42 protein-coding genes are annotated in these 52,336 nt (G+C 59.8%); 30 read left to right on the top strand and 12 right to left on the bottom strand.

Annotated features, from left to right (window positions below; genetic code table 11):
* The first annotated feature begins 158 nt into the window (after positions 1 to 158).
* The 8 genes from prmA (at position 159) to EJA71_RS03980 (ending at position 10,534) form a co-directional block, all read left to right on the top strand.
* Positions 159 to 1,037 carry a 50S ribosomal protein L11 methyltransferase gene (gene prmA, locus EJA71_RS03945; protein WP_158954490.1) on the top strand — a complete coding sequence of 293 codons (879 nt, stop codon included), beginning with the start codon at positions 159 to 161 and terminating at the stop codon, positions 1,035 to 1,037.
* 30 nt (positions 1,038 to 1,067) lie between these two features.
* A complete protein-coding gene (locus EJA71_RS03950; protein WP_158954492.1) occupies positions 1,068 to 2,345 on the top strand; it encodes a DUF3426 domain-containing protein in 1,278 nt (425 codons plus the stop codon).
* 185 nt (positions 2,346 to 2,530) lie between these two features.
* A complete protein-coding gene (dusB, locus tag EJA71_RS03955) occupies positions 2,531 to 3,541 on the top strand; it encodes a tRNA dihydrouridine synthase DusB (RefSeq protein WP_158954494.1) in 1,011 nt (336 codons plus the stop codon).
* On the top strand, positions 3,538 to 3,858 hold the full coding sequence (gene fis, locus EJA71_RS03960) for a DNA-binding transcriptional regulator Fis (protein ID WP_002555375.1): 321 nt from the start codon (positions 3,538 to 3,540) through the stop codon (positions 3,856 to 3,858). The genes dusB and fis overlap by 4 nt, the downstream gene beginning before the upstream one ends.
* Positions 3,859 to 3,941: 83 nt before the next feature.
* On the top strand, positions 3,942 to 5,549 hold the full coding sequence (gene purH, locus EJA71_RS03965; RefSeq protein ID WP_007914589.1) for a bifunctional phosphoribosylaminoimidazolecarboxamide formyltransferase/IMP cyclohydrolase: 1,608 nt from the start codon (positions 3,942 to 3,944) through the stop codon (positions 5,547 to 5,549).
* A gap of 169 nt (positions 5,550 to 5,718) precedes the next feature.
* Entirely contained in the window at positions 5,719 to 7,014 is a 1,296-nt protein-coding gene (gene purD, locus EJA71_RS03970; protein WP_158954496.1) for a phosphoribosylamine--glycine ligase, read from the top strand.
* 99 nt (positions 7,015 to 7,113) lie between these two features.
* A complete protein-coding gene (locus tag EJA71_RS03975; protein WP_158954498.1) occupies positions 7,114 to 9,891 on the top strand; it encodes a hybrid sensor histidine kinase/response regulator in 2,778 nt (925 codons plus the stop codon).
* A 46-nt stretch (positions 9,892 to 9,937) separates the two neighbouring features.
* Positions 9,938 to 10,534 (top strand): MarC family protein, encoded by a 597-nt coding sequence (locus EJA71_RS03980; protein WP_158954500.1) that lies wholly within the window; start codon positions 9,938 to 9,940, stop codon positions 10,532 to 10,534.
* 52 nt (positions 10,535 to 10,586) lie between these two features.
* Here the strand turns inward: EJA71_RS03980 and EJA71_RS03985 are convergent, their stop codons facing one another.
* The 8 genes from EJA71_RS03985 to EJA71_RS04020 form a co-directional block, all read right to left on the bottom strand.
* Entirely contained in the window at positions 10,587 to 17,579 is a 6,993-nt protein-coding gene (locus EJA71_RS03985; RefSeq protein WP_158954501.1) for a TcdA/TcdB pore-forming domain-containing protein, read from the bottom strand.
* 395 nt (positions 17,580 to 17,974) lie between these two features.
* Positions 17,975 to 19,675, bottom strand: coding sequence for a precorrin-3B C(17)-methyltransferase (gene cobJ / locus EJA71_RS03990; RefSeq protein WP_158954503.1), 1,701 nt, complete (start codon positions 19,673 to 19,675; stop codon positions 17,975 to 17,977).
* The gene (locus tag EJA71_RS03995; protein WP_371925612.1) at positions 19,675 to 20,409 is read right to left on the bottom strand and encodes a precorrin-2 C(20)-methyltransferase; all 735 of its coding nucleotides are present in this window, start codon (positions 20,407 to 20,409) and stop codon (positions 19,675 to 19,677) included. The genes cobJ and EJA71_RS03995 overlap by 1 nt, the downstream gene beginning before the upstream one ends.
* Positions 20,406 to 21,032, bottom strand: coding sequence for a precorrin-8X methylmutase (locus EJA71_RS04000; RefSeq protein WP_123471028.1), 627 nt, complete (start codon positions 21,030 to 21,032; stop codon positions 20,406 to 20,408). The genes EJA71_RS03995 and EJA71_RS04000 overlap by 4 nt, the downstream gene beginning before the upstream one ends.
* Positions 21,025 to 22,323, bottom strand: coding sequence for a precorrin-3B synthase (cobG, locus tag EJA71_RS04005; protein WP_158954505.1), 1,299 nt, complete (start codon positions 22,321 to 22,323; stop codon positions 21,025 to 21,027). Before cobG ends, EJA71_RS04000 begins: the two co-directional genes overlap by 8 nt.
* 147 nt (positions 22,324 to 22,470) lie before the next feature.
* Positions 22,471 to 23,127, bottom strand: coding sequence for a hypothetical protein (locus tag EJA71_RS04010; RefSeq protein ID WP_158954507.1), 657 nt, complete (start codon positions 23,125 to 23,127; stop codon positions 22,471 to 22,473).
* Positions 23,128 to 23,178: 51 nt separating this feature from the next.
* A complete protein-coding gene (locus EJA71_RS04015) occupies positions 23,179 to 23,997 on the bottom strand; it encodes a hypothetical protein (protein ID WP_158954509.1) in 819 nt (272 codons plus the stop codon).
* Between the two features lie 155 nt (positions 23,998 to 24,152).
* Positions 24,153 to 24,818: a hypothetical protein gene (locus EJA71_RS04020; RefSeq protein WP_158954511.1), complete on the bottom strand. Its 666-nt coding sequence runs from the start codon at positions 24,816 to 24,818 to the stop codon at positions 24,153 to 24,155.
* 235 nt (positions 24,819 to 25,053) lie between these two features.
* Between EJA71_RS04020 and cbiE the strand changes: the two genes are divergently transcribed.
* From cbiE to EJA71_RS04070, 10 genes are all read left to right on the top strand, one after another.
* Positions 25,054 to 26,265 (top strand): precorrin-6y C5,15-methyltransferase (decarboxylating) subunit CbiE, encoded by a 1,212-nt coding sequence (gene cbiE, locus EJA71_RS04025; protein WP_158954513.1) that lies wholly within the window; start codon positions 25,054 to 25,056, stop codon positions 26,263 to 26,265.
* Positions 26,258 to 27,355, top strand: coding sequence for a cobalt-precorrin-5B (C(1))-methyltransferase (locus EJA71_RS04030; RefSeq protein ID WP_158954515.1), 1,098 nt, complete (start codon positions 26,258 to 26,260; stop codon positions 27,353 to 27,355). The genes cbiE and EJA71_RS04030 overlap by 8 nt, the downstream gene beginning before the upstream one ends.
* Positions 27,352 to 28,080: a cobalt-precorrin-6A reductase gene (locus EJA71_RS04035; protein ID WP_158954517.1), complete on the top strand. Its 729-nt coding sequence runs from the start codon at positions 27,352 to 27,354 to the stop codon at positions 28,078 to 28,080. The genes EJA71_RS04030 and EJA71_RS04035 overlap by 4 nt, the downstream gene beginning before the upstream one ends.
* A gap of 159 nt (positions 28,081 to 28,239) precedes the next feature.
* On the top strand, positions 28,240 to 28,542 hold the full coding sequence (locus EJA71_RS04040) for a type II toxin-antitoxin system RelE/ParE family toxin (protein ID WP_158954519.1): 303 nt from the start codon (positions 28,240 to 28,242) through the stop codon (positions 28,540 to 28,542).
* A gap of 3 nt (positions 28,543 to 28,545) precedes the next feature.
* Positions 28,546 to 28,836 carry an addiction module antidote protein gene (locus EJA71_RS04045; protein WP_077570750.1) on the top strand — a complete coding sequence of 97 codons (291 nt, stop codon included), beginning with the start codon at positions 28,546 to 28,548 and terminating at the stop codon, positions 28,834 to 28,836.
* A 98-nt stretch (positions 28,837 to 28,934) separates the two neighbouring features.
* Positions 28,935 to 29,333 (top strand): DUF2946 domain-containing protein, encoded by a 399-nt coding sequence (locus EJA71_RS04050; RefSeq protein WP_158954521.1) that lies wholly within the window; start codon positions 28,935 to 28,937, stop codon positions 29,331 to 29,333.
* Positions 29,334 to 29,381: 48 nt separating this feature from the next.
* On the top strand, positions 29,382 to 29,861 hold the full coding sequence (locus EJA71_RS04055; RefSeq protein ID WP_158954523.1) for a copper chaperone PCu(A)C: 480 nt from the start codon (positions 29,382 to 29,384) through the stop codon (positions 29,859 to 29,861).
* A 21-nt stretch (positions 29,862 to 29,882) separates the two neighbouring features.
* Positions 29,883 to 30,329 carry a DUF2946 domain-containing protein gene (locus EJA71_RS04060; protein ID WP_158954525.1) on the top strand — a complete coding sequence of 149 codons (447 nt, stop codon included), beginning with the start codon at positions 29,883 to 29,885 and terminating at the stop codon, positions 30,327 to 30,329.
* A gap of 84 nt (positions 30,330 to 30,413) precedes the next feature.
* Complete coding sequence (locus EJA71_RS04065; RefSeq protein ID WP_158954527.1) at positions 30,414 to 32,534, top strand: TonB-dependent copper receptor; 2,121 nt, start codon at positions 30,414 to 30,416, stop codon at positions 32,532 to 32,534.
* A gap of 100 nt (positions 32,535 to 32,634) precedes the next feature.
* Positions 32,635 to 34,002, top strand: coding sequence for a PepSY domain-containing protein (locus EJA71_RS04070; protein WP_158954529.1), 1,368 nt, complete (start codon positions 32,635 to 32,637; stop codon positions 34,000 to 34,002).
* A gap of 107 nt (positions 34,003 to 34,109) precedes the next feature.
* Here EJA71_RS04070 and EJA71_RS04075 read toward each other — a convergent pair whose 3' ends face one another.
* Positions 34,110 to 37,463 (bottom strand): hypothetical protein, encoded by a 3,354-nt coding sequence (locus EJA71_RS04075; RefSeq protein WP_158954531.1) that lies wholly within the window; start codon positions 37,461 to 37,463, stop codon positions 34,110 to 34,112.
* A gap of 303 nt (positions 37,464 to 37,766) precedes the next feature.
* Here EJA71_RS04075 and urtA point away from each other — a divergent pair, with 303 nt between their 5' ends.
* The 11 genes from urtA to ureC all read left to right on the top strand — a co-directional run bounded on the left by urtA (position 37,767) and on the right by ureC (position 47,999).
* Positions 37,767 to 39,032 (top strand): urea ABC transporter substrate-binding protein, encoded by a 1,266-nt coding sequence (urtA, locus tag EJA71_RS04080; protein ID WP_064117243.1) that lies wholly within the window; start codon positions 37,767 to 37,769, stop codon positions 39,030 to 39,032.
* Between the two features lie 142 nt (positions 39,033 to 39,174).
* Positions 39,175 to 40,677 carry an urea ABC transporter permease subunit UrtB gene (gene urtB / locus EJA71_RS04085; protein ID WP_158954533.1) on the top strand — a complete coding sequence of 501 codons (1,503 nt, stop codon included), beginning with the start codon at positions 39,175 to 39,177 and terminating at the stop codon, positions 40,675 to 40,677.
* The gene (gene urtC, locus EJA71_RS04090; RefSeq protein ID WP_158954535.1) at positions 40,677 to 41,756 is read left to right on the top strand and encodes an urea ABC transporter permease subunit UrtC; all 1,080 of its coding nucleotides are present in this window, start codon (positions 40,677 to 40,679) and stop codon (positions 41,754 to 41,756) included. The genes urtB and urtC overlap by 1 nt, the downstream gene beginning before the upstream one ends.
* Positions 41,753 to 42,622, top strand: a complete 870-nt coding sequence (gene urtD / locus EJA71_RS04095) for an urea ABC transporter ATP-binding protein UrtD (RefSeq protein ID WP_007918913.1) — start codon at positions 41,753 to 41,755, stop codon at positions 42,620 to 42,622. The genes urtC and urtD overlap by 4 nt, the downstream gene beginning before the upstream one ends.
* A gap of 135 nt (positions 42,623 to 42,757) precedes the next feature.
* Positions 42,758 to 43,456, top strand: coding sequence for an urea ABC transporter ATP-binding subunit UrtE (urtE, locus tag EJA71_RS04100; protein ID WP_038360486.1), 699 nt, complete (start codon positions 42,758 to 42,760; stop codon positions 43,454 to 43,456).
* 43 nt (positions 43,457 to 43,499) lie between these two features.
* On the top strand, positions 43,500 to 44,339 hold the full coding sequence (locus EJA71_RS04105; protein WP_158954537.1) for an urease accessory protein UreD: 840 nt from the start codon (positions 43,500 to 43,502) through the stop codon (positions 44,337 to 44,339).
* 141 nt (positions 44,340 to 44,480) lie between these two features.
* Entirely contained in the window at positions 44,481 to 44,783 is a 303-nt protein-coding gene (gene ureA / locus EJA71_RS04110; RefSeq protein WP_158954539.1) for an urease subunit gamma, read from the top strand.
* A 9-nt stretch (positions 44,784 to 44,792) separates the two neighbouring features.
* Positions 44,793 to 45,326 carry a GNAT family N-acetyltransferase gene (locus tag EJA71_RS04115; protein WP_158954541.1) on the top strand — a complete coding sequence of 178 codons (534 nt, stop codon included), beginning with the start codon at positions 44,793 to 44,795 and terminating at the stop codon, positions 45,324 to 45,326.
* A gap of 4 nt (positions 45,327 to 45,330) precedes the next feature.
* Complete coding sequence (locus EJA71_RS04120; RefSeq protein ID WP_158954543.1) at positions 45,331 to 45,864, top strand: GNAT family N-acetyltransferase; 534 nt, start codon at positions 45,331 to 45,333, stop codon at positions 45,862 to 45,864.
* Entirely contained in the window at positions 45,864 to 46,172 is a 309-nt protein-coding gene (locus EJA71_RS04125; RefSeq protein ID WP_158954545.1) for an urease subunit beta, read from the top strand. The genes EJA71_RS04120 and EJA71_RS04125 overlap by 1 nt, the downstream gene beginning before the upstream one ends.
* Positions 46,173 to 46,298: 126 nt before the next feature.
* Positions 46,299 to 47,999, top strand: coding sequence for an urease subunit alpha (gene ureC / locus EJA71_RS04130; RefSeq protein WP_158954547.1), 1,701 nt, complete (start codon positions 46,299 to 46,301; stop codon positions 47,997 to 47,999).
* Between the two features lie 188 nt (positions 48,000 to 48,187).
* Here ureC and EJA71_RS04135 read toward each other — a convergent pair whose 3' ends face one another.
* A complete protein-coding gene (locus EJA71_RS04135; RefSeq protein WP_016984795.1) occupies positions 48,188 to 48,493 on the bottom strand; it encodes a chaperone modulator CbpM in 306 nt (101 codons plus the stop codon).
* A gap of 23 nt (positions 48,494 to 48,516) precedes the next feature.
* On the bottom strand, positions 48,517 to 49,467 hold the full coding sequence (locus EJA71_RS04140; RefSeq protein ID WP_158954549.1) for a DnaJ C-terminal domain-containing protein: 951 nt from the start codon (positions 49,465 to 49,467) through the stop codon (positions 48,517 to 48,519).
* 291 nt (positions 49,468 to 49,758) lie between these two features.
* Between EJA71_RS04140 and EJA71_RS04145 the strand changes: the two genes are divergently transcribed.
* Positions 49,759 to 51,033: an Hsp70 family protein gene (locus tag EJA71_RS04145; RefSeq protein WP_158954551.1), complete on the top strand. Its 1,275-nt coding sequence runs from the start codon at positions 49,759 to 49,761 to the stop codon at positions 51,031 to 51,033.
* 132 nt (positions 51,034 to 51,165) lie between these two features.
* Here EJA71_RS04145 and EJA71_RS04150 read toward each other — a convergent pair whose 3' ends face one another.
* On the bottom strand, positions 51,166 to 52,179 hold the full coding sequence (locus EJA71_RS04150) for an AI-2E family transporter (RefSeq protein ID WP_158954553.1): 1,014 nt from the start codon (positions 52,177 to 52,179) through the stop codon (positions 51,166 to 51,168).
* Positions 52,180 to 52,336 lie beyond the last annotated feature (157 nt).

Genomic DNA, 52,336 nt, shown 5'->3' on the forward strand with positions numbered 1-52,336 from the left:
CAGCTCCTACAGGGGATCGCATTTCAGTGTAGGAGCTGCCGAAGGCTGCGATCTTTTGATCTTCAACCATGTTCGTGTTCTGCCGCGCGCTCGCGTAAACTTGCGCGCTTCTCGCAGGCCGCTAGGCTGCAATCAATATTTTTTCAAAGGTGCCCGCCATGCCTTGGCTGCAAGTACGTCTCGCCATCAGCCCGGAACAAGCCGAAACCTACGAAGACGCTTTCCTTGAAGTGGGCGCCGTGTCGGTGACCTTCATGGACGCCGAAGATCAGCCGATCTTTGAACCGGAACTCAACACCACGCCGCTGTGGGCGCACACCCATTTGCTGGCCCTGTTCGAAGGCGGCACCGAGCCCGGCCCGGTTCTGGCCCATCTGGAACTGCTGACCGGCAGCCCGCTGCCCGAGCATCACAGCGAAGTCATCGAAGATCAGGATTGGGAACGCAGCTGGATGGACGGTTTTGAACCGATGCGTTTCGGTCAGCGCCTGTGGATCGTGCCGAGCTGGCACGCCGCGCCTGAGCCTGATGCAGTCAATCTGCTGCTGGATCCGGGTCTGGCCTTCGGCACTGGTACTCATCCGACTACCGCGTTGTGCCTGGAATGGCTCGACGGCCAAGACCTGAAAGACTGCAACGTGCTGGATTTCGGCTGCGGCTCCGGGATTCTGGCGATTGCCGCCCTGCTGCTCGGCGCTAAAGAAGCCGTCGGCACCGACATCGACGTGCAGGCGCTGGAAGCCTCGCGCGACAACGCCGGGCGCAACAACATCGCCGACGAACTGTTCCCGCTGTACCTGCCGGAAGATTTACCGCAGGTCCAAGCCGACGTGCTGGTCGCCAACATTCTGGCCGGCCCGCTGGTTTCGCTGGCGCCGCAGCTGTCCGCGTTGGTCAAGTCCGGTGGGCGTCTGGCGTTGTCGGGCATTCTGGCCGAGCAAGGCGATGAAGTCGCCGCCGCTTACGCGCAGGACTTCGATCTCGATCCGATCGCCAATCGCGATGGCTGGGTGCGCATCACCGGCCGTCGGCGCTAATATGTCCGCCTGCATAATCCGGATCGCCGCATGACCGACAGCTTCGTCACCCAGTGCCCGCATTGCCAAACCAGTTTCCGTGTCAGCCATGCTCAATTGAGCGTGGCCCGCGGGGTGGTTCGCTGCGGCTCCTGCCTGCAAGTGTTCAACGCGGCCAAACAGCTGCTGGAACAACACGCCGGCAAGGACGCGGTGACGCCGGTTGCGCCATCGATTGTCGAGCCATTGCCGATCAGCGAGGCAGCTCCGGTTATCGAGCCGCCGCCCGTCGTCGAGCCCCCAGCGCCTCGCGCCATCAGCCAAAAGCAATGGAGCGCCTCGGCGCTGGACCTCGACAGTCTTGATCTGGACGAAGAGCTCGCCCGCCTCGAACAACGGGAAATCCAGCCGATCAGCGAATTCGGCCGTCCACGCGAAGACTCCCTGAGCGCACGCCGCGACAGCCCGGAGCCAGATGAAACGCTCTGGCGCGACAGCCTGTTCAGCGAACGCACTGATGAACACACGACCGAGTCCGAGGCAGACGAGCCTGAAGTCGCCGACATCGAACCGGTCAAATCCGAGCGCACCGAACCCTCGCTGTCGCTGGAGCCGGTGGATCTGGATGACGAGCCGGCCATTCCGCAACTGCGCCTGCACGACCCGATCGACCCGAACGCTCGCCGCGAACGCTTTGCGGCCAGCGACGAAAGTGATGACGACGTTCTCCCGTCGATCGCGCCGGTGCGCAAAAAACGCGAACGCGCAGAAACCAGCGTACGCGCCGAAGCACTTCAGGATCTGACTGACGATCCGCTGCAACTTGATTGGCAGAAGCGCCGTTCACCGTGGGGCCGACGCCTGCTGTGGCTGCTTTTGGTGCTGATCGCCGCCGCAGGACTTGGCGGCCAATACGTTGCCTATCATTTCGAGGAACTGGCGCGCCAGGACCAATACCGGCCCTGGTTCCAGCAACTCTGCCCGCAAATCGGCTGCACCGTGCCGTCCAAGGTCGACATTGCGCGGATTAAGAGCAGCAATCTGGTGGTACGCAGTCACCCTGAGTTCAGCGGCGCACTGGTGGTCGACGCGATCATTTATAACCGTGCGACGTTCTCCCAGCCGTTTCCCTTGCTGGAACTGCGCTTTGCCGACCTCAACGGCCACCTGATCGCCAGTCGTCGCTTCAAACCCGGCGAATACCTCAATGGCGATCTTGAAGGCATGGCGGAAATGCCGCCGCAGACGCCGATCCATATCGCGCTGGATATCCTCGATCCAGGCCCGAAAGCGGTGAATTACAGCCTGAGTTTTCATTCGCCCGAGTGAATCGCTTCACCGTTTCCCGATTGACGGCAGATTTCTGACTGCACGTGGTGCAACCAAACCACTGGCAATAACAGAATAACTGTTCAGATTTTGTTCAATTCAGCCTTTATCCAGTCATCGAGAGCGGGTATCATGCCAACCCTTTTTCGAACTCTCATGATCCGGCCCCACTTCAGGGAAGTCCTATGTCGGCGGTACGCATCGGCCCATATACATTGCAGAACGGCTTGATCCTCGCCCCAATGGCGGGCGTCACCGATCAGCCCTTTCGTCAGCTGTGCAAGCGTTTGGGCGCAGGGCTTGTAGTCTCGGAAATGGTCACCAGCGACATGAGCTTGTGGAACACCCGCAAGTCGCGCCTGCGCATGATCCACGAAGGCGATCCCGAGCCGCGCTCGGTACAGATTGCCGGTGGCGATGCACAGATGCTCGCGGATGCGGCCCGGGCCAATGTCGAGTTCGGCGCACAGATTATTGATATCAACATGGGTTGCCCGGCGAAGAAGGTCTGTAACAAGGCTGCCGGTTCCGCGTTGTTGAAGGACGAAGCACTGGTCACCGAGATCCTGCACGCTGTCGTGGCGGCGGTTGATGTACCGGTGACCCTGAAGATCCGCACCGGTTGGGATCGCGACAACAAGAACGGCCTGACCGTGGCGAAGATCGCCGAGCAGGCCGGGATCACCGCGCTGGCAGTGCATGGCCGCACTCGCGCCGATCTGTACAAGGGCGAAGCCGAGTACGACACGATTGCCGCGATCAAGCAGGCGGTGTCGATTCCGGTGTTTGCCAATGGCGATATCGATTCGCCGGAGAAGGCCCGTTACGTGCTCGACGCGACCGGTGCCGATGGCCTGTTGGTAGGCCGCGCCGCCCAAGGGCGGCCATGGATTTTTCGCGAGATCGATCATTACCTGCGCACGGGCGAGAAATTGCCGGCACCGAAACTGATCGAGGTGGAACACATTCTGCTAGAGCATCTGGCTGCACTTCACGCTTTCTATGGGGACGTGATGGGCGTGCGCATTGCTCGAAAGCATGTGGGCTGGTATCTCGCAACCTTGCCGGGCGCCAAGGAGTTTCGCGCCCACTTCAATCGTTTGGATGGTACGGAAACACAATGCGCCAATGTTCGGGAGTTCTTCGCCGAGCATTACAAGAGCCTGACAGGGGACGAAGAAGGGGTGGCCGCATGACGATGATGACCGAGACTTTAGTGAGTGGAACAACACCCGTGAGCGACAACGTGAATTTGAAACAGCACCTCAACACCCCGAGCGAAGAAGGTCAGACCCTTCGCGGGAGTGTCGAGAAGGCGCTGCACAATTATTTCGCCCACCTTGAGGGCGCGTCCGTCACGGATGTGTACAACCTGGTGCTCTCCGAAGTCGAGGCTCCCCTGCTCGAAAGCGTGATGAACTACGTCAAGGGCAACCAGACCAAGGCCAGTGAGCTGCTGGGACTTAACCGCGGCACGCTGCGCAAGAAACTCAAGCAGTACGATCTGCTGTAAGCATTCAATCAAACCAGAAAGGCGCCCGCGTAAAAAACGGTCGCCTTTTTTGCTGACTTCCTTTGCTTTTGATGGAAATTGAGATGACCGACCAGACTACCCGCCTGCCGATCCGCCGCGCCTTGATCAGCGTTTCCGACAAGACCGGGATCCTCGAATTCGCCAAGGAGCTTGAAGCTCTGGGCGTCGAGATCCTCTCCACCGGCGGGACGTTCAAGCTGCTGCGCGACAACGGTGTTGCCGCAGTGGAAGTCGCGGATTACACCGGTTTCGCCGAAATGATGGACGGTCGGGTGAAAACCCTGCACCCGAAAATCCACGGCGGCATCCTCGGTCGTCGCGGTATCGACGACGCGATCATGAGCGAGCACGGCATCAAGCCGATCGATCTGGTTGCAGTCAACCTCTACCCGTTCGAAGCCACCATCAACAAGCCAGGCTGCGACCTGCCGACCGCCATCGAAAACATCGATATCGGCGGCCCGACCATGGTCCGTTCGGCAGCGAAAAATCATAAAGACGTAGCCATCGTGGTGAATGCCAGCGATTACGCCAGCGTCCTCGAAGGCCTGAAAGCCGGCGGCCTGACCTACGCTCAGCGTTTCGACCTGATGCTCAAGGCGTTCGAACACACCGCCGCTTACGACGGCATGATCGCCAACTACATGGGCACCGTGAATCAAGCCGCTGAGACCCTGAGCACCGAAGGCCGCAGTGAATTCCCGCGCACCTTCAACAGCCAGTTCATCAAGGCTCAGGAAATGCGCTACGGCGAGAACCCGCACCAGAGCGCGGCGTTCTACGTTGAGGCCAAGCCTGCCGAAGTCGGCATCGCCACTGCGACCCAACTGCAAGGTAAAGAACTCTCGTACAACAACGTGGCCGACACCGACGCCGCGCTGGAATGCGTGAAGAGCTTCGTCAAGCCAGCCTGCGTCATCGTCAAGCACGCCAACCCGTGCGGCGTGGCAGTCAGCCCGGACGCTGAAGGCGGCATTCGTCAGGCCTACGAACTGGCTTACGCCACCGACACCGAGTCGGCGTTCGGCGGCATTATCGCCTTCAACCGTGAACTGGATGCCGAGACCGCCAAAGCGATCGTCGAGCGCCAGTTCGTTGAAGTGATCATCGCCCCAAGTGTCAGCGAAGAGGCCCGCGCCATCGTTGCGGCGAAAGCCAACGTGCGCCTGCTGGCCTGCGGCGAGTGGTCGGCTGACCGCGCTGCTGCGTGGGACTACAAGCGCGTCAACGGCGGTCTGCTGGTGCAGAGCCGCGACATCGGCATGATCAGCGCTGATGACCTGAAAGTCGTGACCAAGCGCGCCCCGACCGAACAGGAAATCCACGACCTGATCTTCGCCTGGAAAGTCGCCAAGTACGTTAAGTCCAACGCCATTGTCTACGCCAAGAACCGTCAGACCATCGGTGTCGGCGCGGGCCAGATGAGCCGCGTAAACTCGGCGCGTATCGCTGCGATCAAGGCTGAGCACGCCGGTCTGCAGGTCGCCGGTTCGGTGATGGCCTCGGACGCGTTCTTCCCGTTCCGCGACGGTCTGGACAACGCGGCCAAGGTCGGCATCACTGCGGTGATCCAGCCGGGTGGCTCGATGCGTGACGCTGAAGTGATTGCTGCTGCCGATGAGGCTGGCATCGCCATGGTCTTCACCGGCATGCGCCACTTCCGTCACTGATTTTTCGCTCCCTCTGCATGCAGGAGCAATGTAGGAGCTGCCGCAGGCTGCGATCTTTTGATCTTGTCTTTTAAAAGAGCAACATCAAAAGATCGCAGCCTTCGGCAGCTCCTACAGGGTTTGAATGCTGAGGTCTGGTAGCGCCCCACAGATTTTTGAGGTTTTTGAAATGAATGTTTTGATCATTGGCAGCGGTGGCCGTGAACACGCCCTGGCCTGGAAAGTGGCTCAGGATCCGCGCGTGCAGAAGGTGTTCGTTGCACCGGGCAACGCTGGTACGGCGATTGAAGCCAAGTGCGAGAACGTCGCCATCGACGTGCTGGCCCTTGAGCAACTGGCCGACTTCGCCGAGAAAAACGTTTCCCTGACCATCGTCGGCCCGGAAGTGCCGCTGGTGGCTGGCGTCGTCGACCTGTTCCGCTCCCGTGGCCTGGATTGTTTCGGTCCAACCGCCGGTGCAGCGCAACTGGAAGGCTCGAAAGCCTTCACCAAGGATTTCCTCGCGCGCCACAAGATCCCGACCGCCGACTACCAGAACTTCACCGAGATCGAGCCAGCCCTGGTTTATCTGCGTGAAAAAGGCGCACCGATCGTGATCAAGGCCGATGGCCTGGCCGCCGGTAAAGGCGTGATCGTCGCCATGACCCTGGCCGAAGCCGAAGACGCCGTACGCGACATGCTCGCCGGCAACGCTTTCGGTGACGCCGGTTCGCGCGTAGTGATCGAAGAGTTCCTCGACGGCGAAGAAGCGTCGTTCATCGTTATGGTCGACGGCAAGAATGTGCTGCCGATGGCCACCAGCCAGGACCACAAACGTGTTGGCGACGGCGACAGCGGCCCGAACACTGGCGGCATGGGTGCCTACTCCCCTGCTCCGGTGGTCACCGCCGACGTGCACAAGCGCGTTATGGATCTGGTGATCTGGCCGACCGTGCGCGGCATGGCCGAAGAAGGCAATGTCTACACCGGTTTCCTCTACGCCGGTCTGATGATCGACAAGGCCGGTAACCCTAAGGTTATCGAGTTCAACTGCCGCTTCGGCGATCCGGAAACCCAACCGGTGATGCTGCGTCTGCAGTCGAGCCTGGTGCTGTTGGTTGAAGCTGCTCTGGCGCAGGCGCTGGACAAGGTCGAAGCGCAGTGGGATCCACGCCCGAGCGTCGGCATCGTGCTGGCCGCTGGCGGCTACCCGGGCGACTACGCCAAAGGCGCGGCGATCAACGGTCTGGACGCGGCAGCGAAGCTGGAAGGCAAAGTCTTCCACGCCGGTACTGCGCTGCAAGATGGCCAGGTCGTCACTGCCGGTGGTCGCGTACTCTGCGCCACGGCAATGGGCGCAAGCGTCGGTAAAGCTCAGCAGCAAGCTTACAAGCTGGCAGCGGCCATCGAGTGGGAAGGCAGCTTCTACCGCAAGGACATTGGCTACCGCGCCATTGCCCGTGAACGTGGCGAAACCCAGGAATAAGCTGTGCATCAAGTCCGGCGAGGGATACCCTTCCTCGCCGGGCTGTTCCGCCGCCGCGCATCGTTATATTCTGGCATCAACCTACGAAGGGATTTCGCCGTGCGCTGGCTCAGGATTGCCATAAGCTACACCGTCACGTTGCTGACCTTGCTCTGCATGCTCCCGGCCCAGGCCGCGCAAGGCAGTGGCTGGTCGGTATTGCTTGACGACCAAGGCAGTCTGCAACTGAGCGATATCCGCTCGGCTCGCTACACCAATCAATTCAGCCCCATCGACCTTGAGCGCCTCACGGCTGCCGAGCCCGATGGCGCCTTGTGGCTGCGCTTCAGACTGGCGCCCGGCAAGCACGAGCAAGTGCTGCGGATCTTCGCCCCGGACCTGTCACACCTCAATCTCTACGTGCTGGACGGCGACAAGCTGATCGAGCAACGCAACACCGGCACCGACCAGCCTCAGGCCGAACGGCCACTGCCAAGCAGCGACTTCATGCTGCCGTTGCCCTTGAGCGACAAACCGCTCGATGTCTATCTGCGCATGGTCTCCGACCATCAATTGCGTCCGCACGTGACCCTGCAATCGGCGGTGATGAGCGCAGCCAATCATAACCAGACGCTGCTCTTCGGCCTGTTGTTCGGCTGCCTCGGCATGCTGCTCCTGCACAACCTGGTGCGCTACGCCTATTCCCGTTCGCGCAGCAGCCTGTGGCTGGCGGTTTGCGAGGGCCTGCTCGGGTTGAGCCTGTTGCTGCTGCTCAATCTCGCCGGCCCGTGGCTGCCGAACTGGCATGCGATCCAGACGCCCGGCGCCTATCTGGCGTTGCTGATGACGGCCCCGGCCGGGTTGATGTTCGCCTATCGATTTTTTGCCCCACTCGGCCCGCACCCGCTGAACAAACTGTTGCTGGGTGACATTCTGTTCATCGCCACCTGCAGCCTGCTGTTGTTGTTCGTCAACACCTTGCCGCTGAACATCATTACCTATGCGCTGGTAGCACTGGCCGGCCTGAGCATGTTGTTCGTCGCGTTCTATCACTGGCAGAAAGGCTACCGCCCGGCGCGGCTTTTCGTGGCCGCCATGGTGGTGTTCAACATCGGCACGCTGATCATCCTGCCCGCGCTGCTGGGCCTGACCCTGGTGTCGCCACAGGGCTTGATCGTGACGTTGATGGTGTTCGTCTGCATCAGTGGCCTGCTGATGAGCATTGCGTTGGGCGAGCGTCAGCGCAGCATCACCGAAAGCCGTTTCAGCGTCAGCCGCGACCTCGCCGCGAGCAACGCCGAGATCAATGCCAAGGCCGAATTCCTCGCCAAGATCAGCCACGAAATCCGCACGCCGATGAACGGCGTGCTGGGCATGACCGAGCTGTTGCTGGGCACGCCACTGTCGGTCAAACAGCGCGACTATGTGCAAACCATCCATAGCGCTGGCAATGAACTGCTGACCTTGATCAACGAGATCCTCGACATCTCCAAGCTCGAATCCGGGCAGATCGAACTGGATGATGTGCAGTTCGACCTTAACGCCCTGATCGACGACTGCCTGAGCATTTACCGCGCCAAGGCCGAACAGCAAAACGTCGAACTGATCAGCTTCATCCAGCCGCAAGTTCCACGGGTCATCAGCGGCGATCCGACACGCCTGCGCCAGACGCTGTTGAGCCTGCTGGAAAACGCCCTGAAAAAAACCGACGAAGGTGAAGTGCTGATCGTCGTTGCTCTCGACGAGCGCAGCAGCAAACCGCGCCTGCGCATCGCCGTGCAGGACAGCGGTGCACCGATGGAGCAGGAAGAGCGTGACGCATTGATGCACGCCGAACTGCACAGCAAGCACTTCCTGTCGGCCAACCGCCTGGGTGGCAACCTCGGGCTAGTGATTGCACGGCAACTGATCCGCCTGATGCAAGGCGAGTTCGGCATCAAGAGCGGTGCCACCCAAGGCAGCACGCTTTGGCTGACCTTGCCGCTGGACCCGGATCGCCTCGAACACCCGACCTCCGACCTCGACGGTCCACTACAAGGTGCGCGGGTACTGGTGGTCGATGACAACGACACCTGCCGCAAAGTGCTGGTGCAGCAATGCAGCGCGTGGGGCTTGAATGTCAGCGCCGTGCCTTCGGGCAAGGAAGCGCTGGCGCTGCTGCGCACCAAGGCGCACCTGCGTGACTACTTTGATGTGGTGCTGCTCGATCAGAACATGCCCGGCATGACCGGCATGCAGCTCGCGGCCAAGATCAAGGAAGACCCGAGCCTGAACCACGACATCCTGCTGATCATGCTCACCGGCATCAGCAATGCGCCGAGCAAGATCATCGCACGCAACTCGGGGATCAAACGGATCCTGGCCAAACCGGTGGCCGGTTACACGCTCAAGACCACACTGGCCGACGAACTCAACCAGCGCAACAAAGGTCAGGTGGTGTTCCAGCCGCAAGTGGTGACCCCGGCCACGGCCGCAAAAGTACCAAGCGATTTCCGCATCCTCGTCGCCGAAGACAACACGATTTCGACCAAAGTGATTCGCGGCATGCTCGGCAAGCTCAACCTGCAGCCAGACACCGCCAGCAACGGCGAAGAAGCGCTGCAAGCGATGAAGGCCCAGCGTTACGACCTGGTGTTGATGGACTGCGAAATGCCAATCCTTGATGGCTTCTCCGCGACGCAGCAACTGCGCACGTGGGAAGTCAGCAACCAGCGCATTCGTACGCCGATCGTCGCGCTGACCGCGCACATCCTTGCCGAACACAAGGAACGTGCACGGCAGGCCGGCATGGACGGACACATGGCCAAACCGGTGGAACTGTCGCAGCTGCGCGAGTTGATCGAGCACTGGGTAGCGCAACGTGATCAGCACAATCGCGCAACCACCCAACCCTCGTAACGCCTGATAGACTCCCCACGACCTCCTTCGCCAGCGAGCCAGCACCATGCTCCATGTGTTGTTCAGCGTTTATCTGAAAATGCTCGTGCTCTACAGCCCGTTCTTCGTGCTGTCCTGCTTCATCAGCCTGACCCGCGGTTATTCGCGCAAGGAACAACGGCGTCTGGCCTGGAAAGTAGCGATCGCCACGCTGGTCTCCAGTGTCTTGCTGTATTTATTCGGACGGGTAATTTTCGATGTCTTCGGCATCACCGTGGATGCGTTCCGTATTGGCGCCGGCAGCGTGCTGTTTATCTCGGCGCTGGGCATGGCCCAAGGCAAACCGGCGGTGCAGGCAGACAACGTGCAGCAAGACGTGACCATCGTGCCGCTGACGATTCCATTGACGGTCGGGCCCGGTACCATCGGTGCGCTGTTGGTGATGGGCGTAAGCCAGCCGCATTGGGACGACAAGATCACTGCCATCATGAGCATTGCGCTGGCCAGTTTCACTGTGGGTGTGGTGTTGTACCTGTCGAACCGCATCGAGCGGATTCTCGGTGACCAAGGGTTGCAAATCGTCAGCCGCTTGATGGGCTTGTTTGTGTGCGCACTGGCCGCGCAGATCATCTTCACCGGGATCAAGGGTTATCTGGTGCCCTGACGTCCGATACGCAAACGGCTGCGGATGACGTTCACCCGCAGCCGCTTTCCAGTTACACGATCAGCGCTTGCTGCAACAGCTCCCGGACGTCGAAACTCTCACCTTCGCCCAGTATCGCCAGCACATCTTTGATGGCAACTTTTACATCCTGTCCGTCGACCTCAACGGTCAGGAACAGGTCTTTTTTCGCGGTGGCGGCGGCCAATCTTGCATTGCGCACAATCAGACTGCGGCCATCGTCGGGGTTGGTCAGCAGCAGATGCCCGTCAATCGACGATACCACCCAGTGATCCATCGGGCCCACGCCCATGAACAATTGCAGGCTGAGCGATGGCGCTGGCTGAACATCAATGGTCAGGCAATCGAGATGCAACCATGCCTTTAGAGAAATGGCATAACGCAGACTCTGTCTAGCGGCCCCGATCACCATCCGGGAAACGCCATCGGGAATTAACGGCAACAGGTCACTGATCTCAGCGGTTACCAAGGTCAGTACCTCCTCCGTTCGCCAGGCTTCCTCGGCAACCGCCCAGACATCGTGTTGCGAGTATCGTCCCCATCGATCATCGACAAGGTTGCTGAATACCTCCCCGTTGCGCGGGTGGTGTAGCAGCACATTTTTATTGTCGCGTGTGCCCAGGCAAACAGGCCAGCGATCAACATCCTCCACCCGGGAAAAAAAGCGATGCTCATTGGCGGTGTCGTACCAACTGAACGTATTTTCGACTCCATCCGTGGTGAGAATGCCGGCGTGCAGATGAGTGGCCACCCATTGCTGTAACTTCGCCTTGCGTACCGAAGCTGAAGTGCCCGGTTCATAGAAGCGCTCCAGCATCCCCACCAGTCGAGGCGTTTCACCATCGCGTAATTCGACCAGCGTGCCTTCAATGGTATATCCGATCAATCCACCTTCGTCCGCTTTTACCTCGGTAAAGGTCAGTGTCGGCCACTCTCGCTGCGGAACATGGGAAAAATCCTTTCCGGCGCTGCGTGCGCCCTCTTTGAACAGCTTGCGCATCTGCAGGATCGACAACAAAGGTTGGCGCAACAGCCGTCCGGTTTCCTTCGCGAAAAGCCACATTGCCTTTCTATCGCCGGTCGACCCGACGGAGCGCAGATCCTGCCCCTGTTCCTCACCCACTAGCAGCACCTGGCCGTCGAGCCACTGCGCGGCCAACGGTCTGCCGGCGGCATCGGTCAGACCCAGGATATCGAGCGTACGCACACGGTGCTCTTTGGCGACCGCCTCCAAAGCCGTCAACCAGTCATCCTGAGCCCGCAACCATTGCTCGCTGAGAGAGCGCAGGACGACGCTGTCTTGGCGAATGTCGAATACTTGCCCTTGGCTGTTTTGTGCCAGATACCCGCCTGCAAGACTGATGACGCTTTCCACATCCGCCATCAGGCATTGCAAGGCGGCGGTGCCCGCTACCGGCTGCTGTTCACGCCGCCAAATTTTTTTGCCTTTGGCTTCATAGAAAATCATGCTGCTGTCGTCGCCGCTTCGTGGAGCAAGCAATACCGGCGCATCCAGGCCCAAGTCCTGATCGCTGACGAACCAGTCATCACGCACCCGCACCCAACTGGCCCAGGTCCGGGTGTTCTGATGCACACGCATCCCGACGAAGGCCGCGGGTTTCCAATACAGCACATCCCCCCCTGTCTGCAGAGTGTCATCGTCGTAGGGTGTCTGCGCAGTGTCGAACCCCTCCATGAAGGTCTGCCCACCGGGCCATTGCAACGTTGACGCCACAATCTGCGGGCCACTCTTGACCACGCTCGTCAACGCGTTGAGTTCGATCGAGTCCGGCTGCAGCAGATATTCGAACTCATAGACGATATTTTGTCGGTCAGTGACTTGCTGGGTGATATGCAGAACACCGCCCGCGTCGTAACAGGAAAGAATCTTCGAACCCTGTGCCGGATTGCACAAACGGTAGCGCCGGTTGACCTTTCCGGTGAGCGCGTCGACGCGCCAGATGGTCGGCCAATCCGCATGGAAGAAGTACACCTGATCGCCCATCACCGCGCCCAAACGAAGGCCGGGGCCCGTGCCGGGAGATACGTCACGCGCATACAGGATGCGCTGGCGCGCAGCGTCGAAGCAGGCGGTGGTGTGCGTAGGCCATTGCTCATTGCTGAAGGGCACCGTGAAATGCTGCAACGGCACGTAAGGACTGGCCAGGCGATGCGCGTGTTCCAGCCCCGTCAGGTATTCGGTCAGGGCCAGAACATCGCTGTCGTCCGGCAGATCTACCTCAAGCAGCGTCAACTGCCGACTTGCCATATCGACCCGCAGGTATTTGCCGCCTTTGAGCAAGAGTGTCAGCTCTGTCTGCGGTTCGAAGAGGAGCTTGATGCCATCGACCGTCAACCCGGTTCCCACAAAGTGCACAGCCGTTTCGTTGGCCCAGTCGGCGCGAACCAGCCACTGCATATTCTCCCGCTCTGCATCGCCCGACAGTGGCGCGACGGACGATCCGACTGGAAGGAGCAGATGCACGGCGACCAGGCCGGGGGTCAGCGACAGCGAGTAGCGACCTTGCTGACCCCGGAGCGTATACGTCATCAGGCCATGCCATTCCTCAGGTAATTGAGGCACATAGAGTTCGCGGCATTGCGTGTCCAGAACGACATCGACCTGAGTCGGCTTGTAGTGGGGAAACAGCTTGTAGACCAGGTACTCGAACGGTGTCCAGGGATCGAACCAGAATGTCCGATCGCCATCGTCGTCTTTTTCCAGTTCGCGCAACTCGTCGAAGCCTAGATCATGGCGATTGGCGCCCCCCGGCATCAATTGATAATCGTAAGCGTAATAACAGGTCGGCGTGCACGGCAGAACCATGCTTTGTATCGATTCAATGAGCTGCCGCTCTCGTGTCAGTTTCCAGCGCTGATTGATGTTGATTGCGTGCTCGTAATCTTCTTTCGAGCTGGGCAGGCCAGGCCCGCTGCGGTGCCCACGGAAAAGAAAGTGCGAGCCTTGGCTGACGGTGCTTGTCTGTAGATTCACAGCCTGGATGACGATTTCCGACTTGGGTCGGAAGACGCCGGACTCCAAGGTGAAGCCGCCGGAGCTGAGTGCCGATTTCATACGATAAAAGTGCACACCCACCTGTTTCATGCGCTGCAGATTGCTCAGGTAATTACCCGCCAGTGCGCCCACGCCGTAAGCTATGCCTCCGACGACGACTGACAGCGGTCCAGCGACTGCGGCAGTAGTGCCCCCCGCAAACGCTGCGGTTGCGCCTAATGCGACGCCAGCCAGATCGAAACTCAATTGCACCGCTGCAACCGTGCGGGCCGCTTCATTGTCGGCGTTCACCAACTCATAGATATCGAAGCCGACGTTGGCCAGCGCCAGCACACTGCCCGCGCCCTCACCCGCCACGCGCCCCAGCGAACGACCCAGCACGCTGGAGGTTGTCGCGGCGATCACTCCCTCCTCCAGCAGCGCTTGCCGACCCAGTTTGATCAGGCTGACGACATCGCTGGCAACACCGTGCAGCAATTGGCTGTAGACCACGTAAGTGTGCAGACGCACCGCCAGGGTCATGGAGGGTTGGCCGGGTGTCTGGCCTGCTTCTTCGTGCTGACGCAGGCTATGCATCAGCGCCAGCATGGCAAAACCGACGTTAAGCGTATTGGTCCCTGCCGGCTCATGCGGTGCCACTTCCTGCGGCGATTGGACCATGCTCTCAAGACGCTCGCTCAACCAGTTCTTGATCTTGGCCCAGCGTGCATCCTCGACGACCACCGACTGCACTTGTTCCGGGTTCTTGGCGTTGATCAGTGTCAGCGTCCATTTGCCATCGGCCGTTGCTCGCACCGTGTCGTACAGCGGCACGAATTCGGCGGGCAATTTTTGCTCCTGACTCAGTTGCCGAGTTGCCGCGTCGATCGTGAAGGCCCAATTAACGCCTTCCACCTGGGCGATACCACGCCCTAGTCGCGCGTTCTCGGACAACGCACGCGTACGCAGTGCCGCATGATGTTGCCAGGACTGCGAGGTTTCGCCCGCGACCAATGGCTGGCTGTTCAGTAAATTTCCGACCTTGTTCTTCGAAGGTAAAATCCTTTCGGCAATTTTTCTGCCGTCGAGCTCGATCAGGTTGAACGGCGTCTGCCCCCCTTCGCCGATACCGTAGAGTCCAGCAATCGCCTCCTGAGCAAGGAAGCGCTCGATGGCTTTGTGCAAATCGATAGACTGCTCAAACGCGTAGAGACCGAAGTTGGGATCATAAAAAAGCCATTCGGAGCGTCCCTCGTCCACAACTTTGGCCACCAGCATCGAGTGATTGTCGGTGTTGATCATCAGGCTGCGATTACCGGATTTGGCGACCAATGCATCCATCACCGTCGCAAGACTGACCGCACCCCGCTTCTCTCCGAATTCCGCCATGGGCACGCTGCGCAGCTCATCGAGGATAAGCAACATCTCCGCGCTCTGAGGGTCATTAACGCCAATGCCTGCACTGGCCATACGGCCGACCAAGGTGCGTTGCGCGGCGTAGCCTTTTTCCAGGGCCGCCGCCATGGTCAGTGCCAAGGGATAGCAGCGCCGGCCCGGATCGCCAGCCCCCTGCAACAGCAAGTCTTGAGGCAGCAGCTTGGCGGAAACTGCCTTGGCTTCGCTCATCAACTGGCGCACGCCGCCGCCTCGCTGAAGAATTGACGACCGATACTCATTGCGGGCTATCGCTTCGATCCGCGCAACGTGTTCACCCCACTGACGCGTGCTCAACGGTTCGACAAATGCCTGGGCCTTGAGTCCCGCCGAACGCTGCGACAACGCAGGCTCTGGAGAAGGTGTTTTGAGTCCCAGCGTAAAGGCCGGCGAGTGACTGTCGCGCAGCATTTGCACCAGTTGCTCGTAACGCCCGCTGACACCTCGATCTTGAGTATCACGAGCGAACTTGCCAGCCTTTTCCCATGCCAGGGCAAACCCTTTGTCGTCCAAAGTCCCGGCGCCGAACAAGTCCCCGAGTACCACACGATGCAGCGGGCTCAGATGTTCCATGGGTAATTTGTCGGCCGCGATCAAGGTCAACGTCTCGTTGAAGTTGTTCAGCGCTTCAGCACCGATCGAGCGGGGCAGATCGGCCGTTCCTTGGGCTGCGATTTGCTGACGTTGCTCCAGACTCAGAGAGAAAACTCGATTGAAGGCGATTTCGCCGCTCAATCTGTCATTCATCGCGCGGATAAACGGCTCACCGAGTTGATCCAGTAAATGTTGCAATATCGGCGTCGACAACACCGGGCGCCCTTCGACCACTGGCCAGCCGCGCTTGAACGTCAGTGTGTTCTCTTTGAGTAACTCAGTCAGATTGCCGGCATAACGCGACACCAACTTGCCGCTGGCAAATTTTTCTTTTTCCTTGATGAGCCACGCTTGCGCATCACCATTAACCGTCCAGCCGGAGATCATCTCCTCTTCAGTGTAGATGTTATAACCCTCACCCAGTTTCAAGTGATTACGAATAACGGTTTCATAGTCTGGCAGAAGTTTTGATTTGACATAGCGGATTAACCCGCCCGCGCTGGCCCCGGGCCCGGTGAGATCAATAGTGCCACGGGCGCCGACACGAATGCCGTCTTGATAATATTCACTGATAGCCCGAGCCAGATTGGCTGGATTATTATTGGACCTTCCTTCGGCCTGCATGTTCTCGATAACTTGCGCAGTGACATTAAAGACTTGATTTTGATCACTGTAGCCAATGCCTTGAGCAAGCAACTGCCGTTCGACTTCATACAGACAGTCATAGTTATGACGGATTTGCTGCATGACGGACTCGACCATTTGGCTGCCCGGATGCGCGAGGGTATGTGCATTCATCTCGCCTGCAGTGCCGTTGCCATAGGACGTACCCATGCGAAAGCCATTCAGAGGAACCGAGGTTTGCTTCGGTGCCACGAAAATCTCCCGGGCCCCGGGCTTGCTCTGGGCGAAGGCAAGAAGCGCTTCCCGATGCTCGGCAGGGATCTGGCCTGTCGTGTCTCGATAACGTTGACGGTCGCGCCCGGGCATGAGTCCGTCGTCATGGTTAAGCAACAACTGCAGGAGGCCGATCCTCTGCTCGTCCTTAAAACCGCTGACATCGACACCACCAAGGCTGTCGCGCAACGGTGGCAAGTAGTCCATATCACTGTAGCGCCCACCCTCCAGATATTCAGCCTGCAATCGTGCCACATCACTGGCCGCAGCGAAGTTGCCACGCAGGGCCAGTTCTCGCTGGTAAACATCATGAAGGTAGTGATCGGCGAATTCCGCGCGCACATCGCGCAAGCGCAAGTACTCGTCGGCCATCGCCAGATGGCTATCCAGGCATTTTTTGCGGAAAGCCTGGAGGGTCGCTCGATCCTTGCCATAGTGGTTGACCAGCAGTTCAATCCGCGCCTCGTCGGCCCGGTTCGCCCACTGCGGCTGTGCCAGATACTCGGCCATTTGTCGCTTCAGAACCCGCGCACGCTCTTCGATCATCAACGACAAGGCGACTGGCGAATCAGACTGTGCGCCACCGTTTTCCATCGCATGCAGCCTGGCACTTTCAACAATCACCTTATTGGTTTCGAAGGCCAGCAACGCATCACTGTCGTACCACAAATTGAAGCGATAACCCTCCGCTTTCAGCACCTGACGCCAGATGTTGATGTAATCGCGCTGGTTCACCCCGACTTCACTGCCACCCACCCAGACGAAATGCATGATTTTCGGCACCGGCTCTGCCACACCGCTGAGCATTTCAACCATCCGCGCAAACCGCGCGGTGTACTGACCAACATCCGCATGAATCTGTTTGAATGCCGGCGACAGGGGAACGGCCATCCGCTGCACCAGTGCGTCGAGCGCTTGCTGGAAAAGTTTGACCGGCAATACTTTTTCAGAGGCCTCGGAATGTTCGTTGGCGCCCTTAAAATATCGATCAAGTTCGAGATACTCTGCAGTCTCGGACAAGCCGGCCAATTCTTTTTTTAACAGTGCAAATGATTCTGATGTAACAAAATCCATCGCACTGCTTGTATTTAATTCAGCGACAGCCATATCAACTCACTCCTGGTACTTTAAATGACAGGCAGACACACGCTGACCGCCAAGCGGCAGCGTGAGCATTGCACTATTAAAAACAGCAAACTGAAAAGAGCTGTCCTACAGACAGCTTTTCCTCCCTGTAAACAGCGAGCGTTGCTGCGGCGAAAACTACCGCCAAACACACTCACACTCAAACCGGAAGAAGATCAGAATATTTCCCAGGAAACATGAACCAACAACTGCCCCGTAACAGCCATCACAAAACAAACAACTTCAAAACTTTATTCCAACAATAAAAAAGGCCGCGAACCTTGCGATCCGCAGCCTTGATATAGAACAAACAAATAAAACTTACTGATAACAACAGGTAAAACAATCAACTACGATGAAACACAGCTTGTTATTCGTCATGACGCCGGACGTTCTCCATACCAGCGCGGCGTGTAGACCCAATCCCCGCCAGTGACCCGAGGGAAGGTGCAAGTGGTGGATGATCCGATCAACACCATCGTGCGCATGTCCACTTGATCCGGCGTTAACGCCCCCAACGTCGTGGTGCGTAACGTTTGCCCTGGCCGACCGATGTCCCGCCCCAGTACCACTGGTGTTTCCGGTCGACGGTGCTGCGCGACGATTTCCAGTGCTCGCCCCAGTTGCCACGGACGGGCGCGGGAGATCGGGTTGTAGAAGGCCAGCGCCAGATCCGCCTCGGCAGCCAGATCGAGGCGTTTCTCGATGATCGACCACGGTTTGAGGTTGTCCGACAGCGACATCACACAGAAATCATGACCCAGCGGTGCACCGGCCTGAGCGGCGGTGGCAAGCGAGGCGGAAACACCCGGCAGGATTTCCAGATCGACACTGTGCCAGGCCGGATCGTCCGATTCGTGCAGCGCTTCAAGCACCGCCGCCGCCATGGCAAACACGCCGGGGTCACCGGACGACACCACGATCACCGAACGGCCCTCGGCTGCCAGCCGGAAGGCGTGACGGGCGCGCTGCATCTCTTCGCGGTTGTCGGTGCAGTGCTGCACTTGATCGTCGCGGAACGGGCCGGCCATGCGTACGTAGGTTTCATAGCCGAGCACGTCGGTGCAGCGGGCCAATTCGGCTTTGACGGCAGGCACCATCAGTTCGGCAGCACCGGGGCCGAGGCCGATCACCGCGAGACGCCCGCGAGGCCGACCGATGCTCGCAACGTCCAACGGCAGCTCGGCAATCGCAATGGCCAGGCCGTTCGCGCGGACGACCTTCGCCGCCGGCATGGCCACTGTCGCCAGGGCTTCGAGGTCACTTTGCGCAGCAACGAAACGCAGCGCCACGCCCAGTTCAAGCGCGGCCTCGCGCAGACTCGCCGAGGCCATCTCATGGTCAGCCGCCAGCAGACAGGCGAGTGATTGCTGCGCGACTTTCGTCTGCTGCAACGCTGTGCGAATGGCGCTCGACAGATCAGCGACGTCCGCACTGACCGCCACTGCGACACTGCGCGGATGGATCAATAATTCGTTGGCGCTGGCTTCACGTTCAGCACTGCTGACATGAATCGAATGCTGCGCCTGCGGATCTTCCGGCAACTGCGCCTGATCCAGCCACGGCGCCGCGCCGTCGATGCGTACGCTGTGTCCGGCCAGCAGATCGGAAACAAAGCGCTTGCCCTGCTCGAGGTCCGCCAGCGCATAACCGCTCGGTGGATTGAGCAGACAGGTGCCGAAACGCAGTTCGCCACTGGTGGTAATGGCCGCCGACACTTGCAGGGCGTCAGCGATCTTGCGCGCCATGACGTTCACCCCGCCGAGTCCGCCCAACAGCGGCACCACGGTGCTGCCGTCTTCGGCCACGGCGAGCACCGCAGGCTCCGCGCCCTTCTCGATCAGCAACGGCGCCAAGGTGCGGATGACAATGCCCGCCGCACACAGGGCAATGATCGGCGTGTCTTGTTGGTACAGCGCACGCAGGGTCGCGCCGAATTCCTGATAGCTGCAGTCGGCGCCTTCAACCCGACCGGCAAGACCATGGATCTGCGCCGCCGGATAGACCTGCTGAATGCGCCGAGCCGTGGACAGCGCGCTCTGGCCGAGAATGACGATGGCGGGTGTGGATTTAGTCATCAGCCTTGCCACCGTTCGCCCGGGACAATGATCAGCGAGAAGTACGGCGAGGACATCGGTTCGACTTGATCCATCGGCACGATCTTCTGATTGGCCATGGTTGCGCGCTCAACGTACAGGGCCCGTTCGGCCAGACCGAGTTCTTCCAGCACCTGCCGCACCTTGGGGAAGTTGCGCCCCAGCTTCATGATCACCGCCGCATCGGCATCGGCGAGACGGCGTTTCAATTCTTCGTGCGGCAACACGCCGGAAAGCACCGATAGGCTCTGATTGCGATACACCAGCGGCGCACCCAACACCGAAGCGCCACCCAGCATCGAGCAGACACCCGGCACCACTTGCGCTTCATAACGCGTGGCGAGGCGATCATGCAGGTACATGTAGGAACCGTAGAAGAACGGGTCGCCTTCACAGATCACCGCCACATCGCGACCGGCATCCAGATGCGCGGCCACGGTTTCGGCGGCTTCATCGTAGAAGTCGCTGATGACCTGTTCATAGGAGAGCGGCGCCGGCAGCACTTCTGTGGTTACCGGGTACACCAGCGGCAACAGGTTTTGCGCGTCCTGCAAATGCGCTTCGATGATGCCGAATGCATTGCCTTTCTTGCCCTTGGCGACGAAGTACGCCACCACCGGTGATTCGCGCAGCAGGCGCAGGGCCTTGACGGTAATCAGTTCCGGATCACCGGGGCCGACGCCCAGGCCAATCAAACGTCCTTTGGCCTGCATCATTCGATCTCCGTGGCGAGGGCATTGACCGCGGCGGCGGCCATCGCGCTACCGCCGAGGCGGCCCTGCATGATCACGAACGGCACGCCACGGCTGTCAGCGGCGAGCGCGGCTTTCGATTCAGCAGCGCCGACGAAGCCCACCGGGAAGCCGAGGATCAGCGCCGGTTTCGGGGCGCCGGCGTCGAGCATTTCCAGCAGGTAAAACAGTGCGGTCGGCGCGTTGCCAATCACCACCACACTGCCTTCCAGGTGTGGACGCCACAGCTCCAGCGCAGCGGCGGAACGGGTGTTGCCCAGTTCACGCGCCAGTTCTGGCACGCTGTCATCGCGCAGGGTGCAGATGACTTCGTTGTTGGCCGGCAGACGTGCGCGGGTCACGCCTTCGGAGACCATGCGCGCATCACAGAGAATCGGCGCACCGGCGGCCAGCGCATCGCGTCCCGCCTTGCCCGCGCCTTCGGAGAACTGCAAACCGTCGACTGCCTCGACCATGCCGCAGGCGTGGATCACCCGCACCGCGAGTTTTTCCAGATCGGCCGGAATGCGCGCCAGATTGGCTTCGCGGCGAATGATCGCGAAGGAGTTGCGATAGATCTCCTGACCGTCGCGGATGTAATCAAGCATCGATGGGGCTCCGAGCGCGACCGGCGAGCAAAGTCGCGGCCGCTTCAATAGTAAGGTTGCGTGCGTGCAACGCGCCGAAACCCGGTTGCGCTGCATCGCGAAAATAGAGGTCGTAATGACCGGGACTGACGGCCAGCAAGGTCGTCGAGGCACAGTGGGCAGCGGCGCAGGAACGTCGGCAACCGGAGAGGTGCACGTCGAGTGCCGAGGGCAGCAACGTCGCCAGATGACCCGCGTCCTGTTTGGTATCGGCCACTCCCTTGACGCACCCGGCGGAACCAGTGCAGGCGATCAGGTGTGCCAACGGCTCGCTCGCTCGGCTCAACAGGTTCAGTCGTTCAAAGCCCTTGAGGACTGCGCTGGCGTTGGTCTCTTTGACATTCGGCAGCAACAGACTTTGCCAGGGCGTGAAGCGCAGCGTTGCGTCGCCGAACTGGCGCGCCAGTCGGGCAATGCCGCGCAGCATTGAAGGATCGAGACGCCCCAGCGGTGGAACTGCACCGACGTAGACCTCGCCCGAGCGGGTTTGCGGGTAAGCACCGATGTGCAGACCTTGAGCGGCTGGTGCACGTTGCCAGGCTATGACTGCATTTATCTGCACGCGGGTTTTGAGTTGTTCGAGAAAGGCTGATATAGGCAATTCATCGAGCAGGTGGCGCATCCGCGTGTGCTCCGGGCGAGCCAGATCAAGGAACAATTCCAGCACTGCAACCACCAGCGCGTGAGCGTTTTCCAGCGCCACAGCGCCGAGTGCAGGACCCGTTGGGCATCCGGCCAGACCGAACGCCACTAATGTCTCGCCTTCACGCTCAAACGCCGACAACCACAGATCATGTGGATGCTCGAGCATCGCCAGCGCTTCACCGCCATCCAGTTGCACGGCGAACTTGGCGCTCAACTCATGAAAGCGCGGATGGCTTTGCAGGGTATCGAGGATCTGTTCGGCGAGGACACGGGTGTCGAAGTGCATCTGCCGGTCGATCCCGGCGGCAGGGCTGAGCATCAGGTTGCGCACATCATCACCGGCCGCGCTTTTGGGGCCGAGACCGGCAGCCAGCAAAAGGTCGATCAGTTCAGCGGATTGCTGGCCAATGCCACGGATCTGCAGATTGCCCCGGTTGGTCGCCTCGATCACCCCGCCGGCAAACCGCTCAGCGGCATCGGCCACCACGTCGGCCTGATCGGCGCTGATCGAGCCGCCATTGAGCTTGATCCGACAAATGCCGCCGTCCAGCGCCTGGACAATACGCAACAACCCCGGGCAGGCCGAGGGGCGTAAGGCGGTGGACATCGGGCGTTCGTTCAAGGGGCTGACCGGCTGCTTGGGGGAAGGCGCGGTATTATGCCTGCTTTGTCCGGTGGCATGAAAAGTCTGCCCGTCGGCTTGTCAGGCAATTCCCGCGATAATCACAGGAGAGGCATTACCCGCTGGCGCTTTTCAAGACAATGCGATGATCTGCTCTTGGCGGCGTTCGCCCAACAACGAGATGATCTTTGCCCGGGAAAAATCATAGTCCTCGGGATCCACCAGCGCCCTGTAACCTTCGACAAAAACGTTACCCGGAATACTTTCACGACTGAAACGGTGCTGCATGACATTGTCGATAACGCTGTCTGCAACCTCGAAAGACAGCGTGATTGTGGTTATTACGGTTCCTGCCGAAACAAAACCCAGGATAAACCTTATCCATTTCCCCCCCAGCAAGACATGCTGCTGAAGTTGCTCATTGGCAGCGGTGGCTAATGCTTGATTCAATTGCAACTCCACCGTCGAAGCGCGCACGCAGGGTGCCGTCGCGGGAACCCACAGGTGCAAGAGTCTTGTCGTCAACTCCAGCAAGGTAAAGTTTTCAAGCACTGTGATCGGGAGATTGCCGCTGGGATTATCCGACAACATGGCACCGGTGGCTCTCATTGCCACCTTGTTGGCGTGTATCCATGTATCGGCGTCGCGCATGTCGGCAGCTTTATGAGCGGCGACCGTTTGCGAATACAGTAGCGCATCCAGGCTGTCGGACCGGTCGGCGTCTGACAGTTCATCCGCCACCAGAATGACCGCGCCAGCACACACGAAAATTTCAAACTTTGTGTTCATTTTTTATCTTCCTGAAAAGCCAGAGAGGGTCATCTCTGGCTTTATTTAGAATCAGCGCTTGGTGCCGAACTCATAGCTCAGCGCTTTTTCACGCTGTTCGGTCAACGCTTTGACAAGCAGCGGTTCGACCATCATGTAATCCTCTTCATCCATGTGCATGGTGGCTGCACCGTTATAGATTTCAACCTGAGAAGTGCTCCACTCCACAAACAAAACCTTGGTCGGTTGGGCGGTAGCGAGGTATTGCACGGCTGCCACGGCCATAGTGATGCCACCGTCGGCATCTTCCAGGGCGCTGGACATGCAGAAGTTGCCACCTTGGGCTTTTTTCGAGTTGTTTTCGAAAAGCTTCAAAGCTTCAGGCTCGCTCTTCAGCGCTTCCATGGTTGCATCAGCAACCGAAGACAGTACTTTCAATGCCGCTTGCCCTTGCCCGACGGCAGCACCAATCGCTGTATGGATAATGCCCAATGCAACATTGTCCATGGTGAGTTTCTGCGAAGATGCGCTGTAGCGATTATACGGTTGGCTAAAGGCGAACCATCCCGCCAACTTCATCAGCCGCATAAACTCGTTGTAGCGCAGTTGTTTTTGACTGGCCGCCGGAAACTTCAGCAAGGCAACCAGATCAGCGTACATATAGGTGTTCTTGACGATACGCTTGCTGCGCTTGGACATGCTCGCATCGAACCCTGCGATACCCGAGCCCATAATGGCCGCGTTCAGCTCATCCTTGTCGATTGGCAGATCGGCGGCAGCGCGGAATGCGCGCGCTTTCAACACAGGCTGCGCAGCGATAAATTCATTACACTCTGCAATTAACGCTACACGTTGATCCGCAGAAACTACTTGTTCATTTAGTTGAGTCATTACTAAGATTCCATGCAATTATTAGACGCCATCTTGGCGTAAAACCAACTTAACTCTCAAACAAAAACCAATCAACTTACATTCCATTCAATTGATTTCAAATCACGAAGCAGGGCTGTACGACACATCGCCTTACTGCTGCACCAAACTTCAACTTACCGCGTCAACTCGATCTCCTTGAGCCGCATATCCAGCACGGCAGCGCTTAAGGCGTCGCGGCGCTCATTCATCTGTTGCGACTTAATCACGAAGCGCCGGGACTGCATATCAAGTTGCGACCCCGCATGTCGTATATTCCAGAACAGATAATCGGAGCTCCAATTGACATCCAGCAGACGAACACTACTGATGACGATCTCCAACTCTCCATGCATGTTGTACTCTGCCGGGGAAAAACGAAAATCGCCCCACGCACGTGTATCGTCTGCCAACACATCGATTCCCGTCGGATTAAGTTCAAGCAATTGAAAAGTCTCTTTCATCGCAGCGACCTTCGACCGACTGATGAGCCGCGAGACCGACTTCGCCCAAACGTCAGGAACGTTCCCTGAAAAATCCTTGTCGGCGACTATTACCGGCTGATCCTCCAAACTCCAACCAACCGACCACATCACGCCGGAGTAAAACTCGAACCACTCCGCTGATCCCCTCTGCCGGTTATGGCGCAGGTCCGCTTTATGTTCCGCCCAACGCATACTGTCCTTGATGAACCGCTGATCTGCTTTGGCGACGCCTGGAAGGAAAGACAACAAATTACCTCCCATTACGGCTGAAGCGACTCCATCAGATAGTGCACTTGGGTACTGCCGCACCTCACTCATACTTCCACCCCATTAATATCAATACTTAACATCCACTGTCCGTTGACCAACTTTCGCGGGCGGCCTTCTTATAAATAGCATCCCATTTCAAGAAGACTAACAACATCAAAACAACTTCAAAAAAAACAACCAAAACAATTGATGTCGATGGGTGTTCAAGAATTGGAAGCAGCCAGTTGGCAAGCGCCGCGTTATCATGTCGCCGGATAATGAAAGCGCACGATTGAGGAACGGTATGGCCCCCTGGGTGACGGTTGTAGGCATCGCTGAAGACGGCTTTAAAGGACTGGGCAAAAACGCCCGGCGTGCCCTGATGGCCGCCTCGCGGATCGTCGGTGGCCAGCGTCAACTGGACTTGTTGCCGGTGTGCATTCGCGGCGAGCGCCAGTTGTGGCCCAGCCCGTTTTCCCTCACTCCGGTGCTGGAGCGGCGTGGCGAGGCAGTGTGCGTGCTGGCCAGCGGTGATCCGATGTTCTACGGCGTCGGTGCCAGCCTTGCACGGCAGTTGCCGAGCGACGAGATGTTGATCCTGCCCGCACCGTCGTCCTGTTCACTGGCTGCCGCCCGACTCGGCTGGCCGTTGCAGGACGTGGTGACGCTATCGCTGGTCGCCCGTCCGCTGGCGGCGCTCAATGCGCTGCTGTTCAGTGGTGTGCGCCTGTTGTTGCTGAGCAACGACGGCCAGAGCTCGGCGGCGGTCGCGCAATTGCTGCGCGAACGTGGGTTTGGTTCGAGCCGGATGACTGTTCTGGAGCACCTGGGCGGCGACGCCGAGCGGCGCATCGACAGCAACGCCAACGCCTGGAACGACGCGCCGACAGCCGATCTCAACGTCATCGCCCTTGAGTGCCTGGCCGACACCGGCATCAGCGGCCTGACGCGCCTCGCCGGTCTGCCCGACTCCGCCTTCCGGCATGACGGCCAATTGACCAAACGCGACGTGCGCGCCATCACCCTCGCCCGCCTCGCGCCGACCCCCGGCGAACTGCTCTGGGACGTCGGCGCCGGCAGCGGCTCGATCGGCATCGAATGGATGCGCGCGCACCCGAGCTGTCGCACCTTGGCCATCGAAGCCGATGACGGTCGTCAGCAGTTGATCGAACACAACCGCGACACCTTGGGCGTCCCCGGCTTGCAATTGATTCGCGGCAAGGCCCCGCAGGCGCTGGCCGGCCTGGAACGCCCGGACGCGATTTTCATCGGCGGCGGCGTGACGCGTGAGGGTGTGTTCGAAACCTGTTGGGCACAACTCAAACCCGGCGGCCGACTGGTGGCCAACGCGGTGACCCTGCAAAGCGAACTCACCTTGATGAACTGGCGCGAACAGTATGGCGGCGAGCTGACGCGCATCCATGTCGCTCAGGCGCAACCGCTCGGCGAATTCGACACTTGGCGGCAGGCGTTGCCGATCACCCTGCTCGATCTGGTCAAACCCCTCGATGCGTGACGAAACCGCCGAACAACCCGCGCCGTTACGCAGTGGCCTGACCACTGGCAGCTGCGCCACCGCCACCAGCCTCGCCGCCGCGCGCCTGTTGCTCGGCGGGCAGTCGGCGGATGCCGTACAGATCGTTCTGCCCAAAGGCAAACAGGTGCAAATGCGCCTGGAGTTTTGCCGCCTGACCGACGACGGCGCCGAGGCCGGGACGATCAAGGATGCGGGCGACGATCCCGACGTCACCCACGGCGCCCTGCTCTACTCGCGGGTTCGGCTGCTGGCCGAACCAGGGATTCGATTCAATGCCGGCGCCGGGGTTGGCACCGTGACCCGACCGGGACTGGTACTGGGTGTCGGCGAACCGGCGATCAACCCGGTGCCCCGCAAAATGATCAGCGATCACTTGACGCTGCTCGCCGCCGAAACCGGTTATGGCGGCGGTTTCGACGTGACGGTCAACGTCGAGGGCGGAGAAGCACTGGCGTTGAAAACCATGAACCCACGTCTGGGCATTCTCGGTGGCTTGTCGATCCTCGGCACCAGCGGCATCGTCCGGCCGTTCTCCTGCGCGGCCTACATTGCCTCGATTCATCAGGGCATCGATGTGGCGAAAACCAACGGCTATCTGCACATTGCCGCGTGCACCGGTAACGCCAGCGAAGACACCATGCGGCGGGTCTACAACCTGCCGGAAATCGCCCTGATCGAAATGGGCGATTTTGTCGGCGCCGTGCTCAAGCATCTGCGCAAAGTGCCTGTGGATAAACTCAGCCTGTGCGGTGGTTTCGGCAAGATCAGCAAACTCGCGGCCGGGCATATGGATCTGCACTCGCGACACTCGAGTATCGACTTGCCGCAATTGGCTGAGTGGGCGGCGGCGATTGGCGCGAATGAAGTGCTGCAGCAAGGCATTCGTGAGGCCAATACCAGTCAGCAGGCATTGGCGATGGCCAGCGCAGCGGGGATCGCACTCGGAGATGAAGTCTGTCGCCATGCCCTGGAATTCGCCCGCAGCGTGGTGCCGGCGCAGGTGCAGGTCGAGGTGTTTGCGATTGATCGTCAGGGTGGCATCGTCGGGCATGCCGGAGGTTTTGCATGAAGCGGATTTTGCTGCTTGGCGGCGTGACTGAAGCGCTGGCCATCGCCCGCACACTGGGGCCGGAACATATTTACAGTCTGGCGGGCGTTGGCCGGGTCCCGACCGATCTGAGCTGTCAGGTGCGCGTCGGCGGCTACGGTGGCGCTGCAGGTCTGGCGCAATTCATTCGTGACGAAGGCATCGATCTGCTGCTCGACGCCACGCACCCGTACGCCGCACAAATCAGCCAGAACGCGGCGACCGCCGCCAACCTGAGCGGCATTCCCTGCTGGGCTCTGCGCCGTCCGGCCTGGCAGCCGCAGCCGGGTGACGACTGGCGCGAAGTCAGCGACTGGGCCGAACTGATCACTGCGCTCAAGCCGTTTCGCCGACCGCTGTTCACCCTCGGCCGCGAACCGCTGCAACACCTCGACGAAATCCCAGTCGAGCAGTTCTGGACCCTGCGCGCCCTCGACGTCTATCCCGGCAACGAACGCTGCGAAGTGATCGGCGCCCGTGGGCCGTTTCTGCTGGAGGATGAGCGAGCGCTGTTCGAACGACGGCAGATCGATGTGCTGATCAGCAAGAACAGCGGCAGCACCGCCACCGAGCCGAAGCTGGAAGTCGCGCGCGAGCGTGGGGTGCCGGTGCTGGTGTTGAAGCGGCCGGGGTTGCCGGGGATTGATCGGGAGTTTCGATCAGCGTCTGAAGTCCTTGAAGCCCTGACGACGTCAGACTTTTCCTGACTTCGAATTTATTTGCGAATTTACCTGCAATTTTTGAGGACGCAGCCGACTGTTTTTCACTACACCCTCCCCCCAATACTTCGGTTCCTTTAATCCCGACAAGTAGACAGCCGACAAAAGCGGCTTGCCAGCTTGTATCCCAAGGAATACGATCCCGACATGATCGCTTTTGAACGATCCCGCATATTTTCCGAATGGCTCGACTCCTTGAAAGACATCAAAGGGAAAGGCCGAATCATCTCCAGAATTAAAACAGCCGAAAATGGCAACTTTGGCGATTGCGGGTTCGTCGGTGACACTGTTTATGAAATGCGTGTTCATTACGGCCCTGGTTACAGGATGTACTTCACACGCAAAGGCGACGTGATTTATCTGCTGCTGATCGGGGGCGACAAATCGACACAAAAGAGAGATATCAAACGCGCCGTGCAAATGGCTCATAGCATCGGAAATGAGGAGTAAATCATGAGCGAAGAATTCGCCCGTTTTGACGCCGCCGAGTACCTCAAGACTCCCGAGGATATGGCGGCATATCTGGATGCCTGTTTTGACGACGATGAAGGCGATGGCGTTCTGATTCGTGCAGCACTCAATGACATCGCCCGAGCTCAAGGCATGACACAAGTGGCGCGGGATGCAGGTTTGGGCCGCGAAAGTCTTTATAAAGCGCTGAGTAGCACTGGCAATCCCGAATTCGCAACTATCATGAAAGTCATGAAGGCTCTGGGTTTGCGATTGCATGCCGTAACACTGTGAAGGCGCTGCGACACCAAACCGCACGACGCTTTTTTACTTATCGGCCCTGATCAGGCTAAATAGCCCGCGCCTGATCGCCCACCCAATGGATCTGTCCCATGAACCGACAACGGCTAGCATTTGCCTGGATCGCCTGCTTTGCGGTGCTGTTCAACATGCTCGCCATGCCGATGACGGGCGCGATGGCGCAGGCGGCCAGTTCACCGGCCGAACAGTTGCTCTGGGGCAGTTTCTGCACCGGCAGCGGGACGAAGATGGTGGCGATCGACATCGGCACCACCGATCAAAAAACTCCGCTCAAAGACTCGCATTCGAACATGCAGCATTGCTGGTGTTGCTCGGGCTCTGCGCCACTGGTGGCGTTGCCGGGGCATTCGCCGCAGCTGTATTTCGCCCGCTACGAAAGTAATCGCAGCGTCGCGCCCGCCGCCCTGCAAACCCCGACACCGCGCCAGCAATGGCCGAGTCTCAATCCCCGCGCCTCCCCTCTGGTGTGATTTGTTCGCGCAATTGACCTGCGTTTCAAATCGTTCTGGAGAACTGCCATGTTGAACAAACTCATCATCGTCGCTGCGCTGCTGTTGCCGGCGTGCTTTGCCCATGCCCATGAATACAAGGCGGGCGAGCTGGAAATCGCTCATCCGTGGTCGCAGGAACTGCCACCTAATGCGCCGACGGTCGCCGCCTATTTCATCATTCACAACGCCGGCAAGACGGATGACCGCCTGCTCAGCGTCGACTCGCCGATTGCTCCAGAAGCGCAGCTGCACGAACACGTGATGCAGGGCGACCTGATGAAAATGCAGCAAGTGCCGAGCGTGGAGATTCCGGCTGGCGGTAATGTGACGTTTGCACCGATGGCCTATCACGTGATGCTCCTCAACCCGACCGATCGCAGCCTGCTCAGCGACGGCAAACGCTTCCCGCTGACAATGCATTTCGAGAAGGCCGGTGACGTTACCGTCGAAGTCTCGGTGCAGAAGAAGCCGCCGGAAACCACGCAGGCCCACGCGCACGCTCAGTAAGCCTTTCGGCAGATTCCGCCCATGCGCCCGCTCAGCGCCAGGCCCACCCGGCAACGCCGTCAGACACAAACACTGACTCGCGGCAGCTGGATCGCCCTGTTCGCCATGTTGATGATCTTCATCGGCCCACTGATTTCTCAGTCGATGCCGATGGATCAACACGCCTCGACTTCGATGCCGATGAGCATGGACATGTCGATGGACATGCCCGGCATGGATCACTCCGGGCATGACGCGAAACCGAACGCCGAACACTGCCCGCCACAATCCTCGCACCACGTGCTATGGGAAAAGTGCGGCTACTGCAGCCTGTTGTTCAATTGCCCGGCGCTGACCGGTGGCGGCGATTTCATCGCCTTCAATATCCCACTGCCGAATACCTTTACTCCACCCTCCCCGCGTCTGGGCCATGCCCGGCAGACCTTTTTCCCCGGCGCCCGCAGCCGCGCACCGCCCATCGCAGCGTAAACACCCACCTCTGATTGCACACGGTTGAGAAGACAGCTTCAGGCTGCCGGCCGTGTCGTTTACGACTGTTTGATGGAAATTGTCATGTCCAGGTTTGCTGCTGTTCCACGCTCGGGTGCTGCCCCGGGGTCCTTCGCTTTGAACGAATCACGGATTCGTTTCAGGCACGCTACCGCCGTCCTTTGCGGCGTCCTGCTGTCCCCGCTGGTGCTGGCCGATGATCACGTCGGTCACGACCAGGAATTGAGCCCAACGGTGATCACTGCGATTGCACCGCGCTCGCCATTGACCATCGTCACCAATCCCAAGGACCCGCGCCAACCGGTGCCGGCCAGCGACGGTGGCGATTATCTGAAGACCATTCCGGGCTTTGCGCTGGTGCGTAACGGCGGCACCAACGGCGATCCGGTGCTGCGCGGCATGTTCGGCTCGCGTCTGAACATCCTCACCAACGGCAGCATGATGCTCGGCGCCTGCCCGGGCCGGATGGACGCGCCGACCTCGTACATCTCGCCGGAAACCTACGACAAACTCACCGTGATCAAAGGCCCGCAAACCGTGCTTTACGGCCCGGGCGCATCGGCCGGTACGGTGTTGTTTGATCGTGAACCGGAAAGCTTCGGCGAACTCGGCACGCGGGTGAACGCGAGCATGCTGGCCGGCTCCCACGGACGTTTCGACAAGGTCGTCGACGCCGCTGCCGGTGGTCCGCTCGGCTATGTGCGGGTGATCGGCAACACCGCGCATTCCGACGATTACCGCGACGGCAACAACGACATCGTTGCCTCGCGCTACGACAAATGGAACGGTGACGTCGTGCTCGGCTGGACCCCGGACGCCGACACTCTGATCGAACTCACCGCCGGCAAGGGTGACGGTGAGGCGCGCTACGCCGGGCGCGGCATGGACGGTTCGCAGTTCCTGCGCGAAAGCCTCGGTCTGCGCTTCGAAAAATCCAACATCACTGACGTGCTGGAGAAACTCGAAGCACAGGTCTACTACAACTACGCCGACCACGTGATGGACAACTACACCCTGCGCACGCCGTCCGGCACCGGCATGATGGCGGGGCCGATGGCGTCCAATGTCGATCGCCGTACCCTCGGCGCGCGGGTCAAGGCGACCTGGCGCTGGGCCGATATTCAGTTGATCACCGGCCTCGACGCACAGACCAACGAGCACCGTGAGCGCAGTTCGATGGGCATCGATACCTACAAGGATCTGCCCTACAGCAAGGACGCCGATTTCCATAACTACGGTGTGTTCAGCGAGATGACCTGGTACGCCGCTGACCGTGACCGGTTGATCACCGGTGCCCGCGTTGACCGCGCTTCGGCCAAGGATTACCGGCAGACCAGCGACTCGGGAATGATGAGCCGACCGAACCCCACCGCCGACGACACTCGCGCCGACACCCTGCCCAGCGGTTTCGTGCGTTACGAGCATGACCTCGCTGACAGCCCGACCACGCTCTACGCCGGCCTCGGTCACGCGCAACGCTTTCCGGATTACTGGGAGCTGTTCTCGGCAAGCAGCGGCCCGCTAGGCTCGGTCAATGCGTTCGATTCGATCAAACCGGAAAAAACCACGCAGCTCGACTTCGGCGTGAACTACAAGAGCGCCGAGCTCGAAGCCTGGGCTTCGGGCTATATCGGCGTGGTGCGTGATTACATCCTCTTCGATTACACCCCGGGAATGATGGGCATGAGCAGCTCGCGCGCCGAAAACATCGACGCGCGCATCATGGGCGGTGAACTCGGTGCCGCGTACAAGCTCACCGATAACTGGAAAGCCGATGCGACCCTGGCCTACGCCTGGGGCAAGAACAGCAGCGACGGTTCGGCCCTGCCGCAGATGCCGCCGCTGGATGCACGCTTCGGTCTGACCTATACCGAAGACAACTGGAGCGCGGGCGCACTGTGGAGGGTGGTTGCCGCGCAAAACCGTATCGACCAGAACAAGGGCAACGTGGTCGGCAAGGATTACGACAAGAGTTCGGGCTTCGGCGTGTTCTCTCTCAACGGTGCCTACCGCATCAACAAGCACTGGAAGGTCAGCAGCGGCGTCGACAACCTGTTCGGCAAGGCTTATGCCGAACACCTGAACCTGGCGGGCAACGCTGGATTCGGCTACCCGGCCAATGACCCGCAAGCGATCAACGAACCGGGGCGCACGCTCTGGACCAAGGTGGACATGAGTTTCTAACAAGAAAATTCAAAGGATCGCAGCCCGCATGTACCCCTGTAGGAGCTGCCGAAGGCTGCGATCTCTTGATCTAAAAAATTCGCCCAGCGGAGCACACGTGATGAAACAGCCCAAACCGAATTTCTACAACCTGGCCTGGCGTTGGCATTTTTACGCCGGCCTGTTCGTCGCCCCGTTCATGGTGATGCTGGCCCTGACCGGCATCATTTACCTGTTCAAACCGCAGCTCGATTCGCTGATGTACAGCAGCCTGCTCAACGTCCCGGCCGGCCATCACACAGTGCCGGCCGATGACTTGCTGCAACGGGTGAAAAGCGCTTATCCACAAGGGCAGATCACCCAATATCTGCCGCCGGTGAATGCCGAACGCAGCGCGCAGTTTGTGGTGAAAAACGCCGACCACGAACTCAACGTGTTCGTCGATCCGTACCACGGCGACATCCTCGGCGAGCAAGACGCCAAGCAGAATCTGCAAGCCATCGCCCGCGCGATTCACGGCGAATTGATGATCGGCACCGTCGGTGATCGCCTCATCGAAATGGCCGCCGGTTGGGGCGTGGTGTTGGTCGTGTCCGGGCTGTTCCTGTGGTGGCCGCGTGGTCAGGCCGCCGGCATTTTGTGGCCACGCCTGAGCCGTCGCGGTCGTGTGCTGTGGCGTGACTTGCATGCGGTCACCGGGTTCTGGGGCGCGACGTTGCTGCTGGTGATGTTGCTCAGCGGCATGACCTGGACCGGTTTCTGGGGCAAGCAATACGCGCAAGTGTGGAACGTGTTCCCGGCGGCGATGTGGGACAACGTGCCGACCTCTGACGTCGAAGCGCGCAGCCTCAACAGCGCCACCCGTCAGACCGTGCCATGGGCGATGGAAAACACGCCGATGCCGATGTCCGGCGACCACGCCGAACACATGGCCCACGGCGGCGCCAACGCCGGCCCTGCCGCACCGGTTATCAGCCTGCAGGACGTGCAGAACATCGCCACCGAGCGCAAGGTCGAGCCGGGTTACAGCATCACCCTGCCAACCACCGCCACTGGCGTATTCACCATTGCCGTGTTCGCCGATGACCCGCGCAACGACGCCACGCTGCATGTCGATCAGTACACCGGCAAAGTGCTCGCTGATGTGCGTTTCGAACACTACGGCACCGTTGCCCGTGCCACGGAAATCGGCGTGATGCTCCACGAAGGCAAGATGTTCGGCACCTTCAACCAGATCGTTGTGCTCTTGATCTGTCTGATGATTCTGCTCAGTGCCGTCAGCGGCGTGGTGATCTGGTGGAAGCGTCGGCCGCAGGGCAAATTCGGCGTGCCAGCCCTGCGTCATGATCTGCCGACGTGGAAAACCGGCGTGCTGATCATGCTCGCGCTGGCGGTGGTGTTTCCGTTGGTGGGGGCTTCGCTGGTGGTGGTGTGGTTGCTGGATCGGTTGGTGCTGTCGCGATCGATCACGGCAAAAGCATCCGCCTGACACTTGCCTGATCGGCCATAAGGCGCGGGATCAATGACGGTCCCGCGCCCGCCAGCTCGCGATGCACTTCACTGGTTTAGCCGTAGGCGTTGACGCCTTCCATGGCGTTACAGTTCGTCGCGGGAAAGCCTGTGGGTTCGTGCCGGTTCCTGCTGGCGTGTCGTACGCCAGTCGGCCCCGACGCGCCCCTCCTGATGCCAGTAATGCGCTGCTTTCAACACGCGCAATTCGCCCAGATTCGCCAACTGCGAGATAAACGCGCCGGGCGAAAGGCGTGTCACCCATTGCCCGTCGACAATTTCCACCGTCCGGGTCGACAACAACCTGCGCTCGACTTCGGAATAGTGAGGCACGTACTTGATCAACGCACCGTGCGGTGTCGAGTAGTAGTGAGCCTTGATATCGAAGCCTTTGCCTTTAAGCGCGAACGTATGCTCATACACCATCGCAGGCGATGCGTAGTTGGCAAAGACCTCTTCGGGATCGACAGTCAGCGTCGTGTTACCCGACGCATACAACTGATGTCCGGCAATCAACGCAAACCCAGCGGGAAACCCCGGTGGCTTGTTGCGCGGTGAGGTACTTGAGTCCTTCCATGTGCGGAAAATCCGATCCATCGATTGCATGTCGTCGGTTTCAGCCAACGGCTCCACCGCGACGTAAGCATTGATAGCCGGATTGGCGAGAATCGCACTCTCATACGCGGCATCCTGTCTATAACCACTGCCCGCACGCACTTGTGCGTAACGGGCAGCGTCATCGGCATGATGGAAAACCGGCCCCAACGCCAGCTCTGGCTTGTTGACCCATTGTTCTTGCAGCGACACCGCCGGCATGCGCGGTGTCCAGTCCGAACCCACGACCCCCACGCGAGACCAGAACGTACTGGGCACCAGTACCTCGAGTTTTCCCGCTTTGGCCATCTGACGAATATAGCTGTCGAGTTCGAACGTACCGCGAAGGATCTGCTGCCAAAGGTTGCTCGCCCTGGCCAACGATGCAAAAGGATTGGGCAACAACTGGAACTGCCCGAACTTGTCCAGCGGTGCATCGACATCGAAGGATGACATTTCGTAGCGCAGCAAGGCGCCGTCGGCACAGGAAAAATAGACCGGTTTGTAGCCCTGAGGCGAATTGACGATGGCGTGCGCTCGACTCACGTCCAGTGGCGAAAAGAAGTGTCGATAATCCTGATCCTTCAGGACTGTCGAGTTCGCCGCTGCGCGAAGGTACAGGCCCTGAAGCTCATGACGATAAGGCAGGGAACCGTGAGGAAAAATCTTCACCAATTCCAGATTGTCGTCTTTTACCTCTAGGGGTTCGCTGGTCAGATACTGATCCAGGCGCGAGTTTTTAATGACCGCCCCGAAATGCAGGGTACTGGCACGCTCGTCCTGTTCGTGGAAATAATTCACCGCCGCAGCCTCTTGAATAAACAGCGGACTGCAAGCCGGATCGCGAGCGACCGTTGCTTCAACGGCGCGCGGGGCAAAGGGGATGAACTGACTGACCGTACCGGGAGCGCCCCAGAGTCTGCTGCCGACAACCACGTCCAGCTGACCGTAACCGAGCAGTTTATTGACCCAATCGTTGGGCAACAGCCAACCGTCGTGGATTTTGGTCTTGATTCGCGACGCCTTCAGAGCCGTCATGGACGCCAGCCCCAGCTTGACCAACAAGCCGTTGACGACCTGATCGCCGAAATTGGCCCGGTAAGAAATGATTGCGCCATCGGGGCAAAACAGAAACTCATCCAGACGCTTCGATTCCCACGAAAACGACGTACAGATCACTTCGGTCGAGAGCATGTTCAAGTACACCTGCTTCCCCACCGGTCCCATCAGAAACGGCAACTCGCGGGCGTTCCTGGAACGATAGCGGCCAACGATTGTGCACCCCGCCGGAAACGCTCCCTGAGTGATGCTGGCATCCGGGAAAATAAAATCGATATCGAAATCTTCCTCGAACACTGCCAGTGGCAACGTGGCCACGAACCGGCCATCCGAACGCTTCAGGATCAGCCCGCCATAGGCGCGCTCAGTGTCACTGGGCATCTGCTGGCGGGCGTGAATGGCGGCGTCGTTCATGTTCAGAAAAACCGGCCCCAGCGCCAGGCGTTGCAGGTTTTTGCCTGGAAACCAATACCTGTCAACCACACCCTTGCGATCCCAACAAAGGGTAGGACGCATAACGCTCAATTCGCCGCTGTTGGAAACCACCCGGACAAAATCAGTGGTGGAGACTTTGCCCGAGGCCAGATTCTTCTGAATCTCATCAAGCCCCATCAGTGCCATGTCATTGTCGAACAGACGCGTGTCGTTGCGCGGCGTGTATTTGAGCAGCGTTCCATCCATGGGCGAGATGTACGTGGTGAGCGACCCGCCGCTCTCGGTCTGTGGATATTTTTTTGAGTAGTAGACCGAGAGATAAAGGTCCTGAGGCTCGATGAAATGGTACGCCAACCAGTTTTTCGATTTTTCTGTGGAATGTCTGACCCGAGGCCGCGAGTAGACATAAGAATGAATGGCGAAGGTCTCGGGGAAGCGATAGCCCCGCGCGTTCTGCGCGGCGGGAAACAGGCTGGCCAAGGCGTAAAGCACGTCCTGGTCCTTGTTCACCGGTACGAGTTCAGTGGCAATGTATTGCGCCTTGCCCTTTTGCTTGAGGATGAAACCAAACCAGATCTGGTCATCGTCATGTGGCCGGGCTTCGCGCAGATAACAATCCTCGGCGGCTTCATCGGCGCTCGCAAAAATCGCCCCGTACGCCACACGCGCTGGAACGGTGCGGTCCCACGAATGAGTCATGATCGATTGTGAAGGGATCGGGCCCCGTGGTCGCCAGCGACCATTGCTGACGATGACCTCCAGATTCCCCGCTCCCGCAGTCTGAAAAACCAGCCTGCCTGGTTTGACCATGCCTGAGCTGAGCTCCTTGGCCAGTGTTCCTGGCTGTTGCGCGGAGCCTAACTGTTCGCTCAGCGAGGCTATATTGAAGGCGTCGGGCTTGAACAACACCAGACTGTCCTCCGCCCCGGAAACGTAGGCGCTTGTTTGCGTTTCCAGCAAGTGACGCAGCTCCTCCACGCTGAACATGATCAGACTGGTCGCCGCATCCTCCTGGTTCCAGCGACGGTTGGCGACTGCCTGCACATCGACCATCGACAGCGCCACGTGTGAATAAAACAGACTGTATAAAACGTGTTGCTGAGGGAAAACCGCTTTGCCTTGCGCGTTCTGCGGATACAAGAGACGGCAATCCACGAAATCCGAAGCAATCGGCACGGGCTGACTAACGACGAAGCGACCATCGTAACGTTTGAAAATGCAGCTGCCGTAGCGTCGGTCCCGGCGCAGACCCACCTGTTGGTGGGCGTATCGGGCCGCATCATCGGCCGATAAAAACGCTGGGCTCAAAGCCGGTTCGGCAACCACGTTGCCGGCTGAAGAATGTCCATCCATTGAATTGATTCCTTGTGCAGTTCCGGGGGAAAACGAACCCCTAGACTGAACGTCCCGCGCACCTCGCTGGCGGTACATAGTTATCGCTTCTGCAATTAATCCCACTGCGAGCCCCACACGAGTGCATCAACGTGCCCCCTGCCTCGCAAAGTGCCCAGCACTGGTGCAGCAGGCGTTGCGCTGCACCCGCGCCAGCGCTTCAGACCGGGCCTCACGCGCCTTAGGCACAGCCCTTGCTAAAGCCCCTTCAGTCGTCCGCATCTGCCAACCAAAAAAACTTCAAATGTTCATGGAGATCGCACAATGAAGCGTCGCAGTTTGATCAAGGCTTTCACACTCACGGCATCCATTGCCGCGATGGGCATGACCTGGACTGTCCAGGCCGCCGAGACCATCAAGGTCGGGATTCTGCATTCGTTGTCCGGCACCATGGCGATCTCCGAAACGTCGCTCAAAGACATGGCGCTGATGACCATCGACGAGATCAACGCCAAGGGCGGCGTCAACGGCAAGATGCTCGAACCGGTAGTGGTTGACCCGGCATCGAACTGGCCGCTGTTCGCGGAAAAGGGCCGGCAGTTGCTGACCCAGGACAAGGTGGCCGTGGTGTTCGGCTGCTGGACGTCGGTGTCGCGTAAATCGGTGTTGCCGGTGTTCGAAGAGCTCAACGGTCTGCTGTTCTACCCGGTGCAATACGAAGGCGAAGAGATGTCGCCAAACGTGTTCTACACCGGCGCCGCGCCGAACCAGCAAGCGATCCCGGCGGTTGAATATCTGATGAGCGAAGAAGGCGGCAGCGCCAAGCGCTACTTCCTGCTCGGCACCGACTACGTCTACCCGCGCACCACCAACAAGATCCTGCGTTCGTTCCTGCACTCCAAAGGTGTCGCCGACAAGGACATCGAAGAGGTCTACACACCGTTCGGTCACAGCGACTATCAAACCATCGTCGCCAACATCAAAAAATTCTCCGCCGGTGGCAAGACTGCGGTGATCTCGACGGTCAACGGCGACTCCAACGTGCCGTTCTATAAAGAACTGGCCAACCAGGGTTTGAAAGCCACCGACGTACCGGTTGTGGCGTTCTCGGTGGGCGAAGAAGAACTGCGCGGTATCGACACCAAACCGCTGGTGGGCAACCTCGCGGCGTGGAACTACTTCGAATCCGTCGAGAACCCGGTGAACAAGAAGTTCGTCGATGACTGGAAGGCCTACGCGAAAAAACACAACCTGCCGGGCGCGGACAAAGCCGTGACCAACGATCCGATGGAAGCCACTTACGTCGGCATCCACATGTGGGCGCAGGCAGTTGAGAAAGCCAAATCCACCGACGTCGACAAGGTGCGTGAAGCGCTGGCCGGGCAGACGTTTGCGGCGCCATCGGGCTACACGCTGACCATGGACAAGACCAATCACCACCTGCACAAACCGGTGATGATCGGCGAGATTCAGGCCGATGGTCAGTTCAACGTCGTGTGGCAGACCGAAGGGCCGATCCGTGCGCAACCGTGGAGCCCGTTCATTCAGGGCAACGACAAGAAGCCGGATTATGCGGTGAAGAGCAACTGAGTTATCCCGCTCAACCTGATCGTTCCCACGCTCCGCGTGGGAATGCAGCTGAGGACGCTCTGCGTCCAAAAGCGGACGCGGAGCGTCCGGTGAGGCATTCCCACGCGGAGCGTGGGAACGATCAACAAGCAAGGCCAAACCTATGCCCACTGCCCTCTACCGATTCATCTGTGCCATCGCACTCTTTCTGCCAATGCTGGCCCACGCCGGCGATGCCGAAGACTTTGTCGCGGCCAATCCCGTGCAACAGGCCAAACTGCTGGAAACCTGGGCTGCGCAGCCCGACCCGGCCCGTATCGAACTGATCAACGCCCTGCAACAAGGCGAGTTGACCATCGACGGCCAGCCAAAAACCCTGCGCCTGAACAATCGCCTGCGGGGTCTGATCGACACCGCCATGGCCAGCCACCAACTGCTCGCCGCCGACGCCAAAATCCGTCTGACTGCCGCGCAGCAATTGCAGAAAAGCGCGAAACCCGCGCAGCTGAAATTCCTCGACCAGCAACTGGCTGGCGAAAAAGACGAAAGCGTTCATGCTGCCCTGAGCCTGGCGCTGGCCAATCTGCAACTGGTCGACACGGACCCGACCGTGCGCCTCGCGGCCGTACGGTTGCTTGGCGAAACCGGCGATCCACTGGCGCGTACGCGCCTCGAAGGCTTGCTCGAGCCCGGCGTCGAAGCCGACGCCACGGTGCGCACCGCCGCCGAAACCAGCCTGGCTCAAGTCAAACGCAAACTGCTGATCGGCGAGATCCTCGGTCAGGCCTTCAGCGGCATGTCCCTCGGCTCGATCCTGCTGCTCGCGGCGCTCGGTCTGGCGATCACCTTCGGCCTGCTCGGCGTGATCAACATGGCCCACGGCGAGATGCTCATGCTCGGTGCCTACTCGACGTACGTGGTGCAGTTGATGTTCCAGCGCTATGCGCCGCAAGCGATTGAGTTCTACCCGCTGATTGCGCTGCCGGTGGCGTTCTTCGTCACGGCCGCAATCGGCATGGCGCTGGAGCGCACGGTGATTCGTCACCTCTACGGCCGCCCGCTGGAAACCTTGCTCGCGACGTGGGGCATCAGCCTGATGCTGATTCAACTGGTGCGCCTGCTGTTCGGCGCGCAGAACGTTGAAGTCGCCAACCCGGCGTGGCTGTCCGGCGGCATTCAAGTGCTGCCAAATCTGGTGCTGCCGTACAACCGCATCGTGATCATCGCGTTCGCCCTGTTCGTCGTCGTGCTGACGTGGCTGCTGCTGAACAAAACCCGCCTGGGCCTCAACGTCCGCGCCGTCACCCAGAACCGCAACATGGCGGCCTGCTGCGGCGTGCCGACCGGGCGCGTGGACATGCTCGCCTTCGGCCTCGGCTCGGGCATCGCCGGCCTCGGCGGTGTGGCGCTGAGCCAGATCGGCAACGTCGGCCCGGACCTCGGCCAGAGCTACATCATCGACTCATTCCTTGTCGTGGTGCTCGGTGGCGTCGGCCAGTTGGCCGGTAGCGTCCTCGCAGCATTTGGCCTGGGCATCGCCAACAAGATTCTCGAACCGCAGATCGGTGCGGTGCTCGGCAAGATCCTGATCCTCGCGCTGATCATTCTGTTTATCCAGAAACGTCCGCAAGGCCTCTTCGCACTGAAAGGACGGGTGATCGACTGATGAACCAGCCTCTGTTAGTCACGGCCACACAAAAGGCCGGGCCGAAAGTCACGATTGCAGTTGGCGCAGTGATTCTCGCGCTGCTGATCGCCCTGCCGCTGCTGTCGTTGTTGCCCGCGGAAAATGCCCTGTCGGTCTCGGCGTACACGCTGACGCTGGTTGGTAAAATTCTCTGCTACGCCATCGTCGCCCTGGCGCTGGATCTGGTCTGGGGTTACGCCGGTTTGCTGTCGCTGGGCCACGGTCTGTTCTTTGCCCTCGGCGGTTATGCGATGGGCATGTACCTGATGCGTCAGGCTGCCGGTGATGGTCTGCCGGCGTTCATGACCTTTCTGTCGTGGAGCGAATTGCCGTGGTACTGGACCGGCACCAGCAGCTTCGTCTGGGCCATGTGTCTGGTGGTGTTGGCGCCGGGTTTGCTGGCGCTGGTGTTCGGTTTCTTCGCCTTCCGCTCGCGGATCAAAGGCGTGTATTTCTCGATCATGACCCAAGCCCTGACCTTCGCCGGCATGCTCCTGTTTTTCCGCAACGAGACCGGGTTTGGCGGCAACAACGGCTTCACTAATTTCCGCACGATTCTCGGTTTCGGCATCACTGAACCGGACACTCGTGCGGTGCTGTTTCTGGCGACGGTGTTGTTGCTGGTGGCGAGCCTGTTCATCGGCTGGCGTTTGGCGCAGAGCAAGTTTGGCCGCGTGCTGACAGCGTTGCGCGATGCGGAAAACCGCTTGATGTTCTGCGGCTACGATCCGCGCGGTTTCAAACTGTTCGTGTGGGTGTTGAGCGCGGTGTTGTGTGGCTTGGCCGGTGCGTTGTACGTGCCGCAAGTCGGGATCATCAACCCGAGCGAAATGTCGCCGACCAACTCGATTGAAGCGGCGGTGTGGGTGGCTCTTGGCGGTCGCGGCACGCTGATCGGGCCGTTGCTCGGTGCCGGCGTGGTCAACGGCATGAAGAGCTGGTTCACCGTGGCCTTTCCCGAATATTGGCTGTTCTTCCTCGGCGCGCTGTTCATCGTCGTGACGCTGTACCTGCCAAAAGGCGTGATCGGTCTGCTGAAGAAACGAGGTGAACAATGAGAGTCACGGCGAGCGCTGAATTCATGCTGGAACCGGCCTTCTTTCCCGTGGAACCGAACAAGGACGCCGGCACCAGCCGCGACTCGATCGGCCTCGGCCAACGCGTCGGCCCGGGGCTCGACACCCGCCACGGCACCATCCTCACGCTGGAAGACATCAGCGTCAGCTTCGACGGCTTCCGGGCGCTGAACAATCTCAATCTGTACATCGGCGTCGGCGAACTGCGTTGCATCATCGGCCCCAACGGCGCGGGCAAAACCACGCTGATGGACGTGATCACCGGCAAGACCCGCCCGAGTCACGGCAAGGCGTGGTTCGGTGAAACGCTGGACCTGACGCAGATGAGCGAAGTGCAAATTGCTCAGGCCGGCATCGGTCGCAAGTTTCAAAAGCCGACGGTGTTCGAGGCTTTGAGCGTGTTTGAAAACCTCGAACTGGCGCAGAAAACCGACAAGTCGGTGTGGGCCAGTTTGCGCGCGCGGCTGAGTGGCGAACAGAAGGATCGGATCAGCGAAGTGCTGGAAACGATTCGCCTGACCACCTCGGTCAATCGTCAGGCGGGGTTGTTGTCCCACGGTCAGAAGCAGTTTCTCGAGATCGGCATGTTGCTCATGCAAGACCCGCAATTGCTGCTGCTTGATGAGCCGGTGGCGGGGATGACTGATGCAGAAACCGAGTTCACTGCTGAACTGTTCAAGAGCCTGGCGGGCAAGCATTCGCTGATGGTGGTGGAGCATGACATGGGCTTCGTCGGCTCGATTGCCGACCATGTGACGGTGTTGCACCAGGGCAGCGTTTTGGCGGAAGGCTCACTGGAACAAGTGCAGGAAAACGAGCGCGTGATCGAGGTCTACCTAGGCCGATGAAGACCTAGATCGTTCCCACGCTCTGCGTGGGAATGCCGCCATGGACGCTCTGCGTCCGCCGTTATGTGACGCAGAGCGTCACGGGATGCGTTCCCACGCAGAGCGTGGGAACGATCATCGAGGGAGATTTTGAACATGCTGCAAGTCGACAAGCTGCACCAGTACTACGGCGGTAGCCACATCCTCCGTGGCCTGTCTTTCGACGTGAAGGTCGGCGAAGTCACCTGCCTGCTCGGCCGTAACGGCGTCGGCAAGACCACCCTGCTCAAATGCCTGATGGGCTTGCTGCCGGCCAAAGAAGGCGCAGTGAATTGGGAAGGCAAACCGATCACCACGTTCAAGCCACACCAGCGCGTTCACGCCGGGATCGCCTATGTGCCGCAAGGTCGCGAGATCTTCGGGCGCCTGACCGTGGAAGAGAATCTGTTGATGGGCCTGTCGCGCTTTCCCGGCAGTGAAGCCAAAGAAGTACCAAGTTTCATTTATGAATTGTTCCCGGTGCTGCTACAAATGAAGCAGCGCCGCGGCGGCGATCTGTCCGGCGGTCAGCAACAGCAGTTGGCAATTGGCCGCGCATTGGCCAGCCGCCCGCGTTTGCTGATTCTTGATGAGCCCACCGAAGGCATTCAACCCTCGGTGATCAAAGAGATCGGCGCGGTGATCAAGAAACTCGCGGAGCGCGGTGACATGGCGATTCTGCTGGTCGAGCAGTTCTACGATTTCGCCGCAGAACTGGCCGATCAGTATCTGGTGATGTCCCGAGGCGAGATCGTCCAGCAGGGTCGCGGTGAAAATATGGAGGCTGAGGGTGTACGCGGGCTGGTAACGATCTAGTACAACGAACTAATCTGTAGCTTCCTAACGATAATTACAAACCATGAATTCGACTGTTGCACCTGCCCTGTTTACCCCGAGCTGGCACGCCAAGCTGGAACTCGCTTACGCCCGTTTCGGCGATTGCACGCGCCCGGTCATGCGCCGGCACCTCGGCCCGCTGCGCGTGCAGAAGCACCTGTACGCCGAAGGCCCCGAGGTCTGCCAGCACATCATCGTCCACCCGCCGGGCGGGATTGCTGGCGGCGATCGTCTCGATATTAGCGCCAGCGTCGAACAAGACGCCTGGGCACAGATCACCAGCCCCGGCGCCGCCAAGTGGTATCGCGCCGGCGGGCCGGCTTATCAACAGCTCGACTTGAAAGTCGCTGCCGGCGCGACGCTGGAATGGCTGCCGCAGGAAACCATCGTCTACAGCGCCGCACAGGCTGAGCTGACGACTTCGATTGATCTTGAAGGCGATGCGCGGTTGTTTTATTGGGACGTGGTGGCGTTGGGTCGCCCGGCGAGTGGCGAGCGCTTTGATCGCGGGCATTTTCAGGCGCGTCTGGACATTCGTCGTGACGGTCAATTGCTCTGGCATGAGCGCCAGCGCATTGTCGGGAACGATGGTTTGCTCGACTCGCCGATCGGGCTGGATGCCAATCCGGTGTTCGCCACGTTGTTGGTGACCGGGGACATCGATGCCGAACTGCTCGAACGTTGCCGCTCGCTGGGCCATGAAGTGCGCGGGGATTTGACTCAATTGCCGGGGCTTCTGGTAGCCCGCTGCCTGGCGTCTGAAGCATTGCTCGCAAGAGCCTGGCTCATCGATTTATGGCGCTTGCTACGCCCGGTGCTGCTGGACCGCGAAGCCCAGCCACCGCGAATCTGGAACACCTGAAATGCATTCGCCTGTAGGAGCTGCCGGAGGCTGCGATCTTTTGATTTTGTTTTTAAAGATCAAGATCAAAAGATCGCAGCCTGCGGCAGCTCCTACAGGGTGTACGACATTATTTTTAACTGCCGATATTGGATTCCCACAATGGACCTGACCCCACGCGAAAAAGACAAGCTGCTGATCTTCACCGCCGGCCTCGTCGCCGAGCGGCGGTTGGCGCGCGGCGTGAAACTCAATTACCCGGAAGCCATGGCCTATATCTCCGCCGCCCTGCTCGAAGGCGCCCGTGACGGCCAGACCGTGGCCGAGCTGATGCACTTCGGCACCACCCTGCTCAGCCGCGACCAAGTGATGGAAGGCATCGCGGAAATGATTCCGGAGATTCAGGTCGAAGCGACGTTCCCCGACGGCACCAAACTGGTCACCGTCCACCAACCGATCGTCTGAGGCCGCGCCATGACTTACTCCATTCGCGATGCCGTTCACGCCGATCTGCCGGCGATCCGCGACATCTACAACGACGCGGTGCTCAACACCACGGCGATCTGGAATGAACAGGCCGTCGACCTCGGCAACCGTCAGGCTTGGTTCAGCGCTCGTCAGGCTCAGGCCTATCCGATTCTGGTGATCGTCGACGGCGAGAACAGCGTGCTCGGCTACGCTTCGTTCGGTGACTGGCGGCCCTTCGACGGTTTCCGCCACACCGTCGAGCACTCGGTTTACGTACGTAGCGACCAACGCGGCAACGGCCTCGGCCCGCAACTGATGACGGCGCTGATCGAACGGGCGAAGACCTGCGGCAAACACATCATGGTCGCCGCCATCGAAAGCGGTAATGCCGCCTCGATTCGTCTGCACGAACGCGCTGGTTTCAGCATCACCGGGCAGATGCCGCAAGTCGGCACCAAGTTTGGCCGTTGGCTCGACCTGACTTTCATGCAACTGACCCTCAATCCTGGCGCGGAGCCGCCTGACGCCAACAAGGAGTGACACGATGAACGCCGCCCAGTTGCGCCGCGTCAATGCTGAAAGTTTTGCCCACTATCGTCAGGGCCTGATCGACCTGTTGCTTGATGCCGTGGGTTACGGCGCCAGCGTCGGCTTCATGGCCGATCTCGATGCGGCGCAGGCTCACGCCTATTTCGATGACGTTCAGGACAATGTGAACAGAGGCAGCGTGCTGCTCTGGGTGGTGGTCAAGGACGAGCAAGTGTTGGCCAGTGTGCAACTGGGGTTGTGCCAGAAAGCCAACGGCCTGAATCGCGCCGAAGTGCAAAAACTGCTGGTGCGCGAACACGCCCGTCGCCGTGGCCTCGGTCAGCAATTGATGAGCGCGCTGGAGCTGGAGGCCCGCCATCACAAGCGCGGCATGCTCTACCTCGACACCGAAGCGGGTTCGCCGGCTGAAGATTTCTACAAAGCGTTGGGCTACACCCGCGCCGGCGCAATTCCTGATTACGCCTGCGACCCGAACGGCACGTATCGCCCGACCGCCCTCTATTACAAGATTCTGCAAGGAGCCCAGTGATGATTCCTGGCGAGTACCAGATCCAGCCCGGCGACATCGAACTCAACGTCGGCCGCCGCACCGTCAACCTGAAAGTCGCCAACAGCGGCGACCGGCCGATTCAGGTCGGTTCGCATTATCACTTTTTTGAAACCAACGACGCGCTGACCTTCGATCGCGCCGCGAGCCGTGGCATGCGCCTGAACATTCCGGCGGGCACGGCGGTGCGTTTTGAGCCGGGGCAAAGCCGTGAGGTGGAACTGGTGGATTACGCCGGGCATCGCCGGGTGTTCGGGTTCGCCGGACGGATCATGGGCGACCTCGACTAACTGATCGTTCCCACGCTCTGCGTGGGAATGCATCCCGTGACGCTCCGCGTCACATAACGGCGGACGCAGAGCGTCCATGGCGGCATTCCCACGCAGAGCGTGGGAACGATCAACTAAGGCAGACACATGAAAATCTCCAGACAAGCCTACGCCGACATGTTCGGCCCCACCGTCGGCGACAAGGTGCGCCTGGCCGACACCGAGTTGTGGATCGAAGTCGAAAAAGACTTCACCACTTACGGCGAAGAAGTGAAATTCGGCGGCGGCAAAGTCATCCGCGATGGCCAGGGCCAAAGCCAGTTGCTCGCCGCCGAAGTGGTCGACACGCTGATCACCAACGCGCTGATCATTGACCACTGGGGCATCGTCAAAGCTGACGTCGGCCTCAAGGACGGGCGCATCGCCGCCATCGGCAAGGCCGGCAACCCGGACGTGCAACCCAACGTCACCATCGCCATCGGCGCCGGCACCGAAGTGATTGCCGGCGAGGGCATGATCCTTACCGCCGGCGGCATCGACACGCACATCCACTTCATTTGCCCGCAGCAGATCGAAGAAGCGCTGATGAGCGGCGTCACCACCATGATTGGCGGCGGCACCGGCCCGGCCACCGGCACCAACGCCACCACCTGCACTTCGGGCCCGTGGCATCTGGCGCGCATGCTCCAGGCCGCCGATGCGTTCCCGATGAACATCGGCCTCACCGGCAAAGGCAACGCCAGCCTGCCGGAGCCATTGATCGAACAGGTCAAGGCCGGCGCCATCGGCCTCAAGTTGCACGAGGACTGGGGCACCACCCCGGCGAGCATCGACAACTGCCTGAGCGTTGCCGATCAGTTCGACGTGCAGGTAGCGATCCACACCGACACCCTCAACGAATCCGGGTTCGTCGAAACCACCCTCGGCGCGTTCAAGGGCCGCACCATTCACACCTATCACACCGAAGGTGCCGGCGGTGGTCACGCGCCAGACATCATCAAGGCCTGCGGCTTCCCCAACGTGCTGCCAAGTTCGACCAACCCGACCCGGCCGTTCACCCGCAACACCATCGACGAACACCTCGACATGCTGATGGTCTGCCACCACCTCGACCCAAGCATCGCCGAAGACGTCGCCTTCGCCGAAAGCCGCATCCGTCGCGAAACAATTGCCGCCGAAGACATTCTCCACGACCTCGGCGCGTTCTCGATGATCAGTTCCGACAGCCAGGCCATGGGCCGTGTCGGCGAAGTCATCACGCGCACCTGGCAGACCGCCGACAAGATGAAAAAACAGCGTGGCCCGCTGCCACAGGACGGCGAAGGCAACGACAACTTCCGCGCCAAACGCTACATCGCCAAGTACACGATCAACCCGGCGATCACCCATGGCATCAGCCATGAAGTCGGTTCGATCGAAGTCGGCAAGTGGGCCGATCTGGTGCTCTGGCGCCCGGCGTTCTTCGGCGTGAAACCGACGCTGATCCTCAAGGGCGGCGCGATTGCCGCGAGCCTGATGGGCGACGCCAACGCTTCGATTCCAACGCCGCAACCGGTGCACTACCGCCCGATGTTCGCCAGTTATGGCGGCTCGCTGCACGCCACCAGCCTGACCTTTATCAGCCAAGCAGCGCAGGAAGCCGGATTGCCGGAAGCGTTGGGGTTGAAGAAGAAAATCGCCGTGGTGAAGGGATGCCGTGATGTGCAGAAAACCGATCTGATTCACAACGACTATCTGCCGAACATCGATGTTGATCCGCAGACGTATCAGGTCAAGGCTGACGGTGTGTTGCTGTGGTGCGAGCCGGCGGAAACGCTGCCGATGGCGCAGCGGTACTTTCTGTTCTGACCACAAAAAAAAGGCCCTTCGGGGCCTTTTGTTTGTTTACCAGTTAAACCGCGTTTTCGTTCATCGCTGGCAAGCCAGCTCCCACAGTTTCTGCGTCGAGCTGAAATCCATGTTCCAACTCAAACCCTGTGGGAGCTGGCTTGCCAGCGATGAGGCCAGATCAGCCAGCCGGAAAATACCAGACTGACCTACTCAACCACCAACCGCCCCAACCGCTGCCGCAACATACGGTTCTCGGCACGCAATTCGCGCACCTCTTCCAGCAGATCCAGCGCCAGCGCAACCCCTTCCCACTCAAGCTCCAGATCCCGGCGCAGCTTCGCCGCACGCTTGGCCAGGGCCAATTCGTAATCGGTGAAGCGCCATTCCCGGGGCTGCGCGCCCTGAGGTTCGAGGATGCCGTGTTCGACGATTTCGATCACGTAGACGTCCGACAAATCGGCCGCCTCACAGAATTCTGCCAGGTCCAGTTGAACGATCAGGGGGCTGCTCATGATGGGCTACTCCGTCGTCGGATTCAGAAGTTCTCTCGCGGGTTGAACGCAGCTTTCTTCGCCAGTTCCTGCCACAGCGCCTTGACCTCGTCGTCGGCCGCTTTCGGCATCACCGCTTTAAGTTGCACAAACAGGTAGCCGCGCTCACCAGCCTTGTTTTTCAGACCATGACCTTTGGCGCGCATGCGCTGACCGTTCTGGCTGCCGGCCGGGACCTTGAGGTTGATCTTGCCGGTCAGGGTCGGCACCGCCACTTCGGCGCCCAGCGCCAGCTCCCACGGAGCCAACGGCAACGTGATGATGAGGTTTTCACCTTCCACATCGAATTTCGGGTGCGGCGCAAAACGAATGGTCAGGTACAGGTCGCCATTCGCCCCGCCACCTACGCCCGGTGCGCCTTGGCCTTTGAGGCGGATGCGCTCGCCGTCGGTCACGCCTGCCGGGATTTTCACGTTGAGGTTTTTGCTGGTGTTGCTGACGTGCTGGCCGTTGGCGTTGTATTGCGGCACCTGGAAGGTGACTTTCTTCGATTCGTTAGCGAGCGTCTCCTCAAGGAAGATCGGCAGTTCCATTTCCACGTCTTGCCCTCGGCGCCCTGCACTGCGTTGTTGCCGACCCTCGCCGCCACCGAAACCGGGGCCGCGATTGCCGAAGATCGAACTGAAGAAGTCCGAGAAGTCGCCGGTGTCCTGACCGCCGCCGCCAAAGCCGCCACGGCTCTGCCAGCCCGGTGGCCCCTGGAATGGCTGACCGTGCTGGCCATAACGGCGCAGCTCGTCGTATTCGGCACGTTTGTCGGCGCTTTTCAGCGCTTCATAGGCTTCCGACGCGTCCTTGAATTTCTCCTCGGCGTCTTTTTCCTTGCTGACATCGGGGTGGTATTTGCGCGCCAGCTTGCGATAGGCCGCTTTGATCGCCTTGTCGTCAGCTGTCGGCTCCACGCCGAGTATCTTGTAATAGTCTTTGAAGTCCATTGAAGGAATCACCATCCGTTATCGATTTCGCGCCGATGCCAGCATGCGCCGATTCGCGCGTGCCAGGTTGACCGATCTCAAGGTTGTGACCGGGTGGCGCAGCAGAAGTTTATCGGCAGTGGACGGCGGTTCTTGTGACCGCCGGTGGTTCTGCCGGCCCATGCCAGCAAGTTTGGGGCAAAGCTGCGACTTTCAAGCAGTCTAGTCGCGAAATAGCTGATGACCGGCCTTCGATTCTGGCGCGCACTGACATACACTGCGCGGCCGTTTTTTTGACCGGAACCGAAAGACATGAAAGACGCCTCTCCAGCCCGTGCCTGCGGCATCGACTTCGGCACGTCCAACTCCACCGTCGGCTGGCTGCGCCCCGGCATGGAAACGATGATCGCGCTGGAAGACGACAAGATCACCCTGCCGTCGGTGGTCTTCTTCAACATTGAGGAACGCCGTCCGGTTTACGGCCGTCTGGCGCTGCACGAGTACCTGGAAGGCTACGAAGGCCGGCTGATGCGCTCGCTGAAAAGCCTGCTCGGTTCCAAGCTGATCAAGCACGACACCAGCGTCCTTGGCACGGCGATGCCGTTCAAGGACTTGCTCGGTCTGTTCATCGGTCAGCTGAAGAGCCGCGCCGAGACCGCCGCCGGTCGGGAATTCGAACAAGTGGTGCTCGGGCGTCCGGTGTTCTTCGTCGATGACGACCCACTGGCTGACCAGGAAGCTGAAGACACTTTGGTCGACGTGGCCAAGAAGATCGGTTTTAAAGAAGTCTCGTTCCAGTACGAACCGATTGCGGCGGCCTTCGACTACGAGTCGACCATCGAAAAAGAAGAGCTGGTGCTGATCGTCGACATCGGCGGTGGTACCTCCGACTTCTCGCTGGTGCGCCTGTCGCCAGAGCGTCGTGGTTACGACAACCGTCACGATGACATCCTTGCCACCGGCGGCGTGCACATCGGCGGGACCGACTTCGACAAGCAGCTGAGCCTGCAGGGCCTGATGCCGCTGTTCGGCTACGGCAGCCGCATGAAGAGCGGCGCCTACATGCCGACCAGCCACCACATGAACCTGGCGACCTGGCACACCATCAACTCGGTGTACTCGCAGAAATCCAGCCTGGCGTTGGGCAGCATGCGCTACGACATCGAAGACACCGGCGGCATCGACCGTCTGTTCAAGTTGATCGAACAGCGCGCCGGGCACTGGCTGGCGATGGAAGTCGAAGAAACCAAGATCCAGCTGACCCACACCGACAGCCGCCATGTGCCGTTGGACCGGATCGAGCCAGGGTTGAGCGTAGAGTTGACGCGCGCGTTGTTTGAATCGGCAATCGATGCGCTGCTGGAGCGCGTGCGCGGCAGCGTCACGCAGCTGTTGAACGATGCCGGTGTGGCCGTGGATCAGGTTGATACGGTGTTCTTCACCGGCGGTTCGAGCGGGATTCCGGCGCTGCGCAACAGCGTCTCAGCAATGCTGCCGAATGCGCGGCATGTCGAAGGGAATATCTTTGGCAGCATTGGTAGCGGTTTGGCGATTGAAGCCATGAAGCGCTACGGCGCCATGAACTGATCCAAGACCGCGTTGCGCCCATCGCTGGCAAGCCAGCTCCCACAGGATTGATACCGCTTTCGAAAGCGGCGCAGAACCTGTGGGAGCTGGCTTGCCAGCGATGGCGTCAGCTAAGGCAACACCGTTATCGGATCAAACCATCCCGCCCAGCTTCAACTCACTCTTCAGATACGCGTAATAAATCGGCCCCGCCACCACCCCCGGCAAGCCGAACGCGGCCTCGAACACCAGCATCGCCAGCAGCAACTCCCACGACTTGGCACTGATCTGCCCGCCGACAATGCGCGCGTTGAGGAAGTATTCGAGCTTGTGGATAACGATCAGATAACCCAACGCCGCCACCGCCACCCAGATCGACAGCGACAGGCCGACGATGGTGATCAGCGTGTTGGAAATCAGGTTGCCGATCACCGGCAGCAAGCCGAGCAGGAAGGTCAGCACGATCAGGGTTTTGGTCAGCGGAAGCTTGACGCCGAACATCGGCAGGATCACCGCGAGGAAGATCCCGGTGAAGAAGGTGTTGAGCAAGGCAATCTTGATTTGCGCGAAGACGATATTGCGGAACGCTTGCACCAACAGGTGCAGACGATCGAACAACGCTGCCGCCAACGGTTTGCGTTTGGTGAGGTCGGGAACCCGCTGCAGGGCGATGATTGCGCCAAGCACCATGCCGATCAGCAACGTCACGAACATGTGCGCAGCGTCTTTGCCGACCAGTTGCAGCTCCGAGAGATGCTTGCTCAGCCATTCGCCAATCGCCACGCGAAATTCACCGGCGCTGGCGGGTAGATAGGCGTCGATGAACGGCGGCAATTGTCCGCGAGCGCGGTCGACCACGCCCATGAATTTATCCAGCGAGGCGCCGGGGTTTTCCGCTTCATGCAGCAGGAAACTGATCGCGCCGGCGAAGATCAGCGCCAGCACACTCACCACCAGCGTGCCCAGCAACGCCACCGCCAGCCAACGCGCGCGGCGGCCTTCGATCAGCCGCTGCAATTGCGGGGTGAGCATGTTGACCAGCTCGAACACCAGCAGACCGGCCAGCAGGCTCGGCAACAAGCGCAGCGGCAGCACCAGCAGCAAACCGCCGAAAATAATGATGCAACTGACCCAGAACACTACATGACGCTCAGAAAACGTTGGCATACAGCCTCAAAACGAACGGCGTAAAAGGATTGGCAGTCTGCCAGCGTTCCAGCGCCGAAGCGAGCGCAGGCCCCGGGCCGTCGTCGCGCCGAAAAGATCGCAGCCTGCGGCAGCTCCTACAGAATCGCAGCTCTCATGTAGGAGCTGCCGCAGGCTG

The organism is Pseudomonas sp. PB106, from assembly GCF_009764645.1.
In the GTDB taxonomy this organism is placed as follows: Bacteria; Pseudomonadota; Gammaproteobacteria; order Pseudomonadales; family Pseudomonadaceae; genus Aquipseudomonas.

Excerpts from the sequence above, each read along its gene's own strand:
- prmA (WP_158954490.1), top strand. The coding sequence starts at position 159 with ATGCCTTGGCTGCAAGTACGTCTCGCCATCAGCCCGGAACAAGCCGAA.
- EJA71_RS03950 (WP_158954492.1), top strand. The coding sequence starts at position 1,068 with ATGACCGACAGCTTCGTCACCCAGTGCCCGCATTGCCAAACCAGTTTC.
- dusB (WP_158954494.1), top strand. The coding sequence starts at position 2,531 with ATGTCGGCGGTACGCATCGGCCCATATACATTGCAGAACGGCTTGATC.
- fis (WP_002555375.1), top strand. The coding sequence starts at position 3,538 with ATGACGATGATGACCGAGACTTTAGTGAGTGGAACAACACCCGTGAGC.
- purH (WP_007914589.1), top strand. The coding sequence starts at position 3,942 with ATGACCGACCAGACTACCCGCCTGCCGATCCGCCGCGCCTTGATCAGC.
- purD (WP_158954496.1), top strand. The coding sequence starts at position 5,719 with ATGAATGTTTTGATCATTGGCAGCGGTGGCCGTGAACACGCCCTGGCC.
- EJA71_RS03980 (WP_158954500.1), top strand. The coding sequence starts at position 9,938 with ATGCTCCATGTGTTGTTCAGCGTTTATCTGAAAATGCTCGTGCTCTAC.
- EJA71_RS03985 (WP_158954501.1), bottom strand. The coding sequence starts at position 17,579 with ATGGCTGTCGCTGAATTAAATACAAGCAGTGCGATGGATTTTGTTACA.
- cobJ (WP_158954503.1), bottom strand. The coding sequence starts at position 19,675 with ATGACTAAATCCACACCCGCCATCGTCATTCTCGGCCAGAGCGCGCTG.
- EJA71_RS03995 (WP_371925612.1), bottom strand. The coding sequence starts at position 20,409 with ATGATGCAGGCCAAAGGACGTTTGATTGGCCTGGGCGTCGGCCCCGGT.
- EJA71_RS04000 (WP_123471028.1), bottom strand. The coding sequence starts at position 21,032 with ATGCTTGATTACATCCGCGACGGTCAGGAGATCTATCGCAACTCCTTC.
- cobG (WP_158954505.1), bottom strand. The coding sequence starts at position 22,323 with ATGTCCACCGCCTTACGCCCCTCGGCCTGCCCGGGGTTGTTGCGTATT.
- EJA71_RS04010 (WP_158954507.1), bottom strand. The coding sequence starts at position 23,127 with ATGAACACAAAGTTTGAAATTTTCGTGTGTGCTGGCGCGGTCATTCTG.
- EJA71_RS04015 (WP_158954509.1), bottom strand. The coding sequence starts at position 23,997 with ATGACTCAACTAAATGAACAAGTAGTTTCTGCGGATCAACGTGTAGCG.
- EJA71_RS04020 (WP_158954511.1), bottom strand. The coding sequence starts at position 24,818 with ATGAGTGAGGTGCGGCAGTACCCAAGTGCACTATCTGATGGAGTCGCT.
- cbiE (WP_158954513.1), top strand. The coding sequence starts at position 25,054 with ATGGCCCCCTGGGTGACGGTTGTAGGCATCGCTGAAGACGGCTTTAAA.
- EJA71_RS04030 (WP_158954515.1), top strand. The coding sequence starts at position 26,258 with ATGCGTGACGAAACCGCCGAACAACCCGCGCCGTTACGCAGTGGCCTG.
- EJA71_RS04035 (WP_158954517.1), top strand. The coding sequence starts at position 27,352 with ATGAAGCGGATTTTGCTGCTTGGCGGCGTGACTGAAGCGCTGGCCATC.
- EJA71_RS04040 (WP_158954519.1), top strand. The coding sequence starts at position 28,240 with ATGATCGCTTTTGAACGATCCCGCATATTTTCCGAATGGCTCGACTCC.
- EJA71_RS04045 (WP_077570750.1), top strand. The coding sequence starts at position 28,546 with ATGAGCGAAGAATTCGCCCGTTTTGACGCCGCCGAGTACCTCAAGACT.
- EJA71_RS04050 (WP_158954521.1), top strand. The coding sequence starts at position 28,935 with ATGAACCGACAACGGCTAGCATTTGCCTGGATCGCCTGCTTTGCGGTG.
- EJA71_RS04055 (WP_158954523.1), top strand. The coding sequence starts at position 29,382 with ATGTTGAACAAACTCATCATCGTCGCTGCGCTGCTGTTGCCGGCGTGC.
- EJA71_RS04060 (WP_158954525.1), top strand. The coding sequence starts at position 29,883 with ATGCGCCCGCTCAGCGCCAGGCCCACCCGGCAACGCCGTCAGACACAA.
- EJA71_RS04065 (WP_158954527.1), top strand. The coding sequence starts at position 30,414 with ATGTCCAGGTTTGCTGCTGTTCCACGCTCGGGTGCTGCCCCGGGGTCC.
- EJA71_RS04070 (WP_158954529.1), top strand. The coding sequence starts at position 32,635 with ATGAAACAGCCCAAACCGAATTTCTACAACCTGGCCTGGCGTTGGCAT.
- EJA71_RS04075 (WP_158954531.1), bottom strand. The coding sequence starts at position 37,463 with ATGGATGGACATTCTTCAGCCGGCAACGTGGTTGCCGAACCGGCTTTG.
- urtA (WP_064117243.1), top strand. The coding sequence starts at position 37,767 with ATGAAGCGTCGCAGTTTGATCAAGGCTTTCACACTCACGGCATCCATT.
- urtB (WP_158954533.1), top strand. The coding sequence starts at position 39,175 with ATGCCCACTGCCCTCTACCGATTCATCTGTGCCATCGCACTCTTTCTG.
- urtC (WP_158954535.1), top strand. The coding sequence starts at position 40,677 with ATGAACCAGCCTCTGTTAGTCACGGCCACACAAAAGGCCGGGCCGAAA.
- urtD (WP_007918913.1), top strand. The coding sequence starts at position 41,753 with ATGAGAGTCACGGCGAGCGCTGAATTCATGCTGGAACCGGCCTTCTTT.
- urtE (WP_038360486.1), top strand. The coding sequence starts at position 42,758 with ATGCTGCAAGTCGACAAGCTGCACCAGTACTACGGCGGTAGCCACATC.
- EJA71_RS04105 (WP_158954537.1), top strand. The coding sequence starts at position 43,500 with ATGAATTCGACTGTTGCACCTGCCCTGTTTACCCCGAGCTGGCACGCC.
- ureA (WP_158954539.1), top strand. The coding sequence starts at position 44,481 with ATGGACCTGACCCCACGCGAAAAAGACAAGCTGCTGATCTTCACCGCC.
- EJA71_RS04115 (WP_158954541.1), top strand. The coding sequence starts at position 44,793 with ATGACTTACTCCATTCGCGATGCCGTTCACGCCGATCTGCCGGCGATC.
- EJA71_RS04120 (WP_158954543.1), top strand. The coding sequence starts at position 45,331 with ATGAACGCCGCCCAGTTGCGCCGCGTCAATGCTGAAAGTTTTGCCCAC.
- EJA71_RS04125 (WP_158954545.1), top strand. The coding sequence starts at position 45,864 with ATGATTCCTGGCGAGTACCAGATCCAGCCCGGCGACATCGAACTCAAC.
- ureC (WP_158954547.1), top strand. The coding sequence starts at position 46,299 with ATGAAAATCTCCAGACAAGCCTACGCCGACATGTTCGGCCCCACCGTC.
- EJA71_RS04135 (WP_016984795.1), bottom strand. The coding sequence starts at position 48,493 with ATGAGCAGCCCCCTGATCGTTCAACTGGACCTGGCAGAATTCTGTGAG.
- EJA71_RS04140 (WP_158954549.1), bottom strand. The coding sequence starts at position 49,467 with ATGGACTTCAAAGACTATTACAAGATACTCGGCGTGGAGCCGACAGCT.
- EJA71_RS04145 (WP_158954551.1), top strand. The coding sequence starts at position 49,759 with ATGAAAGACGCCTCTCCAGCCCGTGCCTGCGGCATCGACTTCGGCACG.
- EJA71_RS04150 (WP_158954553.1), bottom strand. The coding sequence starts at position 52,179 with ATGCCAACGTTTTCTGAGCGTCATGTAGTGTTCTGGGTCAGTTGCATC.